Source organism: Sphingomonas sp. SP1 (assembly GCF_058313395.1).
In genome coordinates this window covers 2,042,734-2,097,881 of sequence record NZ_JBZFLC010000001.1, presented here as the reverse complement: position 1 = coordinate 2,097,881, position 55,148 = coordinate 2,042,734, and the positions used below count along the sequence as shown (strand labels likewise).

Genomic DNA, 55,148 nt, shown 5'->3' with positions numbered 1-55,148 from the left:
CCGACCAGTATATTCTGTCGATGTTCCAGGCGGGTATCGGCATGCCCGACCGCGACTATTACCTGTCCACCGACGCCAAGCTGGTCGAAACCCGGGCCAAATATCTGCAGCACCTCACCAACGTGCTGACGCTTGCGGGTGAGGGCAACGCCGCCGCGCGGGCCAGGGCCATCCTCAATTTCGAGACGGGAATTGCCCGCGCGCACTGGAACCGGGTCGACAGCCGGGATGCGGACAAGACCTACAATAAGATGACCGTGGCGGAGCTGGAGCGGCGCGCGCCCGGCTTCGATTTCAGCCAGATGATCGATGCCAGCGGCGCGCAGGGGGTGGATAGCCTGATCGTGGCTCAGCCGAGCGCTATCACGGGCATCGCCGCGGCGGTTCGCCAGGCGCCGCTTGGCGTACTGAAGGACCAGCTGCTGGTTCGCTCACTGATGGCGTATGCGCCCTACCTTCCCAAGAAGTTCGACCAGGAACAGTTCGCCTTCTACGGAACGGCGCTGTCGGGTACGCCGCAGCAGGAAGAGCGGTGGAAGCGCGGCGTCGACTTCACGGTTGGTGCGCTGCAGGACGATGTCAGCAAGCTCTATGTCGCCCGCTATTTCCCGCCGGAGACCAAGGCTGCCGCGGACGCCCTCGTGAAGAATGTGGTGGAAGCGATGGGCCGCCGCATCGATGGCCTGACCTGGATGGCGCCGGCCACCAAGCAGCGTGCGCGGGCCAAGCTCGCCAATTTCACGACCAAGATCGGCTATCCCGATCAGTGGCGGGACATGTCCGGCCTGGAAGTCAGCCGCAACGACCTCATCGGCAATGCCATGCGGTCCAATCGGTTCGATTATGCTTGGAACATCGGCAAGCTGGGCAAGCCGATCTACCGCTGGGAGTGGGGCATGACCCCGATGATGGTCAACGCTTATGCCAATTTCGGCATGCAGGAGATCGTGTTTCCGGCCGCCATCCTCCAGCCGCCGTTCTTCGACCCCAACGCCGATCCGGCCATCAACTATGGCGGAATCGGCGCGGTGATCGGGCATGAAATCAGCCATCATTTCGACGACCAGGGTTCGAAGTATGACGAGAACGGCCGGCTGAACGAATGGTGGACACCTGCCGACAAGGCGGCGTTCGAGGCTGCGACCAAGCAACTGGTGGCGCAGTATGACGCTTACCAGATCTTCCCGGGCGCCAATGTGAAGGGTGCCTTTACCCTGGGCGAAAACATCGGTGATCTGGCGGGGCTCACCATTGCCTACGACGCCTACAAGCATTCGCTTGGACAGCAGGACGCGCCGACCCTCGACGGCACCACCGGGGACCAGCGCTTCTACCTTGGCTGGGCGCAGGTATGGCGGCGCAACTACCGTGAGGCGAACCTGCGCCAGCGGTTGATCACCGACCCGCATTCCCCGTCCGAACAGCGGGTGTGGGTCGTCCGCAACCTCGACCCCTGGTACGGCGCTTACAACGTGCAGCCCAACGAAAAGCTCTATCTGGCGCCCACCGCCCGGGTGCGCGTATGGTAGGCTGATGCTCCATACCAGGCTCGCCGCGCTCGACGCTCAACCGCTCGGTCGTGGCGAGCCCTGGCTGGTTCCGGCCCTGCTCGCCGCTGCGTTGGCGAGCGGGGCCTTTCTATTCTGGATTGCCGGGCACCTGCTGGTCGGGAGCATGCTGGCGTTCAGCACTTTTGTGGCGGGCGCGGTGTCGTGGCTCGCCGCGCGCCGCTCGAATATCGTCGCGCCGCCTGCTCCGGCAGTTCCCGACTACGCGCTGGTCGCTTCCGCGCTTGCCATCTCCGCCGACGCTGCCGCACTGACCGACGGCGACGGTCGGCTGATCACCGCCAACGCTGCCTACCGGACCCGCTTCCCGGGTGCGCCCGCGCCGACCGACCTTGGCCTGGACGAGGACGCCGCTACGACCCTCGCGTCGGCCAGGACCATGGCCTGGCGTGACGGCGAGGGGTGCGTCAGCGGGATTATCACCGCAGCGGGCCCGGCAGCGGTGGAGGTTCAGCGGGTGGGCGCCCGGGGCGATCAGCTGTTATGGCGCTTTCCACGACCGCGCCGCGACCCCCTGGCCGTGCTGATCAAGCGGATCGACGGCCTGGAAGGCGAGATTCTGTCTCGCAACGGAATGCTGGCGGCAGTTACCGACAAGGACGGTGAACTCCTGGCGGCAAACCAACCGCTCCGCGATCGGGCCGGAATCGCGCCGGAAGAGCCGGCTCAGCTTTCCGAACTGCTCGTTTCGCTGGAAGATGGACGGGTGCGGCTTCTGAACGAGGGGGAGGCCGGAAGGCCGCTCCGCATTCTGCACGTTCCGGTGGATCCCGAGCGCCTGGGTGCGGCCGGCATCACCATCCTGTTCGACACGCCCGAAGCGGCGCGGCTGAATGACGGGGCGAACGTCCAGGCGCTGCTCGATATCTTGCCTGTCGGCCTGGCGCTGGTGGACCGCGACGGCCGCTTCCTCACGACCAACCAGGCCTTTCGGATTGCGGGCGGGATCGCCGAAGACGCGACCCCGGCGTACCCTGGGGACCTCGTCGTCAAGGAAGACAAGGGGGCGGTGGCCGACGCTGTACGCCGCAATACCCGTGGTCCGGCCATGTCGTCGGACCTTGCCGTTCGCCTGACCCACCAGCCGGGGGAGCCCGTCGCATTGACGATCGCCGGCCTTCGCGGCCTGGGCGATGCAGCCGTCCTCCTGCTGCTCAAGGACAATAGCGAGGAAGCCAAGCTGAAGCGGCAGATCGCACAGGCAACCAAGATGCAGGCGGTCGGTCAGCTCGCCGGCGGCGTGGCGCACGATTTCAACAACATCCTCACGGCCATCATCGGTCATTGCGACCTCATGCTGATGCGCCATACCCCGGGCGACAGCGATTACGACGATATCCAGCAGATCAAGTCCAACTCGAACCGCGCGGCTGGCCTGACCCGTCAGCTGCTCGCCTTTTCGCGCCAGCAGACGCTACGGCCGCAGGTTCTGCAACTGCCGGATGTCGTGTCGGAGGTGTCCCATCTGCTGAAGCGCTTGCTGGGCGAAACCGTGGTCCTGCAGCTGAAGCATGGGCGTGATCTTGGCTCGGTCCGCGCCGATCCCGGTCAGCTCGAACAGGTCATTGTCAACCTCGCCGTCAACGCCCGCGACGCGATGGCGGGGAAGGGCGGGGGGACGCTTACCATCCAGACCTATCCGGTGCGGGCCGACCAGGTGGCGGAGATCGGGTCGGAGATCCTGCCGGTCGCGGACTATTCGGCCCTGTCCATCTCCGACACCGGCTGCGGGATCGCGCCTAATGTGCTCGGCAAGGTGTTCGAGCCCTTTTTCACCACCAAGGAAGTCGGGAAGGGCACTGGCCTCGGCCTTTCCACGGTGTACGGCATCGTGAAGCAGTCCGGCGGCTACATCTTCGCCGACTCACGGGTCGGCGTCGGCACCACCTTCGTCATCTACCTTCCCGTGCACCGCGAGGACGCCGAGGTCAGCAAGGCTCCCAAGGCGCCCCCGCCCAAGAAGGAGGAATTGTGGGGCAGTGGCACCGTTCTGCTGGTCGAGGACGAGCCGATGGTCCGCACGGTCGCCGAGCGGGCGCTCACCCGGCAAGGCTACACGGTGTTGACTGCCAACAACGGCGAAGAAGCGCTGGAGATCATCAGTCGTGGCGATCCCATCGACCTGTTGATTTCCGATGTCGTCATGCCGGTCCTCGATGGGCCGACGATGGTCCGCGAAGCGCGCAAGATCAGGCCAGACGTGCCGGTGCTCTTCATGTCCGGCTATGCAGAGGAGCAGCTGCGGAAATCGATCGACATCGACCAGGTCGCCTTTCTCCCCAAGCCCTTCTCCGTTCAGGAACTGGCGCAAGCGGCCCGTAACATATTGTCTGCAAAATAGATTTGCGTGCGCAACGATCGCCGCTTATGCAGCGCCTCGTGAGTGAGGGGCGTAATATTCTCGTCGTTGAAGACGAGCCGCTGATCGCGATGATGCTCGAGGATTTCCTCGAGACGCTTGGGCATACCATTGCCGCAAGCTGCGATAACCTGTCCGATGCCATGCGCCATGCGGAGATGGACGGCTATGATGTCGCCATCCTCGACGTGAACCTGAAGGGCGAATCGGTTTGGCCCGTGGCTGAAAAGCTGCGCGAGCGCGGGGTTCCGTTCGTGATTGCCAGCGGGGGCCATGTGGAGCCGCCACCCTCCGAGTTCGCCTCCGTTCCATTGCTGGAAAAGCCATACACGATTGACCGGATCGCGCCGGCGCTCGCACAGGCCGCGGGCTAAGCAAGCTCTCGTTTTGCTGTCCTACATGGGTCCGGGCTGGCACGGTCGCCCGGATGGTTCGACCTGCATCCCGCTCTTGCGTCCGCTCCTGCATCTCCCGTTCCGAACGGGGCGAACAGAGGGGGACCTAGTATCCATGTCGTAAAGGTTGGACGCTTGCTGAGCCGATTCCCGCTTGTCGCCCCGGGCTAATCTTCTATGCAGGTCGGGCTCGGCTAACCTGATTGCCGGCCACCATTCTTCCGTCCGCGCGCACGGCTATGTTCCCCACTTGTTCTACGGGAACAAACTGTGTACGAAGATGACCATAAGGTAGTGAAAACTGCCTGACGGGCTGGAAGAGGGAGTGGTCATGGCAACGCAGTTGAAAGTCGTCGGAATGGGCGGGGATGTGGTGACCATGGATCGTCAAAAGGCGCTTGAAGCGGCGCTGGCGCAGATTGACAGGGCGTTCGGCAAGGGCTCGGCAATGAAGCTGGGCAGCCGTGAGAAAATGGAGATCGAAACGGTTTCCACCGGCTCGCTCGGGCTGGATATCGCCCTTGGTGTCGGCGGCCTGCCACGCGGTCGGATTATTGAGATTTACGGCCCGGAAAGCTCGGGCAAGACGACGCTTGCACTGCACTCGATCGCAGAGGCGCAGAAGGTGGGCGGCACCGCGGCATTCGTCGACGCCGAGCATGCGCTCGACCCGGTCTATGCCAAGAAGCTGGGCGTCAACATCGACGAGTTGATTGTCTCGCAGCCCGACACGGGCGAGCAGGCGCTGGAAATCGTCGATACGCTGGTCCGCTCCAACGCAGTCGACGTACTAGTGGTGGACTCGGTGGCCGCCCTGGTGCCGCGGGCCGAGATCGAGGGTGAGATGGGCGACAGCCACGTCGGGCTCCAGGCGCGTTTGATGAGCCAGGCGCTCCGCAAGCTCACCGGCTCCATCAGCCGCTCGCGCTGCACGGTCATCTTCATCAACCAGGTTCGCATGAAGATCGGCGTCATGTACGGTAACCCGGAAACGACCACCGGCGGCAACGCGCTGAAGTTCTACGCTTCCGTCCGCCTCGACATTCGCCGCACCGGTCAGATCAAAGACCGCGACGATATCGTCGGCAACACGACCCGCGTGAAGGTCGTCAAGAACAAGGTCGCGCCCCCGTTCAAGCAGGTCGAATTCGACATCATGTACGGCGAGGGCGTTTCCAAGGTCGGTGAGATCCTCGACCTGGGCGTCAAGGCTGGGCTGGTCGAGAAGTCGGGCGCGTGGTTCAGCTATGATTCGGTGCGCATCGGCCAGGGTCGTGAAAACGCCAAGAACTATCTGCGCGAAAACCCGGACATGGCCGCCAAGCTGGAAAACGCGATCCGCGGAAGCCGGGATGAAGTCGGGGAAGCGCTGATGGTCGGCGCGGGTCCGGAGGACGACGCTTAAGTTATCCGGCTGAACATGGATGGGTTCGGGGCAACCTTAGTGCCGCCCCGAACCTTTCATCCGACCCTACCTACTCGGCAGGAACGACAGCCGTGTCGACCTGCTTCCTGCGTTCCATGAGGCGCCGTGGCTCGGTCAGGACCACCAACGCGGCTGCGGTGATACCGCACAGCGCGAAGCCCCACAAAAACGGTATCTGGGTCCCGTCGAACTGCTGTCCGATTGCAAACCCGGCCAGCGCCGCGATGATGGTCCCGACCACGCCCTGAATCGATGACGCCATCCCCGCGATCGGCGCCATCTTCTCCATCGCCAGAGTGCTCAGGTTCGAGGATGTGAAGGCGAAGCTTGCCATCACCAGCCCTTGGACCAGGACAAAGCCCAGTAGGCTTTCACCATAAAACGTCGCGAACGTGGCGTGGCCAAGCGTCAGAAGCACGAATGCGGCAACGCCCAGATGCCCGATGCGCCGAAGGCCATAGCGGCCGACCAATCGGCTATTTAGCCAACTGGCGAGCGCCATCGGCGCCGCGACCGCTCCGAACACCCAGCCGATCGCCTCGGGCCGCCCGAACGCATCGAACACGATCTGCTGGATGGACGAGATGTATGCAACGAGCCCGGCAAAGATGGCGGTTTGTGCCAGGGTGTAGCCGACCGACTGGCGCTCGCTCATCACGCTGCGCGCGGCGGTCAGCAGTTCGGCCGGTTTCAAGGTCCGGCGATAATCCTCGTGGAGTGTCTCAGGCAGCCGGAAAAATGACCAGAGGCCCATCGTAACTCCATAGCCCGCAAGCACCAGGAAGATCGCTTGCCACGGGCCGGCAAGCAGGATCAGCTGTCCGACGCTGGGCGCGAGGACGGGCACCAGCATGAACACCATGAATACCAGGCTCATTACCCGCGCCATGGCCTCGCCGGAAAACATGTCCCGCACCATCGCGATCACCAGCACCCGGGTCGCTGCTGCAGACGCCCCCTGCAGCAGGCGGCCAGCGACCAGCAGCGGGAAACTCCAGGCCGCGGCGCATAGCAGGGCAAAGAAGGCGTAAAGGGCGATCCCGACGGCAAGCACCGGCTTGCGCCCGAACCGGTCGGCGAGCGGACCCCAGATCAGCTGCCCGCAGCCGAAGCCAAAGGTATAGGCGACGATTACCAACTGCCGCCGGTTCTCCTCCGTGACGCCAAGCTGCGCCCCGATGTCGGGCAGGGCCGGGATCATGGCGTCGATGGCAAACGCATTGAGCGCCATGAGGCCGGCCAGCAGGGCAACGGTCTCGCGCGAGCCCGGCCGCGGCCCTGTGCCGGGCAGGTTATTCAGTGAGATGGGCATGAAGGCTTTCCAAATGGCCCATACGCCCGGCAGTTCCAAGTGCAGCAGCGGCCCAAGGGTGCGGTCCAAGCCGCGAAGACTGGCGCGGCCCGGTGGGGCGTGCCACAACCGTGCCCGTGATCACCGTCCATCATCTCGAGAACAGTCGCTCGCAGCGTATCCTCTGGCTGCTCGAGGAATTGGAGATGCCGTACCAGGTCAAGCGCTACCAGCGCGATCCGCGCACCATGCTCGCCCCGCCCGAGCTGCGTCGCATTCACCCGTTGGGCAAATCGCCGGTGATCGACGATGACGGTTGCGTCGTCAGCGAGAGCGGCGCCATCGTCGAATATCTCGTCGACAAGGCAGGCGGGCGGCTTGGCGCTCCGGACGACCGCTGCAATTGCCTCCGCTACCGCCAGTTCCTGCACTATGCCGAAGGATCGCTGATGCCGCCGCTACTTGCGTTGCTGGTCATCGGCCGCCTGGGACTCCTCGGCCGCCCTGCGCGAAAGCCGATGATGAAGATGATCGGCCGCCATCTGGACTATTGCGACCAGGAACTTGCCGGCCGCCAATTCTTTGCCGGTGATGAACTGACCGGTGCGGACATCATGATGAGCTTTCCCATCGAAGCGGCGGCAAGCCGGGCGGGACTGGGACCTGCCCGCAAGCACCTTTGGGCCTGGCTGGAGCGCATCCACGAACGGCCAGCCTACCAGCGAGCGCTCAAGGCCGGCGGCCCCTACGCCTATGCTTGAAGTCAGTCGCCGGGCCAGCCTTGGCCTAAGCGTTGGCGCGCTTGCCGCAATTGCCATGCCGGCTCCGCTCAGTGCCGTTGCCTCGACGCCCGTCCCGCCGCAGATCGGCGCCGCCGAACGCCAGGGGCGGATTCGCCGGGCGCAGGCACGGATGCGCCAGTTGGGCTTAGGCGCAATGCTGATCGAACCGGGCGCCAGTCTCGATTATTTCACCGGGGTGCAATGGTGGCGCAGTGAGCGGCTGACGGCGGCGGTCATCCCGGCCAGCGGCGATCCCATCGTCGTCACTCCGTTCTTCGAGCGTCCATCCGTGGCCGAGAGCCTGAAAGTCCCGGCCGAGATCCGGGTCTGGCAGGAGCATGAAAGCCCATTCGCGTTGGTCGCGAGCTTTCTCAGGGCACGCGGCGTCGATCGAATGCCGGTGGCCGTAGAAGAAACCGTCCGACATTTTGCGGTCGACGGCCTGCAAAAGGCGTTGCGCGGAGTAAGGATAGTCAGTGCGGATCGGGTGGTGCGGGCGCTGAGGATGATCAAGTCGATGTCGGAAATCGCGCTGATGCAGCATGCGGCCGACTTGACCATCGAGGCCCTGCGAAGGACCCATGCCGAGGTGAAGCTGGGCATGACCAACAGTGCGATCGGGGCTGCCTTCGAACGCCATGTTGCAGCGCTGGGCGGCGAAAGCCCGTGGAGCCTTGTTCTCATCGACGAAGCATCGGCGCTGCCACACGGCACCGGAAAGCCGCAGCAAGTCCGGCACGGCAGCGTGGTGCTGATGGACTGCGGCTGCGGCTTCGGCGGTTACCAGGCGGACATCAGCCGGACCTTTGTCTGGGGTGCGTCGCCCACCGCCCAGCAGCGCAAGGTCTGGCAGCAAGTGCGCCGCGGACAGGAGGTGGCCTTTGCGGCCGCCCGATTGGGCGCGACTGCTGGCAGTGTCGATGATGCGGTTCGGCGGCAGTATGAAAGCTGGGGCTATGGGCCCGGCTATGCTCTCCCGGGCCTTTCGCATCGGACCGGGCACGGTATCGGGATGGAAGGGCATGAGCCCGTCAATCTGGTGCGGGGGGAAACCACGCGGCTGGCGGCCGGCATGTGCTTCTCGAACGAGCCGGGCATCTACCTGCCGGGCAAATTCGGCATCCGTTTGGAGGACTGCGTTCACATGACGGCGTCGGGCCCGAAATGGTTCACGGTGCCACCGCCCTCGATCGACCGTCCGTTCGGCTAAAGCGAGTCCACCACCGCGACAGGCGCCCAGTCGCCGAGCCCATGTGCCTCCGCGAAGTCGTGCGGAAACGGCTCGCCTTCGTGAATGCCGCCGGTCACGAATATGCAGTCGATGCCGAACCGCGCCGCCCCGAGCACGTCGGTCTTCAGGCCGTCGCCGATCGTGATCACCTCGCTTTTCGGCCTTCCTCCGGCAAGCTCCATCGCGCGCTCATAGATCGGCGCAAAGGGCTTACCGTACCAGCACACGCGCCCGCCCATCGCTTCATATTCATCGGCCAGCGCGCCGGCGCAGACCATGCGCTGCCCGCAATGAAGAACGATGCGATCGGGGTTGAGGCAGTGCATCAGGATGTCGGCGTCGCGCCAGCGCTGCAATTCGTCGCGATGCTCTCCGACCGTCTCGCCGACCTCCAGGCCGGCGCAGGCCAGCTCGGTGAAGCCATGTTCCACGAAGACCATGCCCCGGGCCTCCAGGTCGACGCGGTCTTCCCGGGTTCCGCAGAAGCCGACCGGCCGGCCTTCCAGTTTCGACGCAGCAGCCTCCCCGGCGCTCACGATTCCGTCCTCGATCCCGCGGGGAAAACCCAATCGGTCAAGCTGGGCCCGAACCGACGCGCCGGTTCGGGGCGCGTTGGTGACGAACAACAGCGTTCGCCCCTCACTCTTCCATCCGCTCAACCGCTCGACCACGCCAGGAAAGATCGTGCGCCCGTCGTGGACCACCCCCCACAGATCGCACAGGACGACGGAATAGCGTTCCGGCAATGTATCCAGGAACGCGGTCACGCCACCTGCGGAGGCGCGACAGGCGTCAGGTCCTCGGGCTCACCGCCGTGCGGCTCGTCCTTGCTGACGAGTGTCGCAAGGGTGAGGTCGCCGGTGACGTTCAGGGTCGTCCGGCACATGTCGAGGAAACGATCGACGCCCAGGACCAGGCCGATCGCTTCGGGCGGAACCCCGATCTGGGCGAGGATCAGCGCCACCACCGGCAGCGATCCGGCGGGAACGCCGGCCGTACCGATGCCGCCCAGGATGCAGATCATCAGCACGACGAATTGCTGCCCAAGGTTCAGGTCGACCCCGAACACCTGTGCCAGGAATAGGACCGTGACGCCTTCGAAGATGGCCGTTCCGTTCTGATTGGCGGTGGCGCCGATCGTCAGCACGAAGCGGGCGACGCGGGGCGGCAGGTGCAGCTTGGTTTCCGCCACCCGCAGCGCCGTCGGCAGGGTGGCGTTGGAGCTGGCGGTTGAAAAGGCCATCAGCATGGCCTCCTGGCTGTTGCGGAAGAACCAGACCGGCGACACGCCGCCGAACAGCTTCAGCAGCAGCGGATAAACCACGAACATCTGGGTGCCGAGCGCGAGAAGCACCACGCCGACATAGATGGCAAGTCGAATGATCAGGTCCCAACCGAAGGCTGCCGCCAGGTTGAACATGAAGCAAAATACCGCGATGGGCGCCAGGCGGATGATGTAGCCGATCAGCTTCATGGAGACGTGGAACACGCCCTCCACCGTGTGCTGCAGCTGGCGGGCCGGCGCGGTCCGGGTGAGCAGCAGGCCGATCCCGAAGAACAGGGCGAAGAACATGACGGCCAGGATGTCGTTCTGGCTCATCGATTCGATGATGTTGCGGGGAACAATGGCCAGCACGGCATCGATGCCCGACGGCTTGTCGACCTGACCGGCAAGGATCTCCGAGGCACGATCGCCGCCGGCGGCTAGCTGTTCGGTCACCACCACGCGGTCGAAGCCGTCGCCGGGGCGAATGAGGTTGGTGAAGGCAAGGGCGATCACCACGCCGACGGCGCTGACCAAAACGGTGAAGATCAGGGTTCGAATGCCGACCCGCCGCAACGCGCCGATGTCGCCCATTTCCGCGATGCCGACGACCAACGCCGACACCAACAACGGAATGATCAGCATGAACAACAGGCGCAGGAACAGGTCGCCGAACTTGCCGGTGTAGAAGGCCAGATTCTCGACCCACGGCAAGTCCGTCCCGCCGGCGGAATAGGCAAGCAGGCCAAGGGCGAGGCCGGCCAAGAAGCCGATCGCCATCTGCCAGTGCAGGGCAAGGCCCTTCGTCTTCACGTCTTCCATCGTCACCCTTGCCCCCGCTACGCCGGATACAGCCGGGTCGCGGGGGAGGGGACGATTGTCAAGCGTGCTCCGGCTCGCGGGACTTGACGACCTTGTCGGCCAAGGTGCCGTTGAGCTCGGCCAGGTGATCGAACTCGGCTTCGTAAGCGGCCAGGCCCTGGCTCAAGGAGCGCAGTTCCGCTTCCAGTCCGGACAGCTCTGCCTGCGGGATCAGGGCGTCGACCCGGTCCCAGCCGTTCCACCCGTCGCGCGGTCCCATGCCCAGCATCTGGCCGCGCCGACTTGCCACCGCCGAGCTGACCTTGCTGGTGGCCGAGGCGGGCGAGACCACCGACACTTTCTGAACCGGCTCCAGCAGGTGCGGTGAAGCGGCGGCCAGCGCCTCCTGCATGGCGACTCGCCCGGCGGTGCGAAAGGCCAGCTCCGAACTGTCCACGCTGTGGTAGCTGCCGTCCGTCAGGGTCACGGCGACATCGACGACCGGGAAGCCGAGCGGACCCTTGGCCATGGCGTCGCGGACCCCTTGCTCGACCGCCGGGATATATTGGCGCGGTATGGCCCCGCCGTGGATTTTCTCCTCGAAGCGGAACCCTTCGCCGCGGGGCAGGGGAGCGACGTCGATCACCACGTCGCCGAACTGGCCGTGACCACCCGACTGCTTCTTGTGGCGGCCGCGCTGAGTGACCGTGCGCCGAATGGACTCGCGATAGCCGATCGTCGGTGCACGATGCCGCACTTCCACCCCGAAGCGACGCTTCAGACGCGCGATGGTGGTCTGAAGCTGCTCGTCGTTGACGCCGTGAAGCCGCATCTCATGGCTGCCCTCGTCATGCTCCAGCTTCAGCGCCGGGTCTTCCTCCAGCAGTCGGGTGAGCGCACCGGACAGTTTGACGTCATCCTTGCGATCGGCCGGCTCGATCGCCAGCGCGCAATTGAGGGCGGGCATCGGAACTTCCGGCTCGGGCGGAAGGGCACCAATCCCCAGCCACTGGCCGGCGCGCACCGAATCCAGCTTGGCCAGACCGACGATGTCGCCGTCCCTGGCGGAACCAAGCTTCTGCATCTTCTCGCCCTGGACGGAGAAAAGGCCGCCCAACCGTTGGCTACGCCCATCGGCGTCGCGGACTTCCACGCCCTCGTTGAGCGATCCCCCAAGCAGCCGCGCGAACGCCACCCGGCCCATGGCCCCGGCGTTGCTGACCTTGAAGGTCCACAGCGCTGGATCAGTCACGCCCAACCTTGCCGCGGTTTCGGTTGGGGCTGGAACCTCGTGCCGCAGCGCTTTCAGCAATCGGCGCACACCCCAGCAGTTGCCGGCCGATCCGAACAGCACCGGCACCGCCAAATTCTCGCCGGTTTCGCGCGCAAGATCGCGGAACACGTGGTTTGCCTCCGGCACTTCGTCCATCAACAATTGTTCGAGCAGCGCGTCGTCGTGATCCGCCAGCTGTTCAAGCAACTGGGTGCGCGCTTCCTGCTCGCGGTCGGCAAGATCGGGAGGAATGTCGATGCGCTCGGACGGCTTGCCCGGCTCGTAGTGGAAGGCCCGCTCCAACGCGACGTCGACGAAGCCGCTGACCTTGTCGCCGTCCCGGATCGGAATTTGCCGTGCGAGCAGGGGCGAGACGCTCATCGGCTGGAGCGCTTGCAGCAATTCGCGGATCGAACCGCGCGCCTGGTCGATCCGGTTGACGAAGATGAGGTGCGGAACGCCCATTTCGTCGAGCGCGCGCAGGGCCGGGGCGGCAAGCGGCGCTCGGGCCGGATCGGGATCGACCACCACGATGGCCAGGTCCGCCGCCGCCACTGCCCGTGCACCGTCGGCGGCGAAGCCGATCGATCCGGGGCAATCGGCGATGGCGAAATGCTCGTCCAGGTAAGAAAAGTGCGTGAGGTTGAGTTCGGTCGATCCGCCCCGGGCGCGCGCTTCCGCGCTGCTATCGCCGATGCTGGTCCCATTGCCCGTGCTGCCCTGCCGGTCGATCGTGCCGCTGGCGTAGAGCAGGGCATCCGCAAGGCAGGTCTTTCCCGCGCCGGCCGGTCCGACCAGCGCGACAACTCGGGTGCCGTCGATTGCCTGATGCATGCAACTCTCCTCCGTCCGAATGATCGGGCGCCGAGTCGCCTGGGGCGCCTCACGCGCCACTCCCAATCCTGAGGGTCGGACTGTTCGCTCCCCTTGGCAAGAGCGGAACGGCTTGGTCACAGGGCGGTTGGGCGTGGGACAAGGAGTAAGCGTAGTCCATGGCCACTGCCGTTCACCAACAACCCGCCGGAGAACTCGGCGAGAATGCCGACAAGCCCACCCAGATTCCGGCCGCTGGCTGGAAGGAGATTGCGCTCCGCGCATGGAAGGAGACGGGCAAGGACAATGTCGGCATCGTCGCGGCCGGTGTCGCCTTTTACGGCTTTCTGGCGCTTGTCCCGCTGCTTGGCGCAACGGTGCTGACCTATGGCCTGTTCGCGTCGCCGGAGACGGTGGTCCGGCAAGCGCAAGGCTTGACCTCGGTGCTTCCCCAAGACGCCGCCAAGCTGATCGGCGAGCAGTTGTTGAACGTGGTCCAGACCAGCGGCGGGAAGAAGGGCTTCGGCCTGCTGGCGGCGCTGGCGGTTGCGTTCTGGGGCGCCCGCAATGCCGCCGGGTCGGTCGTGACCGCGCTCAATATCGCCTATGAGGAAGAGGAGAAGCGCGGCTTTATCAAGACCACGCTTCTCGCTCTCGCGATCACCGCCGGCGCGGTGGTGCTGGCGGGACTTGCCGGGGGCGCGACCGCGGTCCTGAGCGCGCTCCAGCACCTTGCCCCCGACATGGGTCTGATCGGCCTGATCTTCTGGCGCGCGCTGACCTACCTTCTACTGGCCGGCGTGGCGGCCGCAGCGGCGGCGACGCTCTATCGCTACGGCCCCTCGCGAGAAAAGGCGCGCTGGACCTGGCTGACGCCCGGCTCGATCTTCTTCGCGGTCATCTGGATCGTGCTGACGCTCGGTTTTGGCTTCTACGTAAGCAACTTCGGGAGCTACGGCGCGACCTACGGCTCGCTGAGCGCGGTCGTGGTCATGCTGACGTGGCTGTACCTGTCGAGCTACATCCTCCTGTTCGGGGCCGAGCTCAACAGCGAGATCGAGCATCAGACGGCGAGGGACACCACCGACCAGCCGCACGACAAGCCGCTCGGTGCGCGGGGGGCCTGGTCCGCGGATCATGTCGCGGCGGGCAAGACGGAAACGACCGAGGATCAGGAACAGAGCAGCGGCCTGTCCAAGGCGAGCGCGACCGGCGAGCAGGCCGTCGCCGGAAAGAAGCCCGTCGCTTCCGGGCAGGCCACCCCGGCCGGCGAGCACCCGTATCTGACCTCCAGGATCGCTTCGCGAGCTGGTCAGGTGGCTGGGGCGCGGAAGATCGGCATGGTGAGTTCGGGGCTGGCGACACTCGGGCTCGGCTTCCTCAAGAAGCGCGGCAAGGAGAAGACCGGCGCGGTCCTGTTGGTCACTGCGGCGGGACTGGCGTTGCTCAGGCGAAAGTAGATACGCGGAGCGCCGCTCGTCCTGAGCGGAGTACCACGTCAATCGAAGTCAAGCCGCCGGCAGCAGCCGCTGCTCGTCCGCAATCCGCAACAGCGCGGCTTGCAGCTTCTCGAACGCCCGGACCTCGATCTGCCGGATTCGCTCGCGACTGACGCTGTAGACCTGGCTCAGCTCTTCCAGTGTCTTCGGCTCGTCGGACAGACGCCGCTCGGCCAGAATGTGCTTCTCCCGGTCGTTGAGCGATTCCATCGCGCGCTGCAGCAGATCGTGCCGAACCTGCCGCTCTTCCTCGTCGGCCACGATCTCGTCCTGCAACGGGCCGGAATCGACCAGGAAGTCCTGCCACTGGTTCTCACCACCCTCGTCGCCCTTCAGGGGCGCATTGAGCGAGGTGTCGCCGCCCATGCCCATCCGGCGGTTCATGGAGATGACCTCGTCCTCGGTAACGCCCAGATCGGTCGCGATCTTGGTGACGTCGGCCGGCTTCATGTCGCCATCTTCGAACGCGTCGATCTGGTTCTTCATTCGGCGCAGGTTGAAGAACAGCTTTTTCTGCGCGGCGGTGGTGCCCATCTTCACCAGCGACCAGCTGCGCAGGATGAATTCCTGGATGGACGCACGGATCCACCACATGGCGTAGGTCGCCAGGCGGAAACCCCGATCGGGCTCGAACTTCTTGACGCCCTGCATCAGTCCGATGTTGCCCTCGGAGATTAGCTCGCTGACCGGCAAGCCATAGCCGCGGTAGCCCATGGCGATCTTGGCCACGAGCCGCAGGTGGCTGTTGACCAGCTTGGCTGCCGCTTCCGTATCCCCATGCTCACGCCAACGCTTGGCGAGCATATACTCCTCCTCGGGAGCAAGGATCGGAAACTTCTTGATCTCGGTCAGATAGCGGTTGAGCCCGGCTTCACCGCCGGCCGCAGGTATCGAGATCGCCTTCGCCTGTGCCATATCGGAATTCGCGTCCTCTTCAGGGCCGGACAGTCTGAACAGCCGTCCTAGCCGTTGCATATTCTATACACCAAGGGCCGTGAACAGTTCCTGCATATCTTGCGGAACATCGCTCCGAAACGACATACGGACCTTGGTCACGGGATGAATGAAGCCAAGTTCGGCCGCATGCAGCGCCTGGCGGTTGAAGTTCAGCTCGCGCAGCAATTCGCGCACGCGCTGGTGCGGGGCCCGCCCGTAGACTGGATCCCCCAGCAACGGGTGGCCGATGGATGCCATGTGGACACGAACCTGGTGCGTCCGGCCCGTCTCCAGCCGGCACTCCACTTCGGCGGCGTCGCGCCACTGGCGAAGCTTGCGCCAATGGGTGACCGCCCGCTTGCCCCGACCGCCCTTGACGATCGCGATCTTCTTCCGATCGTGCGTCGACCTGGCGAGCGGAGCATCGACCCTGCCCGACGCCAGTGCCGGAACGCCGGACACCACCGCGATGTAACGGCGATCGATACTGTGAGCCGCGAACTGCCGTGCAAGTCCCTCATGCGCCGGATCGGTCTTGGCCACCACCAGCAGGCCTGACGTATCCTTGTCGATCCGGTGGACGATGCCCGGCCGCGCCACGCCGCCGATCCCCGACAGCTGTCCGGCACAATGATGCAGCAGAGCATTGACCAGCGTCCCATCGCGATTGCCCGCTGCGGGATGAACCACCAGACCCGCAGGCTTGTCGACGACCAGCAGATGCTCGTCCTCGAACACGATGCTGAGTGCGATGTCCTGTGCTTCGTTGTGGGGCGGCTCGGGCGCCGGGATGAGCAGGCTGAACGCCTCGGTTCCCTTGACCTTGTAGGCCGGGTCCCGCAGCCGCCCTTCGTCCAGCGCGCCCGAGCGAACGAGCGCCTTCAGCCGTTCGCGCGACAGGGACGGGATCGCGTCCGCCAGCGCGCGGTCCAGCCGCCAGCCGGCGTGGCCTGGCTGCAACGCCACATTGATGATCTCGGAGCCCCCGCCCATGCTTGTTTGGAGATGGGGAAGGATGTCGGCGTCTTCAAGCTTGCACGGCTCGGGTCCTTCCGCCACCAGCAATCTCATGAATTCCATCGATCTCGCCAGCCTGCTCTGCTCCCGCCTGTGTCATGATCTTCTGTCGCCGGTCGGCGCGCTCAATAACGGCATCGAGCTGTTGTCCGATGAGCAGGACCCCGATATGCGAGAGAAGTGTCTGGAGCTGCTGGCCGAAAGCGCCCGCGCATCCGCGGCCAAGCTGAAATTCTTTCGCATCGCCTTCGGGGCCGGTGGCGGCTTTGGCGCGGAGATCGATACCCGGGAGGCGCAGGCAGCGCTCGAAGGACTGTTCGGGCCGGAAAAGCGGATCGAACTCGGCTGGATGGTTGCCGACCCAAAACTGCCGAAGGATGCGGTAAAACTGCTGCTGAACCTGGCCCTGATCGCGGGCGATGCGCTGGTGCGCGGCGGGCGGCTCGACATCGGGGCGGAGCGTTCGGGGAACGGCATCGAATTGGTCATTCGTGCCGAAGGGCCGCGCCTGCTGCTCGACCCGGTGCTGCGCGAAACCCTGCAGCGTGGTTCGGCCGCTGGCACGATCGAACCGCGCGCCGCCGGCGCCTGGCTCGCCCACGGCCTGGCTAGCGGAGCGGGCGGCACCATCAAGCTTTCCCCCCCGGATAGCGAAGTGCTGCTGATCGGGGCGGACCTGCCAAGCCAGGGCTAACGGCCTCTTAACTCCTCCCGTCCTATCCCGGCCTCACGACAGCGAGTGCGTGGGGCGGAATGGACGATCTTATTGCCGATTTCGTGGCCGAATGCCGGGAAATGCTGGAAAGCCTTGGGGGCGAGATCGTGGCGTGGGAAGCCGCGCCCAACGACCGGGCACGGCTCGACAGCATTTTCCGCTTCGTCCACACGGTGAAGGGAAATTGCGGCTTCTTCGATTTCCCCCGGCTCGAGGCGCTCAGCCATGCGGCGGAAGATGCGCTGGCCGACGTGCGCGCCGGGCGGCGTCAGGCCGATCCGCGACTGGTCAGCGCCGTGCTGGCCATCATCGATCGCATCGGCGAGATGATCGACGTGATCGCTGCCGGCGACAAATTGCCCGACGGGGACGACAGCGACCTCACGGACGCGCTGGCGCCTGGGGCCGATACCAGCGCCACGACCCCCTCTGCCATTGTTGGCGAGATCAAGGGGCCGAGCGCCGCACCGCGAACCATTCGCCTGTCCGTCGAACTGCTCGACCGGGTGATGAGCGGCGTGTCCGACATGGTGCTCGCCCGCAACGAACTCGCGCGGCGGCTGCGGGACGCGAATTCGGATGTCGTCGTGGACGGCGCGTTCGAGCGCCTAAGCGGCATCATCGCCGAAATGCGCGACGCCATCACCCGCACGCGGATGCAACGGATCGAAAATCTGTTCGTGGGCCTGCCGCGAATGGTCCGCGACCTGTCCGCCGAATTGGGCAAACAGGTGCTGGTCGATATCGAGGGTGGCGACGTCGAACTCGACCGCGAAATGATCGAAATGATCCGCGATCCGCTGACCCACATTGTCCGCAATGCGGTCGACCACGGCATCGAGAAGCCGGCGGATCGGCTGAAGACCGGCAAGCGGGAGATCGGCATCCTGTCCGTGTCAGCCCGTCAGTCGGGCAATCAGATCCTGATCGACATTTGCGATGACGGTCGAGGAATCGACGGCAAGCGGCTGGTCGAGAAAGCGATTTCGGCCGGGATCGTCGATAAGGACGCGGCTGCCCGGCTGTCGCCCCGCGAACAATTCGAGCTGATGTTCGAAGCCGGGCTTTCGACCGCGCAGGCGGTGACCAGCATTTCCGGACGAGGCGTGGGCATGGACGTGGTCCGCTCGAACATTGAGCGGATCGGCGGCATCGTGGAGGTGGATTCAAAGCCCGGACAGGGCAGCCGGATGACCCTTCGCGTCCCCCTTACGCTCACCATCATCCCGGCCTTGACCGTGTCCATCGGCGCGCAGCATTTCGCCATCCCCCGGTCCGCCATCGACGAGATTGTGCGTGCCAACGGGGAAAGCGTGACCTTAGCGCAGGTCGGCGGGGCCGGGGTCGCCACCATTCGCGGACGCCGTGTGCCAGAAGTCGCGCTTGCGGATATCCTCGGGCTACCAAGCGCACTGACCGACGCAGAGCGTACGCTGATCGTCCTGAAGCCCGCAGGCGGCGACGTCTTCGCGCTGGCGGTTGATCGCGTCCACGATCATGAAGAATTGGTGGTCAAGCCTGCCGCCCCGGCGGTGATGGCGACCGGTCTTTATGCCGGCACGACCCTGGCCGACGACGGATCGCCGATCCTGCTGTTCGATGCGGCCGGACTCGCGCGCGTCGGCGGCGTCAAGCTGGAAAGCCAGGAGCGCGGCAGCCGGGTCCTCGACAATGCGGCCTCGACACCGGCGAAAACCGGAACTTCGGTGCTCCTCTTCAGGACGCTCGAAGGCGCTCGCCGCGCCATTCAGCTGGCGTTGGTGGACCGGATCGAGGAAGTGCCCGCCGCGGCAATTCACAGCAGCTCCGGCCAAATGCGGGTACAACTGGACGACCACATCTTCCCGCTTCTCGGCCTGGCGGCGGTGCCGGACGGAGATGCGAAGACCCGGCTGTTCCGCTTGAACGACGGAAGCATCGAACTCGGGCTGGCCTTCCGCGAGGTTATCGACATGGCCGAACTGGAGGGCGACGTCATTCCCGCCGAAGCGCCGGGCGAAGTGTCCGGAATCACGCTGGTTGGTGGCGAGCCGGCCGAACTGGTCGACGCGCACTGGCTATTCGCCCGTTACGGTCATGCCGCCGTGAAAACCGCCGAGCCTTTGATTTGCCGGCTCCCGGACGAGGATCCGTGGATGCAGAACATGCTCCGCCCGATCATCGAGGCGGCAGGTTATCGGGTGGTTGGAAGCGCGTCGGAAATCGAGGCCGATCTCGTCATCGCCGCCAAGGGCCAGCCGCTCCCCGCCAACGACGAAGGTGCCCGCACCATCTGGCTGCGGAGCGAGCCCGAAGCGAAGAAAAACGACAAGAGCATCTATCGCTATGACCGTGCGGGCCTGATGGTCGCGCTCAAGGCTGCGGAAGGAGGCGCCAAGTGAACGAACTCCTTCTGATCGTGACCATTGGGGGCCAGCGCGTGGCCTTGCCTGCGGCGTCGGTCGAAAGCGTGGTCGAGCTGGAATCGCTGATCCCCGTTCCCCGCGCCGCGCCGCATGTCGCTGGTCTGTCGGCCCTGCGCAGCCGGGTGCTGACCGTGATCGACTGCATGCGCGCGCTGGACCTCGGCACCACCGACGTCAGCGACGGCATCCGCGAGGCCGCGGTGGTCGAGATGGACGGCCATCATTACGCCCTCATCGTCGATAGCGTGGAGGACGTGGTCGAGGCCCAATCGGACCCGTCGCCGATCCGCGCAGCCATGGAAAAAGGCTGGGAGCATGTCGCCCTTGGAATGGTCGAAACCGAAGAAGGCGCGCTGCTGCTGGTCGATGTCGCCCAGCTGATCGAAGGCATCGAAGCCAAGGCCGCTTAAGCGCTTGGAAACCCTTGGCGCCTAAGACAGTCGAAGTCACCGGACAGGAACAAGAGAACTCATGAAGACCTGCCTCATCGTCGATGACTCCAAGGTAATCCGAAAGGTCGCCCGCCACATTCTGGAAACGCTGGAATTCAGCGTGGAAGAGGCCGGCGACGGCAAGGAGGCGCTGGAGCGGTGCGAACATGCCATGCCCGACGTGGTGCTGCTCGACTGGAACATGCCCGTGATGAGCGGCATGGAATTCCTGAAGCTTCTGCGCCAGCGTGGTCATTCGGACCAGCCCAAGGTCGTTTTCTGCACCACCGAGAACGACATGGCCCACATCCGTGCCGCGCTTGAAGCAGGTGCGGACGAATATGTGATGAAGCCGTTCGACCGCGAAACCCTGCACATCAAGCTTCAGCTCGTCGGCGTCGCGTAAGGAGGCTCGCATGAGCCCCGCGCTCGCAAGATCAGCGCTGGGGTCGACGAGCAGCCGTCCCATTCGGCTGATGATCGTCGATGACTCGACCGTCGCCCGTGCGGTGCTCAGCCGCATGATCGAGACGGACGGAGGCTTCGAGGTCGCGGCCGTCGCCGGTACGGCCGAGGATGCCATCGACGCGCTCGCCCACGTCGAGGTCGACGTGATCCTGCTCGACCTGGCGATGCCCGGGGCGGGCGGCCTCAAGATGCTTCCGCGTATCCTGGAGGCGGCCCGCGGCGCGCGGGTGATCATCGTGTCGGGTCAGGCCGAGGACGGGGCCCAGGTCACCGTGTCGGCCCTCGCGCTCGGAGCGGCCGACACCTTGCCCAAACCGGGGATCGGGCGCTTCAACGGCCAGTTTTCCCAGATTCTCCTGTCCAAGCTGCGGATGCTCGGCGCGGCCGACCGTCCGCCGGCCCGGCCGGTCGGAGCATCGCTCCGCGCCATGGGCAGCGAGTCCATGCAGGTGCTGGCCATTGGCGCTTCCACCGGCGGCATCCACTCGCTGGGTCAGATGTTCGCCGCCTTGCCGGACAAGCTTGGCGTGCCGATCCTGGTGACCCAGCATCTGCCGCCTGCATTCATGAGCGTCTTCGCGCGGCAGCTCGGCACGGCAGCCAAGCGTCCGGCAGTTGTCGCCCAGGACGGCATCGCCCTGCAGCCTGACGTGATCCTGATTGCACCAGGTGACGCGCACCTGACGGTCGAAAATCGGGGTGGCCGCCCCGTCGTCCGTCTCGACCGTCGCTCCGCCAACAGCGGCTGCATGCCCTCGGTCGATCCGATGCTGACCAGCGTCGCCGAATTCTACGGGGCGACGGGCATCGGGGTCATCCTTTCCGGCATGGGTCGCGACGGCGTTCTCGGCGCTGCCCGGCTCGTCAACGCCGGCGGATCCATCATCGCCCAGGATGAGCGCAGTTGCGCCGTCTGGGGCATGCCCAAGGCCGTTACCGACGCCGGTCTCGCCTGCGCCGTCCTGCCCCCCGACAAGATCGCCCGCCGTGTTGCGTCCCGGGCGGGAGAAGACCCATGGAAATAAGCGATAGCTCAAGCCGAATTCTCGCCGGTCTGCTGGAGGCGCGAACCGGCCAGCAGCTGACCATGAACCGACGCTGGAGGCTGGAAACCGCGCTTTCGGCCCTGATGCGCCAGCGGAGCATCGCCAGCATCGACGAACTCATCACCATCCTTGTCATGGGGAAGGAGCCGGGTCTGGCCGGTCAGGTCGTGGAGGCATTGTTGAACAACGAAACCTACTTCTTTCGCGATCGCGCGCCGTTCGACCTGCTTGCCCGCTCGGCCCTGCCGCAGCTGCAGCAGCGCCGCGCCTCGTCCCGGCGAATCAAGATCTGGTCGGCCGGCTGCTCGACCGGGCAGGAGGTCTACAGCCTGGCCATGATGTTCGCGGAAGAGCCGCTGAAATGGGCCGGCTGGACGATCGACATCCTCGGCACCGACGTTTCCGGCGCGGCGGTCGAGCGCGCCCGTTGCGGGACCTACACTCAATTCGAGGTGCAGCGCGGCCTGGCGATCACCCAGATGATCAAATGGTTCGACGAAACGCCGGACGGCTGGCGCGCCAACGAAGCCTTGCGCCGCACCATCCGTTTCCAGGAGCACAATCTGCTCGAAGCGCCGCCGCATCCGGGCGACTTCGACATCGTGCTGTGCCGCAATGTTCTCTTGTACCTCAGTCAGGAAACCCGAACCAAGGCGTTCGACCGGCTGGCTTCCGCGATGGCCGCGGACGGCTGGCTGATGCTGGGGGCGGGCGAAACGGTGATCGGGCAGACGCGCCGCCTGACCGCCGACAAGGATGCGCGGGGACTGTACGTCCTGGCGACCAACGCGGAGCATGCCGACCGCCGCGTCGCCTAGCACTTGACCGCTTGCGTGCGTCGTGCGCCATTGGGGAACGTGACGTTCAGCGAGCTACCTTCTCCCAACCACGACGAGCGCCAGCTGCCGATCAGCATGATCGTGCTGCATTATACCGGCATGCCGGACTGCCAGGGCGCGCTGGACCGGCTGACCTCGCCCGAGGCCAAGGTCAGCTGTCATTATTGCGTCGACGAAGACGGAACGATCTACCAGCTGGTCGACGAGCATCGCCGCGCCTGGCACGCGGGCCAGAGCTATTGGCGGGGAACGCGCGACGTGAACTCGGCGTCCATCGGCATCGAGATCGTCAATCCGGGCCACGAATTCGGCTACCGCCCGTTCCCGGATGAGCAGGTCGCGGCGCTCATTCCCCTGATCGCCGACATCAAGGAGCGGCACGGCATCGGCCGCGGCGATGTCGTCGGGCACTCCGACATCGCGCCCGCCCGCAAGGACGACCCGGGCGAGCTGTTTCCATGGGATGCCCTCGCCAAGCGCCGGCTGGCCCTGCCGAGCCCGACCCGCAACCTGATCGATCCCTACTGGTCCGACGCCGCGTTTCTGCTGGCGCTCGAACGCTTCGGATATGACGTGACCGACAGCTGGAAAGCCGTGATCGCCTTTCAGCGGCGCTTCCGCCCCGAACGGATCGACGGGATCATCGACGGCGAATGCCGCGCGAAGCTTCTCGCGCTCCTGTTGCCGCGCCCGCAAGGCGAACCGTGACGAGCGTGGCGCTTGTTGCTATAGCTGACCCGTCAGAGGGCTGGGCGGCCGCGGGTTTCGCAAGGAACACGAGGAAAGTCCGGGCTCCACGGAACAGCGGTGCCGGGTAACGCCCGGCCGGGGGCTTGCCCTCGAGGGATAGTGCCACAGAAAGCATACCGCCCGTTTTCGGACGGGTAAGGGCGAAAGGGTGCGGCAAGAGCGCACCGCGCGGCCGGCAACGGCGGCGGCATGGTAAACCCCACCGGGTGCAAGACCGAATAGGGGCGGCATATGGGCCTTGTTCCGGCTCGCCGCCCGGGTTGGTCGCTTGAGCCCTTCCGCAAGGTCGGGCCTAGAGGAATGGTCGCCCATCCGCCGTTTGGCGGAGGACAGAACCCGGCTTACAGGCCCTCTGGCATTCATCCTCGCAACATCCGTGCAGGACCATTAGTTAGGCACTGATGCCCAAGCAGAAGAGATCGGACGATTGGGGCTTTCCCCGCTGGCGCTCCTACGGCGCAAAAGGCCGCGACGCGGCCAACGTACGCCTGTGCGACCGCGACGGCTGCACGAGCGCGGGCGACCGGCCGGCGCCCAAGGCGCCCAACAGCCCCGACCGCTGGTACTTCTGCGAGACCCATGCGGCCGAATACAACAAGGGCTGGAACTATTTCGAAGGCCTGGCCGAGGCGGACGCGCAGGAACGTGCGCGCAGCGAGCAGGCCGGAGCCAACGGCTATCGTCGTTCCGCGCACTGGGCGTGGGGCGGGGAAGGGGACGGCACCCGCTCGCGTGACGAGATGCGGGCGCTTGGCGTGCTCGAGCTGGAAAGCGATGCCAGCATGACCGAGATCAAGGCCGCTCATCGGCGACTGGCCAAGGCCAATCATCCGGACCTGAAGCCGGGGGATCAGGCTGCCGCCGACACCTTCACCAAGGTCCAGGCCGCCTATGAGGTCCTTCGCAAGGCCGAGGAGCGGCGCGAGGCGATCAGGACCCAGCCGGGTCCGTGATCATGAAGGTCGCGGCAGAGTGCGCCACCGGTCGCCCGGCATCGCCGCCGTGGGCGACGCCGCGAACGAAGGCGACCTTGCGGGTCAGCTTATAGCATTCGCACCGCGCAATGACCGTTTCGCCCTTCGCTGCGGCGCGCAGGTAATCGATGCGCAAGTCCACCGTTACGATCGGCTTGAACCCGCCCATCTTTTGCCAGACCGCGGTCCCGGAACAGGTGTCGATCAGGCTGACGATTGCGCCCGTCGCCATCACGCCCGTGTCCGGCATGCTCACCAGTTCGGGCCGCCACGGCAGCGCAAGCTCGACCCAATCCTCGCCACTCGAATGGTAACGGAGGCCAAGCGCCCGGCCGTGACCGACCTTGCGGGCCAGCTTGAAGAATTGTTCGGGATCGAACCCCCCGCTGTCGATCATGCCGCCAGCCGGGCGGCGGTATCGCGAATGAGGGCGATCATGTTCGGAATGCCCTGCGTCCGGTTGGACGACAGCTGCCGCGAAAGGTCGAACGGCGCCAGTTCCGCGGCAATGTCGGTCGCCATGATCTCCGCCGGCGAGCGATCCTGGACCGCGCTCAGCACCAGCGCGACGATCCCCTTGGTGATCGCGGCATTGCTGTCCGCCAGAAAGTGCAGCCGCCCGTCGTCCGTCCGGGTTGGATAAACCCACACGGAGGCGGAGCAGCCCCGCACCTTGGTCGCATCGGTCTTGAGCGCGTCGGGCATCGGCTCCAGCGACCTGCCGAGATCGATCAACAGGCCGTAGCGCTCGTCGGTGTCAAGCAATTCGTAATCGTCATGGATATCGGCAAGTCGGGGAAGGGCGGTCATCGTCATCGCACTTAGTGCGTCAGAACCGTCACGTCATCCCGACGCAGGCCGGAGGACTATCGGCAATCAAGGTCGGGTCCGCAGATCCTCGATCTCGCGAGCGAGGCTGTTTTCCTTCTCCACCGTGATCCGCTCCAGCGTCTGCACGCGCTCCTTCAGGCGCTGAACCTCATCGCGCAGTTGGCGCGCCTCAAGTGAGTCCTGCGGCTCCGCGTCAACCTGGGACCGGCGATGGCGGCTCTTGAAGATACTCGCGATCATGACGATCGCTACGATCAGGACCACCATTTCAAACGGATTCATTGCACATGTTCCTTGGTCGGCGAGGCATTGGGCAGGTCGCGCAACGCCTCGATCTGAGCGGCGGTCTGGATGCCGCCGTCGGTCACGATCTGCTCCAGCACTCGGACCCGTTGCTCGAGCTCGGCGATCTTCGCCTCGTTCCGAGACGCTTCGACGCTGCCGCGCTGCGCGTCATACTTAATCCGCTTTTCCTTGAGGTGCAGCAGGTACATGACCGGCCCCATCAGGATAGCGAGGATCGGGATAAGCAGGCCCCACTCCATCGCTCAATTCTTCGTGAGATGTAGAGCGTCGATCTCGCGCGCAAGCCTGCCGCTCTCGTCCGTGACGATGCGCTCGACCGTCGCCAGCCGGTCCTTGACCGATCCGATCTCGGCGCGAAGCTGGGCATTTTCCTGCGTCAGCAGCTTGATCCGCTCCTGCGCTTCCTTATCGTTCGAAGGATGCAGCGGAGTGCCCCAGCTGGTCTCCAACGGATAGCCATGCTTGATCCGCATCCAGGTGGTAATCACCCAGCCGACAACCCCGGTCACGCCGATAATGGCGATCATCGGGAAGATATTCTGCACGAAGGCGAGCTTTTCCGGCTCCATATTCATTCCCCTAAATGAACGGAAACTATCGCAATTGTTCGATTTCGCTGGCGATCCGCGATCCCGGATCGGTTGCGATGCGTTCCAGGACTTTCACTCTCTCGATCATTTGATTCAGCTGACGCCTCAGTTCAGCATTCTCATCTCGGAGCTTCTGGACCTCCGCCGGTTTCAAGACCCCGCCGTCTTCATCTTCGAGTGGGTATCCGTGCCGAGCCCGGATCCAGTTGCTCACCAGGCTTGCGACCGTCGACAAGGCGATGATCGCGAAGATGAAGGTCCAGAGGTTCATCCGGAATGCTCCTCAGCGTAGCTGCTCGATTTCGCGCGCCAGACTCCGATTGTTGGACAGCGTGTAGCTTTCCACGTCGGCCAGGCGCCGGTCGATCGACCGCAAGGTGGAGCGGATGTCGCGCGCGGTTCTGGCCGGCGATTGCCGCACGCCCTGCCAGAAGCGTCTCTGCTCCGGGTCGTCCGTCGCCAATTCGCGCGGCTTGTCGTTGGCGATCCAACCCGCCGCCAGATACACCGGAAGCATCGCGCCGCTAGACAGCAGGATCGCCGCAAACATCAGGATTCGAACCAGCGTAACGTCGAACCCCGCATAGTCGGCGATCCCGGCGCAAACGCCCATGACCTTGCCATTGCGCTTGTCGAGGTAGAAACGCGTGTGGCTGGGCGGCTGATAGGAGGGGGGCATCAGCGATACTCCTTGTCACGCGTGCGGCTGGACAGGCCCGCAAGCTCTTCGTCCAGGTCGGAAGCGCCGCTCGATCGCTCGCTCAGCCGCGGCAGGTCCGGGGCGCACTGCTGACGCCAGTTCGGGTTTTCCGCCGTCATGATCCGCTCGATCGAACATAGCCGGTCGTCCAGCCGACGCGCCATGTCGTGCAGTTCGTCCAACAGCTTCTCGTCGGATCCCGACAGCGTCGCTGCTGTCTTCCAGCGGGTGATGTAGTGCATGATCAGCCACGGCAATCCGATGAACAGCGTGACGATGGCGATGACGCCTTCCAGTTCCATGTAATCAATTCCCCTTGTTCGCCAGCCGGGCCTTCAGCGCTTCCAGCTCGGCGTCCACTGCATCCTCGGCCTTCAGGTCGGCAATCTCTTCTTCCAGGCTCTTTGGCCCGGTCATGCCGAGCGCTTCGGCGCGGCCCTCTGCGAAGTCGGCCCGGCGCTCCAGCAATTCGAAGCGGCTGAAAGCATCTTCCGTCCGGCTGCCGTGCAGCAGTTCGCGAGCCTTGGCCCGGGTGACCGCGCTTTCGATCCGGGTCGAAACGCTGTTCTGCCGGGCGCGCGCTTCGCGCAGCTTGCCCTGCAGCTTGGCGATATCGCCCTCGTAGGTCTTGAGCGTACCTTCCACGACCTTGATCTCGGCATCCAAACCCGCCGCCATGTCGGCCGCCTTCTGCCGCTCGACCAGGGCTGCCTTGGCCAGGTCCTCGCGGCCCTTGCTCAGCGCCAGCTCCGCTTTTTCCGTCCAGCCGTCCCGCAGACCGTCGAGGCGAACCATCGCCCGGCGCATTTCCTTGGCATCAGCAATACAGCGCGCGGCCGAGGCGCGAACCTCCACCAGCGTTTCCTCCATTTCCAGAATGATCATCCGGATCATCCGGCTGGGATCTTCCGAGCGGTCGAGCAGCTCGGTGAAATTCGCCGCCATGATGTCCCGGGTGCGTGAAAAGATGCTCATTCAATGACCCTCTGAACCAGTTATCGGCCCTGTCTGCCCACTGTTATGCAGGGGATGTGCCAACTTTCGCAAATTACGGAAATCAGCAGAAAGCGCACTTTTCTCCCATCCCAACTCGCGAAACATCTTGCCAAGGCGTGGGAAAAAGCACCAACTTTCCGGCGTGGAACGAACCCAGACCTTTGTCGGCTCAAGCATCCCCTTCCTCGACGCGGTGGAGCGTGCCAGCCGCGCCGCGCCGCTCAACCGCCCGGTTCTTGTGATTGGCGAACGCGGCACAGGCAAGGAGTTGATCGCCGAACGCCTGCACCACTTGTCCACCCGCTGGGCCGGGCCGCTGGTCACCATGAATTGCGCGGCGCTGCCGGAAAACCTTATTGAAGCGGAGCTGTTCGGGCACGAGGCGGGCAGCTTCACCGGCGCCGCCAAGACCCGTCATGGCCGGTTCGAGGAAGCGGACGGCGGCACCTTGTTCCTCGACGAGTTGGCGACCCTGTCGTCGCCCGCGCAGGACCGGCTGCTCCGCGCGGTCGAATATGGCGAGATCACCCGCATCGGCGCATCCAAGCCGGTCAAGGTCGACGTCCGGATCGTCGCTGCCACCAACGAGCATCTGCCGAGGCTCGTCGACCAGGGCCGGTTCCGCGCCGACTTGCTCGATCGGCTGAGCTTCGAGGTCGTCACGCTGCCGCCGCTTCGCCTTCGCCTGGGCGACATACCGCTGCTGACCGAACATTTCGGCCGGCGCATGGCGGTGGAGCTCGACTGGCCCGGCTGGCCCGGCTTCTCGGCCAAGGCGATGGCCGAACTCGAAGCCTATGGCTGGCCCGGCAACGTGCGTGAATTGCGCAACGTCGTCGAACGTGCCGTTTACCGTTGGGAGGATCCCGAGCGGCCAATCGGGCAGATCCAGTTCGATCCGTTCGCCTCTCCCTGGATGCCCGGCACGACGCCGGCATACCAAGCGGCACCGGCGCCGCCGCAACCCTCGCCCGAGCTGGACGCAGAGGCAGCGCCGACCGCACCTGGCACTCAGGCTGCGTCGACCAACGATTTCCGCGCCGCCGTCACCGCCTACGAGCGGGCGCTGCTCGAAGATGCGCTGGCCAGGAACCGCTATAATCAGCGGGCCACCGCGTCCGCCCTTTCGCTCAGCTACGACCAGCTGCGCCACGCGCTCAAGCGCCACAAGCTGATGGATAGCGAACCGGCCTGATCGGCGCGTTGACACTGTCGGATGGGCGGACCACATCGCGGCCAACCCCAACAGGAGACGAGCCATGGCCTTTGAAGTCGCCCCACTGCCGTACGACTATGCCGCGCTGGAGCCGCACATCGACGCGCAGACGATGAAGCTGCACCACGACAAGCACCACCAGACCTATGTCGACAATCTCAACAAGGCGATCGAAGGCGACTCCGCGCTGCAGGGCAAGAGCCTCGAGGAATTGGTCGCGAGCGCGGGGTCGGCCGCTCCGGTGGTCCGCAACAACGGCGGCGGCCACTGGAATCACAGCTTTTTCTGGGAAATCATGGGTCCGGGCGGCGGCGAGCCTTCGGGCGAACTCGCCGACGCCATCAGCAGCAAGTTCGGGTCGCTCGACGCCATGAAGGAGCAGTTCAATACCGCCGGTGCCGGCCGTTTCGGCTCGGGCTGGGTCTGGCTTATCGCCGTGCCGGGGCAGGGGCTGGAAATCACCTCGACGCCCAATCAGGACAACCCGCTGATGGACGTTGCCGAGAAGAAGGGCACGCCCATCCTTGGCAACGACGTGTGGGAACACGCCTATTACCTTACCTACAACAATCGCCGCGCGGATTATCTCAAGGCGTGGTGGAACGTGGTAAACTGGGACAAGGTGCAGCAGCGCTTCGCTGCGATCTAGCACGCAGCCGGGCCGGTCGCGCTACGCCGCGGCCGGCTCCTGGCCCTTGGCAACGGCCTCGGCAACCCGGTCGACCTTGGCTGGACCCCCCGTGTCGGCAGCCTTGATCGCCGCCTCGACCGCAACCGACGGCTTGGCCGCTGCCGCCCGTTTCACGCGCTGCTTCCTCCGGCCTTTCAGCAGGAACTCGAGTAGGCCGACCTCTTCGCTGGACAGCCACTTGCGTGCGCGGGGCCGCTGAAAATCGCCCAGCGGCTCCTTGGGATTGTCGCGCGCTGCTTCGATCAGCTTTGGATGGACATAGCTCTTGCGACTGATCGCCGGCGTGTTCCCAAGCGCTTCGGCGACCGGTTCCAGCACGGTCTTCAGGCTGATCTTGCGCCGTTCCGCCTCCTGCGCTTCGAGCATTTTCTCGAATGCGATGACGCTTGCGCCCCAGGTGCGGAAGTTCTTGGCGGTAAAGTCTCCACCGGTCGCGTTGCGGATGTAATCGTTCACGTCCGCGGAAGTGATCGGGCAGGCCGTGCCGTCCTCGTCGACATATTGGAACAGGTTCTGACCAGGCAATTCCTGGCACCTGCCCACGATCCGCTTGAGGTTGCTGTCGCTGACCGGCACCTCATGAATGATCCCATGCTTGCCGGCGAAGCGCATCACCAGCTTGCTGCCTTGCTTCTTGACGTGCCGAGTCCGCAGCGTGGTCGCGCCGAAGCTCTTGTTCGACTTTGCGTATTGTTCGTTGCCGACGCGGATGAAATTGGTGTCGATCAGACGCACCACCGCGGCCAGCACCGCGTCGCGCGACAGCTTGCGCTTTTTCAGATCGGCATCGACCCTGCGTCGCAGCTTGGGCAGCGACGAGCCGAACTCGACCGCGCCGAGATATTTCTTCTTGTCCGCCCGCGCCCGGAAATCTTCATGATAACGATATTGCTTGCGCCCCTTGGCGTCCCGTCCGGTCGCCTGGATGTGGCCGTTGGGATAGGGGCAGAACCACGCCTCGGTATAAGCGGGTGGCAGTGCGATCTTGTTCAGTCGGTCGATTTCGTCCCGATCGGTGATGCGCTTGCCGTCCGGATCGAAGTAGGCCCACTTGCCCTTGACCTGTTGACGAGTAATCCCCGGCTGATCGTCGGAGCAGTGGCGAAGCTGGACCATGGGCGCATAAGCGGCCGTCAACAAAGAGAGTTCCCGTGGCGAAACGAATCCTCATCATGGCCAGCAGCGGGTTTGAAGAGGACGAGCTGTTCGTTCCTTTGGGCCTGCTTCGCTCGAAAGGCTGCGAAGTGGCGGTCGCGGCGCCCTCGCTGGATCCGATCCGTGCGACGGTCCGTGACGAACCCGGCCGGTCGATCACGCCCGACCTCACGATTGGCGACGCCCGCGCCGACGACTGGGATGCGCTGTTGCTGCCGGGTGGCCTGATCAACCCGGATCATCTCCGCACTCGGCCGGAGGCGGTCGCGCTGGTTCGGGCCTTCGCCGGTGCCGAAAAGCCCGTCGGCGCCATCTGCCATGGGCCGTGGCTGCTGGTCGAAGCCGATCTGCTGCGGGGCCGGCGCGCGACCAGCTGGCCCTCCATCCGAACCGACCTCCGCAACGCCGGCGCGATCCTGTCCGAAGAACCGGTCGTCACCGACGGCGTGATTGTCACCGCCGTCGGCCCCGACGATTCCGCGCGCTTCGCACTGGCGCTGCTGGAAGCAACGAACCGATAAGCTTTCCCGGCTAGCCTGGCGCGATGGATGACGAGACGAGCGCCGCTGAATTGATCATCGACCTCGCCGTGGCCGGGCTGCTGGCGGCAGCCGCGGGGTGGAGTGGAGCGTCGGTAAGCGGCTGGTTTGCCGCCGTTTGCGCGTCGGCAACGGCGCTGGGCCTGGGTTTCGCGATCCTTCGTGGGGTCGGACGGGCAGGGCGTCGGTTCCCTCTTCCGGCGTTCAGCCCGCTGGGCTGGGATTCTGCGGTCGCGCCCGTGCGCCATGACGACAAGGTGGTCGAGCTTTTTCCCGAAGCCTCGCTGCCGACCCCGGGCGAGTTGCAGCAGCGCATTGATCGTCATCTTGAGGCGCGGGCTGCCGGCAACGCCACGCCGGATACCGGCGACGTGGTGCTGCTCGGCGCCGATGCTTCGGCGGCACTGCGTAGTGCGTTGGGAGAGCTCAAACGTTCACTGCGCTAGTCCGCTAGCGTCAAGGCCTCCAGTTCCACCAGGACCGCGCCGTCCTGGCGCGATGCGAGCGGCGCGGCGAGCCCGATGTCCGCCACGAATCCGCGCGGAATATCGAACTCATGCTCGCCGATCCCGGCCGTCCATCGTTCGGCCAGCGCGAGGGCATCCGGTCCCTTGATCACGAAGCCCGCGCGGTGGCGTTCCCCAGAAAAGGTCAGCGACTGCCAGTCCGTACTAATCCACTCACTAAGAAAAATCCTGTTTCCCTCTCCATCAACGCGGCCGAGCAGTTGACGATGGAGCGCCGATGCAGCCTTGCTCATTTGTGGGCGGATCATTTTACCTTCTCCAGATAAGCCTTTACGCGCTGCACGGTCTTCCGCCGCGGCTCGCGTCCACGCCGGAGATCGAAGACAAATCGGGGGTCACCCATCACCTCGCGGCCAAAACGCGCCGCGCTGACATTTTTGTTATTGAGAAACCGCTCAACGTCATGAAGTAAATACACTTTCGAAATCCCCGACCTGCGACTCGGCCTGTCGGATTTCTCAATCGATTTCCTACTTGTCTAGGCACTTTCCTATGCCTAAAAGGTTTTTTCATGTTGATTGATGCGCGCGAGACATTGCAGCGGCTATGTGCCGAGCGGGACGTGGACTTCGCCGGGCTGTCACGGCTCGTTGGACGAAATCCGGCCTATATTCAACAATTTGTGCGCCGTGGCACGCCGCGCCGACTGCCCGAGGCGGAGCGGCGAATGATCGCCGACTTCTTTGGCGTGTCGGAATCGATCCTCGGCGGACCCGCTCGACCGGCGTCGGACACCGACGGCATGGTCGCGGTGCCATTACTTCCCGTACGGGCGGCCGCGGGAGCGGGAGCGTTGGCCGACGACGAGCGGCCGCGTGCTCACATGGCCTTCGATCAGGCCTGGCTGAGGCGACTGACGGGCGCGCCGGCCGACCAGCTGTCCCTCATCAACGTCAGCGGCGATTCGATGGCGCCGACCCTGACCGACAGTGACGAGCTGTTGATCGATCGTTCGGACGGTGCGGAGCGGCTTCGTGACGGCGTCTACGTCATGCGGATCGAGGACATGCTGGTGGTGAAGCGGTTGACCCTGCACCCTGTCACTCATCGCGTGACCGTGCAGTCGGACAACCCGTCCTATGCGGATTGGCCCGATTGCGATCCCGGCGAGCTGGAGATTATCGGCCGGGTCATCTGGACCGGACGCCGGGTCGCGTAGCCGCCGATCCTAGCGTCCGCGCCGCATCCGGTCGAACAGCCACATCGCCAAGGCCGCGACAATGCCGGCCCCGGTGCCGAAGATCAGCCCGCGCCCGACCGCGCCGTTCTGAAGGCCGATCCATCCGCCGATGAAGATGCAAACGACCAGCAGGAAGCCGCCGGCCTGGGGAGCGCGATTGGTCATGCCCTCAGCCTTGCCAGAGCCCGCGCCGCGCTTCCAGTGACCTTGGTGAAGATCGGCTTAAGGATATTCGTTGCCCGGTCCCGTAACCCGCTCGCCCTAAGGCTTGGGTCATGGAAGTGCCGTTCATCGCCAGCCGTCCCGCCCTGCATGATGCCGCCGACCTGATGGAGCGGTTCGGCGACGACGCCGGTTACGAAGCGGCGGCCCGGGCGGAGCTCAGCCGGGATTGCGACAATCTGTTGCGCTACTGCCATTGGCGTCAGATCGAACGCGTGATTGCGGCGCTAAGCTCGCCCGATATTCAAGGAACCGTGCACTAAGTTCCTTGCTCCCGCGAAGGTGCGGGCTAAGGCTGGCGCTCATGAGCGGGAAGGGGAGATGGCTGCTGGCCGGCGCGCTGCTTGCCGGTGTTGGCCTGGGCGGCGGACGGTCTGCCCTTGCCCAGCAATCTGCGCCGGCGCCTTCGGGGGCGGAGATCGATCCGTCGGCACCGCTCGATCCGATGCCCGATCTCGGGGTCGAGTGGCCTGACCTCGATGCACCCGAAGCCGACCCGTTGTCGTCGCTTCCCGACGCCGCCTCGGACATTGCTGCGCCGCAGAATGATACGCTGGATGACCTCGCTGCGGATCGGCGCTACGCACTGACCGTCACCGGCCTCGACGCGGACCTGGCTGAACTGCTGGACCGCTTCCGTACCCAGTCCGCGCTCGAGGCCGACGGCAATCAGAGCGCCAACGCTGCCACTCTGGACCGCCGGGCCCGGGCCGATGCCGAGCTGCTGTCCGAATTACTGCGCGCCGCCGGTTATTATGACGCGCAGGTGCGCCCCTCCGTTCAGCCGGACGGCGGGCTGATCCGGATCACGCTCGCTGCTCGACCGGGCCCGCTGTACCGCTTCACCTCCATCGAACTGCCCGGCCTCGAGGCCGCCGGCGCGGAGGATCTGGCAGCGCTTCGTGAAGCGTTCGCGGTCAAGGCCGGCGACGCGGTGGACGCAACCAAGGTCACCGCCGCGGGAGTGGCGCTCCAGGTCGCCCTCGGTCAGCGCGGCTTCGCCCTCGCGCGGGTCGGTGAACAGGACATCGTGATCGACCATGCCACCCGCACCGCCAAACTCGTCCTGCCGGTCGATCCGGGCGCTTACCAGCGGTTCGGCCGAATCCGGGTCAACGCCGGTGCCCCGTTCGACGCGGCCCACGTCGCCACCATCGCCCGCTTCGATCCGAACGAGCGTTATCGTCAAAGCCGGATCGACGACCTTCGCCGAGCGCTGGTTGCGACCGGTCTCGTATCCCTTGCCGAGGTGCGCGTGGTCCCCGGACTGGACGGGCGCACGGTCGATCTGGACGTGCGGTTGGAACCGGCGCCGCCCCGCACCATTGCCGGGGAGATCGGCTATGGCACGGGCGAGGGCTTCCGCGCCGAAGCAAGCTGGCAACACCGCAACTTCTTCCCGCCGGAAGGGGCGCTGACGGTCCGCGGCGTAATCGGCACGCAGGAGCAGCTCGCCGGAGTCACGGTTCGCTTCAACAATTGGCGGGCCCGCGACCGGGTCCTGTCGTTCTCCGCCAACGCCTCCCACGTCGACCGCGACGCGTTCGAGGCGCGAACCCTGCAGCTGGTCGGCACCGTTGAGCGGCAGAGCAATTTCCTGTGGCAGAAGCCGTGGACCTGGAGCGTGGGGGGAGAGCTGCTCGCCTCGGACGAGCGCGACGTCGACACGGTGACGGATCTTGAGCGCCGCCGCACCTTCTTCATCGCCGCCGTGCCCGCCACGCTCACCTATGATGGCAGCAACGATCTGCTCGACCCTTCTCATGGTTTTCGGCTCGGCGGCCGCATCAGCCCGGAACTGAGCTTGCAGGGCAGCGCCTTCGGTTATGCCCGTCTGCAAGTCGACGCCAGCGCCTATCGTCCCCTGACTGCGCGGACCGTGGTCGCCGCTCGCGCTCGTCTCGGCACCATTATCGGCGCCGACCGCGACCGCATCGCACCCTCCCGCCGCTTCTACGCCGGTGGCGGCGGCTCCGTGCGCGGCTACGGCTATCAGCGGCTTGGCCCACGTGACGCTGCCGGCGATCCCATCGGCGGCCGTAGCCTCGCCGAGTTCAGCCTCGAGACGCGCGTCCGGTTCGGCAATTTCGGCGTGGTGCCCTTTATCGACGCCGGCACGCTGGCGACCAGCGCGCTGCCCAAACTCGACGATTGGCAGGTCGGGGTTGGCGTGGGTCTTCGCTACTACAGCAGTTTCGGCCCGATCCGGCTCGACATCGGCGCTCCGCTGAACCGACGTCCGGGCGACGGACGGATCGCCGTCGCCGTAAGCCTCGGCCAAGCCTTCTGACGATGGTCGAAGCGGCACTTCCGGCCGGCGCCGCGCCCCACGAGCCGCCGCCGGCCGGCATGCGTTCCAGCAAGCGCTTGCTCCGACGATTTGCAATCGAGGGCACGACGTTGCTGCTCGGCCTGGCCTTGCTGCTCGGTCTCGGGCTCGCGTTTCTGGACAGCGCGCCCGGCCATCGGTGGATCGTCGATCGCATCGCACAGGTTGAAACCGCGTCCGGCCTCCGCATCCGCATCGGCCGGATCGACGGCTCGATCTTTGGCAAGGCTCGCCTCCGCTCGGTGGCCGTGTCCGATACGCGCGGCGTGTTCCTGACCAGCCCGGAGATACTGGTCGACTGGGCCCCCGGGGCGTGGCTCTACAACAGTCTTCACCTCGACCGGCTCGAAAGCCGCCGGGTGACGCTTTCCCGCCTGCCTGACCTTCGCCGCGCTGGCCGTCGCGGGCCGATCCTGCCCAAGTTCGACATTCACATCGGTCGCCTTCGCATCGATCGCCTGGAACTGCTTGCCCCTGTTACCGGGCAACCACGCTACGGCCGGGTGGAGGGGGCGGCGGACATCCGCTCCGGTCGGGCGATGATCGACCTTGCCGCCCGCCTGAACGCCAACGGCGACCGCCTTCGAGCGCTGATCGATGCCGAGCCCGATCGCGACCGGTTCGACCTTGAGGTGAACCTTGCCGCGCCGGCCAATGGCCTCATTCCCGCCATACTCGGTCTCCGCCGGCCACTCGGCGTCCGAATCGGCGGGCAGGGCAGCTGGAGCGCGTGGCGCGGCGGAGCGGAAATCGACATTGCCGCCCGTCCGGCCGCCCGCTTGCGTCTCACCGCCGAGCAGGGCCGCTACCGCCTCGGCGGCCAGTTGACCGCGGCGCCGTTGCTCACCGGCAGGCTCCAGCGCCTGACCAGCCCGCGCATCGACCTCGCCGGAGAAGGCACGTTGAATGATCGCGTGCTCGACGGGCGCCTGATCGCAAGATCGGCCGCCTTGCGCGCGGTCGCGACCGGAGCGGTCGATCTTGCCGGGGGCCGCTATGACGAGGTTTCGCTGGGTGTCGACCTGCTTCGTCCAACCGCCCTGTTCCCTAACATGCGGGGCCGCAAGGTTCGGCTGGTCTGGACTCTCGATGGTCCCTTCGACACCGCCCGCTACGCCTATCGGCTGACCTCGCCCGCGGTTCAGTTCGACGACGTGGGCTTCACCGATGTGCGCGCCGAGGGCAGGGGGCGCTTGTCCCGGTGGCCGATGCGCGTGCCCCTGCGGCTTACGGCAGGCCGTATCACCGGCGTTGGCAACGAGGCCGGCGCGATCCTCGCCAACGCCCGCCTTGAAGGCATGCTGTCGCTGACGCCCCAAAGACTGACGGGCGAACGCCTGCGCCTGACAAGCGATAAGCTCAGCGCCAACGTCTCCCTGTTGATCGACCTCGCCACTGGCCGCTTCGACATCCTGCTGTCCGGCGGCCTGACCCGTTACTTCATCCGTGGGCTCGGTATCGTCGACGTGTCCAGCGAGCTGCGGGTCGTGCCCGGACCGAACGGTCGTGGCAGCAGGGTGGTGGGCACCGGCAAGGCGTGGGTTCGCCGCCTCGACAACGGCTTCTTCCGCGAACTCACCGGCGGCCTTCCACGGCTCGAAACCAATCTCGAGCGCGGGTCCGACGGCATTCTTCGGTTCAGCAATCTCCAGCTTTATTCACCCCGGCTGCGCCTTGGCGGACAAGGCTATCGGAATCGCGATGGCACCTTCCACATCGAGGCGACGGGCCGGCAGGCGCAGTATGGCCCCGTGCTGATGATCCTGGACGGACCGATCAACCGGCCGCGTATCGAGCTCTTGCTCGCGTCGCCCAACGAGTCGCTTGGCCTCAAGAGCGTTCGCCTGTCGCTGCTCCCGAACCCTGCGGGCTTCGCCTTTCGTGCCGCCGGCGGTTCACGCCTCGGTCCTTTCACCGGCAATGGCCAGCTACTGCTGCCGCAGGGTGCCCCGGCCACCATCCAGATCGCTGCCCTCGACGTGTCCGGAATTCGTGGGAGCGGCAGCCTGCGCGCCGATCCGGGCGGGTTCACGGGACAGCTTGCCCTCGCTGGCGGCGCACTGACGGGAACGCTCGGCTTCGCGCCGGTCGGCGGCGCCCAGCGCATCGACGCGCGGCTGACCGCCAATAGTTTACAGCTCGAAGGCCCGCCGGCCCTGGCAGTCCGCAGCGGCGCATTGAACGGGGTCATCATTCTTCGCGATGGTGCCACCAGTCTGGAGGGCACGCTGGACGCGCGCGGCGTACAAAGCGCGGGGATCAGTCTTGCCCGGCTGACCGCCAGCGGGCGGCTCATCAATGGAGCCGGTCAGGTCCGAGCCGCGCTGGCCGGGCGCCGCGGCAGCGAATTCGCATTCACGACGCTGGCCGACGTCCAGCCCGACCGCATCACCCTGCGCGGCAACGGCTCCGTCGAAGGTCGCCCGCTTCAACTCGTCACGCCCGCCGTGCTCACGAGTGAGGGCGACGGCTGGCGAATTGCGCCCACCAGCATCAGTTTCGCTGGGGGGGCGGCCAGGGTGGGTGGCCGGACCGGCGGCAACCCGCAGCTCAGCGCCCAGCTTCAGGCGATGCCGCTGTCGGTGCTCGACATCTTCAATCCCGGCCTCGACCTCAGCGGCCTGGCGAGCGGACGCCTCGACTATGCCTGGAACGGCGGTCGCCCCAGCGGCCGCGCCGATTTGCGCGTTCGCGGTCTCAGTCGCGCCGGCCTGGTGCTCGCCTCGCGACCAATCGACGTGGGGCTGGCCGCGGTTTTGAGCGGGGGCAATGCTGCCGTCCGCGCCGTCGCCGCAAGCGGTGGCCAGACCGTCGGTCGCGCCCAGGTCCGCTTCGCTCCGCTGGCCGGCGGTGGTGTGATCCAGGCGCTTCGGAATGCGCCGCTCTTCGCGCAGGTGCGCTACCTTGGACCCGCCGATACCCTGTGGCGCTTGTCCGGCACCGAAGTGCTCGACCTGTCCGGGCCGGTCGCGATCGGGGCCGACATCCGCGGACGACTGGTCGATCCGCAGATCCGCGGCTCGCTCAGGACTACTGGTGCGCGGCTGGAAAGCGCGGTGACCGGCATGGTCATAACCAACGTTGCGACCAGCGGTCAATTCAACGGATCGCGTCTGGTCCTGCAACAGCTGAGGGGGAACACGCCCGGCGGCGGCTCGCTCAGCGGCAGCGGCGCCATCGATTTTTCTGGCGGCCGCCCGGCGCTGGACCTCGCTTTCCAGGCCCGCTCCGCCAGACTGCTCGCCCGCGACGACATCGCCGCCGATTTGTCCGGACCCTTCACCATCCGCTCGAGCGGCTCTGGCGGGACGATCAGCGGCAATCTTCGGTTGGAGCGTGGCCGTTTCACCCTGGGCCGGGCCAGCGCGGCTGCCGATGTTCCGCGCCTGCGCGTGCGCGAGGTGGGCCGGGATACCGAGGAAGCGATTGAAACGGCCGATCTTTCGCCCTGGCGTTTGGACCTTGGCATGGAAGGCGGCGACCTTCAGGTTCGCGGACTGGGCATCGATAGCCGCTGGACCACCGATATCCGGGTCGGTGGCACCGCCGATGCGCCGCGTCTGACCGGAACCGCCGGCCTCGTCCGCGGCGACTATGAATTCGCCGGCCGGAATTTCCGGTTGAGCCGGGGCGCCATTCGGTTTCGCGGGGAAACACCCCCCGACCCGCTGCTCGACATTGCAGCCGAGGCGGAGGTGCAGGGACTGGAAGCCAGCGTCCGGGTCACGGGCACCGGCCTCAAGCCGCAGATCGCCTTCGCCTCCGTTCCGCAGCTGCCGCAGGACGAACTGCTGTCCAGGCTTTTGTTCGGGACTTCGCTCGCGAACCTTTCAGCACCCGAGGCGCTGCAGCTCGCCTCGGCAATTGCCGGCTTGCAGGACGGGGATGGGGGGCTCGACCCGATCAACGCCATCCGCCGCACGGTTGGCCTCGATCGTCTTCGAATCCTCCCCGCGGACGTCGCGACGGGCCAGCGAACGTCGATCAGCGCCGGCAAATATCTCAGCCGCAAGCTGTTCGTCGAAGTGATTACCGATGGCCAGGGCTACAGCGCCACGCGCGTCGAGTATCAGATGACCCGCTGGCTTTCGCTTCTGTCCAGCATCTCGACCATCGGCCGAACCAGCGCCAATGTGCGAGTGAGCAGGGATTATTGACGTGAACGAAGGCGCGCTTGTTTTCGCATCGATCATCGTCGGCGTGGCGGTGACCGACCTGTTGACCAGCTTTCATCGTCTGTTGCGCGCCCGCCAGCGCGTGCAATGGGATTTTCTTCCCCTGTGGGTCGCCCTGTCGGTCCTGCTGACCCTCGTTCAAGTCTGGTGGGGGCTGGCCGGTGAAGAGCAGACGTCGTTGACCATCAGGGCTTTCCTGCCGACCCTTACCGTTCTGATCATCCTGTTCCTGCTGTCCGCGGCTGCCTTGCCGGACGATGCCGGTCCCGAAGGGGTGGATTTGCGCGCGTTCTATCTTGAGCATCAGCGCACCATCTGGATCCTCTATTCGGCAGCTTTGGCGGCGCTAATTGCCGGCAACGCAATCTCTAATCTGACAGAGGGCGGCGGCTGGCAAATGGTGGTCGACAACGCAGTTGGCGACGTCATCGTTCTGCTCATCATGATGTCACTCGCGGTTTTCCGGACCCGCTGGTGGCACATCGTCGGCCTGGCGGTCCTGTCTACCGGTCCGATCCATTGGCTGTCGCGCACCCTGGGCTAGGCCGTTGACCTTGCCCGCTCCGGCTTTAGGTTGGCGGCAAAAGGGGCAAGCATGAAGAATTGGAACGTCAAGAAGGCGATCGTCTCGCGTGAGGAGATGCCGGAACATCACCGGCTGACTCAGTCGCTTTCCTGGCCGCACCTCGTTGCCCTTGGTGTCGGCGCCATCGTCGGTACGGGTATCCTGACGCTGATCGGCGTCGGCGCGGGCAAGGCGGGTCCGGCGGTGATCCTGTCGTTCGCGATTGCCGGTGTCATCTGTGCCTGCGCCGCACTCGCCTATGCCGAGGTCGCGACCATGATCCCGGCGTCGGGCTCGGCCTACACCTACAGCTATGTCGTGTTCGGCGAGCTGATCGCCTGGATCATCGGCTGGTCCCTCATCCTGGAATACAGCTTGGTCGTCAGTGCGGTCGCAGTCGGCTGGTCGGGGTATCTGTCCCCCTTGATCGGAATCGCTCACGATTTCGCCAACGGCCCACACGCCGGCGGACTGATCAACCTGCCGGCCATCTTCATCATCACGGTTGTCGCTGGTCTGCTCATCGCCGGGACTCGGGAAAGCGCCAATTTCAACGCCCTTCTGGTGCTGGTGAAGATGGTGGCCCTTGCCGTGTTCATCATCGTCGCGCTGCCCTATTTCAACGCCGCCAATTTTGAGCCGTTCATGCCCTATGGCTTCCCGCGCTCCGGCCCGTCGGGCAGCGAGGTGGGGGTGATGGCCGCCGCCGCCATCATCTTCTTCGCCTTCTATGGCTTCGACGCCATCGCGACGGCGGCGGAGGAAGCCAAGAACCCGGGCCGCGACCTGGCGATCGGCATCGTCGGCTCCATGCTGATTTGCGTCGCCATCTACATGGCCGTCGCGGCCACGGCCGTCGGCGCGTTGGCCTTCACGCGCTTCGCCGACAGCCCGGAGCCGCTGGCCCTGATCCTGCGGGAGATTGGCCAGCCGTGGGCGGCCTGGTTCCTCGCCGTCTCGGCCGTGGTCGCGCTGCCGACCGTGATCCTGGCATTCTTCTACGGCCAGAGCCGCATCTTCTTCACCATGGCCCGCGACGGAATGCTGCCCCCGTCGCTCGCCACCGTGTCGAAGCGGGGAAGCCCGACCCGCATCACCATTTTTACCGCCTTGGTGGTGGCGGTCATCGCCGGCATTTTTCCGCTCGACGAGATCGCGGCCCTCGCCAATGCGGGTACGCTTGCGGCGTTTATCGCGGTGTGCGCAGCCATGCTGGTGATGCGCCGGCAACGGCCCGATGCGCAGCGTCTGTTCCGTACACCGCTAGCCTGGATCGTCGGTCCGGCCGGTATCCTGGGCTGTCTCTACCTGTTCATCAGCCTGCCGGTGAAGACGCAGACCTATTTCCTGATCTGGAACCTGATCGGCCTGGCGGTTTATTACCTGTACGCTTCCGGCCAGGCGGCCCGGGCGCGGGCCGCACGGGCCTGACGAACAGGAGCGCCGGGGCTCAGCGCCCCAGTGTCTTCTTCAGTTCGGGCAAGGACAGGCGACTCCACTCCGACGCCCAGGGCGAGGACTCGCTGTTCCCGTCGCGCAAATACTCGGGCTTGGCCCAGCGGTTGGGGGCCAGCTGCGGCTTGGACCGGGCCAGATTGGCGAGGTCGAACGGCGAACGGAACGCTAGCCCAGCCTGATCGCCGTGGACCCAACTTACCCGTGCAAAGCAGGTTCCCGCCTCGTCCAGGTCCAGCAGCATCTCCGCGCCGACCGGAAAGGCCGGCCCGCCTTCGATCAGCGCGCCGGTGCTAGAGATATTGCGCAATCGAACGGACGTGGTTTCATGATCGTAGTGCACGACGCCGTTCCAGATCAGCGGATGCCGCGCTTCGCCCCGCCTGCTGTGCGCGTCCACGATGTCCGCGTCGGATGCAGACGTTTCCGCCACCGGCGACTCGGGCGCGGCGGGTTCGCCCACTTCCACTCCGGCATCCGGAAAATTCTGCGCCAGCACCTGCCGCAGCAGTTCGCGCCGCGTGTCGGCGTCCGCGTCGATCCGGGTCTCGTGCGCGAACTCCAGCCCCAGCCGGCTACCCTTGATCCAGCGAACGGCGCATTCCAGCCGCCCGCAGGTGTCGCCGCTGCCCAAATCCAGCTCGACGCGATCCCAAAGTTCGGGGCGCAGATCGCCATCGATCATCGCTCCGCCGCCCGACAGGTTGATCAGCCGCACCGGATAGCTCTCGCTTCCGTGCCGCACCGTGATCGGCTGGTCGAGCAGGCGGTGCCGGTCGGCGTCGCGGTGATTGACCGTCCGCGCTTCCGTCCGCGCCACGCTGACCCGCGCCAGACTGTCTTCCACGCCTTCCTTGCGGTTACGTGGCCGCTTCGCCGACAACAGTCCGCTATCTTTGGCCGACTTGCCCGACAGCAGCTTGGAACGAAAATCATTCATGGCAAAACAAACCCCCGCGCGCCCAGGTCGCTGCACCGTAGCCGCGCGGGGTTAAAAAGCTGCTTACATCGAATAATACATGTCGAATTCGACCGGGCTCGGTGTCGTTTCCCAGCGCATCACTTCTTCCCACTTCAGCTCGATGTACGCATCGATCTGATCGGACGAGAAGACGTCGCCTTTCAGCAAGAAGTCCTTGTCCGCCGCCAGCGCCACCAGCGCCTCGCGCAGGCTTCCGCACACCGTCGGCACGTTGACCAGCTCGGCCGGCGGCAGGTCGTACAGGTTCTTGTTTATCGGATCGCCGGGGTGGATGCGGTTCTGGATGCCGTCCAGGCCGGCCATCATGATCGCCGCATAGGCAAGGTAGGGGTTCGCCATGGCGTCGGGAAAGCGGAACTCGACCCGCTTGGCCTTCTCGCCCGTTCCATAGGGAATGCGGCACGACGCTGACCGATTGCGGGACGAATAGGCCAGCAGCACCGGTGCCTCGAACCCGGGCACCAGCCGCTTGTAGCTGTTGGTCGTCGGGTTGGTGAACGCATTCAGCGCCCGCGCATGCTTGATTACGCCACCGATGAAATAGAGCGCCAGATCGCTCAGGCCCGCATACCCATTGCCGGCGAACAGCGGCTTGCCGCCGTTCCAGATCGAGAAGTGGGTGTGCATGCCCGATCCGTTATCCTGCGCGATCGGTTTGGGCATGAAGGTCGCCGTTTTGCCATAGGCGTGCGCGACCATGTGGACGACGTACTTGTACACCTGCATCCGGTCGGCCGTCTCGACCAGCGTGCCATAGGTCAGGCCAAGCTCATGCTGCGCCGCCGCCACCTCATGGTGATGCTTGTCGCACGGCAGGCCCATCTCTAGCATGGTGGAAACCATCTCGCCGCGGATATCGACGGCACTGTCGACCGGCGCCACCGGGAAGTAACCGCCCTTGGCCCGCGGCCGGTGCGCCTGGTTGCCGCCCTCATATTCGCGGCCGCTGTTGGTCGGCAGCTCGATGTCGTCGAACTTGAAGTAGCTGACGTTGTATCCGTCCTCGAACCGAACGTCGTCGAACATGAAGAATTCGGCTTCCGGCCCGACGAACACCGTGTCCCCGATCCCGCTCGCTTTCAGATAGGCCTCCGCCCGCGTCGCGGTGGAGCGCGGATCGCGGGCATAAAGCTCGCCGGTCGACGGCTCGACCACGTTGCAGACCAGGATCATCATCGGCGTCGCGCTGAACGGATCGACATAGGCGGCGCTCAAATCCGGCTTCAGGATCATGTCGCTTTCATTGATCGCCTTCCAGCCGGCGATGGACGAACCATCGAACATGAAGCCGTCGTCCAGCATGTCCTCATCGACCGCGCCCGCGGCCATGGTCAGGTGCTGCCACTTGCCCTTGGGATCCGTGAAACGAAGGTCGATCCACTCGATCTCCTCTTCTTCTAGGCGCTTCATGATGGACGAGGCGGTTGCTTTGTTGGCCATGGACGAATCCCTTTGGTGCGGAGCGGAGATGCTGCTGCAGCGATTCCAGCCCTGCGCCGCCCGGTCGAGTCCGCCGTGAAAACTTCACGTGGGCGAAAGCGGGCGCTACCACGGCCGCATGAAAAAGGTCGAAGCCATCATCAAGCCGTTCAAGCTCGACGACGTGAAGGACGCGCTGCACGAAGTCGGCGTGTCCGGCATGACGGTCACGGAGGTCAAAGGCTTCGGCCGCCAGAAGGGCCATACCGAGCTTTATCGCGGGGCCGAATATGTCATCGACTTCATTCCCAAGGTGAAGGTCGAGGTCGTGGTGGAGGACGGCCAACTCGACAATGTCCTCGACGCCATCGCCACCGCCGCCCGCACCGGCCGCATCGGCGACGGCAAGATCTTCGTCCATCCGATCGAGGACGCCATTCGGATCAGGACCGGCGACAGGGGCACAGACGCGATCTGACATCCATCGCCCGGACGCAACAGACTTGATCCGGGGTCGGCCTGCCTTCTAGCGTAGGCCCTCGAAGGAGAAGGCGGCTGCCGGATCGAATCCGGCATGACGAACCCAGCAATGCCAGCAGACCCCCGCCTAGCCTCCATGAGCCCCGAGGAGCTCCGCACCCACATGCGTGCGCTCGGCTACCGAACCCAAAGCGACCTCGCCGCCGCCATCGGCGTCAGCCGCTCGGCAGTGTCTTTGTGGTTGGAAGGGAAGGTGGGGGTGCCACGGCCGGTGGCAATGCTGCTGCGGATGATGCTCGCGGCGCAGCGACGCGCTTACTAGGCCCATCCCTGATATTGCCGCGACGCCTAAGTTTGCCTCGCCGGTTACGATCGCCGCCCGCCACTAGCCACCTAGCGGCCCTTCCGAATGGCCTCCATGAGGATGCGGCTGAATTCGCGGTGCGTCGCCGTTTCGCGATGACACCCCTGATCGGAAGGTGCGATACCCAATGCGGCGGAAGGCGTGAAGGTCAGTTCGCCGAAGTAAACGCCATCAATCCCGTCATAAAGATCGACGCGGACATATTCGAATGGCGCGGCCAGCGTCCGGACAGCAGCAATCATCGCGGCGAGGCGGTCAGGCCTGGGGAGCCTCACTCCCACGGGAACGACAAGCCCGTCGCCCCGATCCATCGGCGCGAAGTCCGGGATTCGAAGAACCCGGCTCCACGGCATGCCAAACCGGGCGTGATCGATCTGGCACAACAGCGGCTCGCCATGGACGCAGTGGAACTTCAGATCGTCGGGCGGAAGACCGTCGATGGTCGGGATCAGCGCTTCGACGATCACCCGCCGTTGCAACCCGGCATATTGCATCTCGCGCATCACCAGCGCGTAATCTTCGGTCGCCAGCGCATGAAGCTCGGCCAGTTCGGCCGGGCTGGAGATATTTCGAAGGAACACGGTGCCACCGCTGGCGTGCGAAGGCTTGGCGATCGCGTCGGTGCCGATGAACTTATGCAACAGGTCGTAAAGCTCGGCCGACGATCGAACACCCTCCATCTCAATCGTCGCCAGCGTGGGGGCTGTCCGCAGGCCAGGACACAGCCGGGCCGCCTCCGCCTTCGCGCTGATCTTGTCGACCATGATGCGCTCGGCCTCAGACCATTCGGGCTCGATCATGCGCGCGAAGATCAGGTCGTTGATCGACGAAGCGGGATCGGTCGGGGGCAGCGGTGGGCGGCCGAACCTCTTGAGATAAATCGGCGCCACCGCCGCATGGTTGGCTGAACGGGTGAAGTTCGCTGCGACCAACCCGTTTTCGGCAACTTCCACGCTTACCGCCATATCCGCCTTCTTACCCGACTATATTACGGGAAGGGTTGATCAGGCACGGCGCGAACGTCCGCAATAGGGTGCGCGATTTTCAAGGTCCGCAAGGGTGGCGAAATGGACATTGCACGACGTGTCTGGCGCTTTTCACAAAGGCATATCCTGGCGGTTTGACAAACCGTCGCATTGACATGGGCCAAATATTGGTAATCACTCGGTTTTTCGGCCCCCTTGTGCTCCTGTCGGATACAAGGTGCTAATCGGCCGAGGGGGATTGTGAAATGGACCAGGCGGGGCCGGTGGCAGACGAAACCATGATGGAAAAGACGTCAATTTGGCGCCGCGTGATCGCATTTCCACTTTCCGCCCTGTTTCTTGGCCTGCTCTCCTTCGGGCTGATGCTCGCCCTCCTGGCCGCGATTGCCGCCGGTTACGGCAAGGCTGCGGGGATTGAGCGGATCCAGGATATACCGGAGTGGTTCGCGACCTACCTCCGGCCGATCATGGTGGCAGTCGGTTCCATCATCGTGTTGAAGCTGGTGATCCGGCGTCTTGGCGCGGAAAAGCGCGACGACCTTCCCTTTGACAGCCGCAGCCGCGATTTCTTTACCGGGATCCTGTTCGCAGCAATTCTGGTGAGCATCATCGTCGGAATCGCCGCGCTGTTGGGCGGTTATCGCGTGAGCGACTGGGGCGGGAACACTTCGCTGCCGTGGCTGCTGCTTGGGGCAGGTTTGAAGGCCGCCTTCTTTGAAGAAATCCTTTTCCGCGGCGTGACCTTTCGCTTCCTCGAGGAATTCGCGGGCAGTTGGATCGCGCTGCTCCTCTCGGCAATATTGTTCGGCCTGATTCATCATCGCAATCCCGGCGCCACGCTGTTCACCAGTCTCTCCATCGCCGCCCAGGCCGGGTTGTTGCTGGGCGGTGCGTACATGCTGACGCGCAATCTGTGGTTCGCGATCGGCCTCCACGGGGGCTGGAACGTCACGCAGGGCTATGTCTGGGACGTTCCAGTATCGGGCATCGCCGTCGACGGGATGCTGCAATCGCACCCGGCAGGAAATCCGCTGATCTCGGGCGGCGCCTTCGGGCTTGAGGCTTCGGTCATCGCAACGGTGCTGGTGACTGCTGCCGGGATCTGGCTGATCGCAAAATCGGCCAGGCTCGGCCACGTCGTCCGGCCATGGTGGGTGCGGCGGAGGGAGGGTCTGGCATTACCAGTCTCGACTGGTCGGCTTGGGTTCAACCTCTCGCCGCAAAAGACGGGCCTTGCCAGCGGCCTCGGCGCTGTCGAGGCAGCCTGACGCCCGGAAGGGGGCGCAACCGAACCAAGCAGGCCCAGCGGCAAAACCGGCGAGCCACTCCGCTGCAAAGGTGGGAAGAGATGCAACGCGATGCCTGCGAAGCCTTTCGCAGGCTGCTGGAAAGGGAAGGGGTCGAAAGCGAGGCAGGGGAGTGGGAAAACATGGGGACGTAGTGTCCATGTTGTCCATATTGCATCGTCGACGCCGGCGCCCCTGTCGCGCAATTGCCTCATTTTCCGGGCAGCCGACGCGCCCATGAACAAGGCGATCATTCTTTCGGCGGGCCAGGGCTCGCGGCTCGGCCACCTCACCGACGACCGGCCCAAATGCCTGATCGAGTTCGGCGGCCGGACGCTGCTCGATCGTCAGCTCGATACGCTTGCCGCCAGCGGCGTCGAACAGGCCGTGGTCGTCACCGGCTTTCGCGACGACCAGATCGAACGCGCGCTCGAGCGGCGCCGGGCGGCGGGGGAGGGACCGGCGGTGCGCACCGTCTTCAATCCCTTCTACAAGGTCGCCGACAACACCGGCTCGCTCTACATGGCTCGCGAGGAATTGTCCGGCGACACCCTCGTCTGGAACGGCGACACCATGGTCTCGTCCGCGCTGATGGCCCGCGTCGTTGCCAACGATCGGCCCGGCATCTGCGTCACCATCGACCGCAAGGACGACTATGACGCCGACGACATGAAAGTGGTGGAAGAACGCGGCCGGCTCCGCGCCATCGGCAAGCGGCTGGACACGGGCGTCAATGCGGAATCCATCGGCCTGCTCGCCTTCCGGGCCGGCGGTGCCGAACGCTTCCGCTCCGCTATCGAGGACGCGATGCGCTCACCGGAAGGCACTCAGATCTGGTACCTCCGTGTCATTCATCACCTCGCCCAGGACGAGGACGTCTGGACCCTCGACATCGCCGGCCAGCAATGGGGCGAGGTCGACTTCCCCGAGGACGTCGAAGCGGCAGAGGCGCTGGTGAAGGGCTGGGCCTAGTAGGGCGGGCGATCCAGCCCCTTGGGACTGGCCGTGAAGACCTCATGGCCATCTTCGGTGATGCCGATGGAATGCTCGAACTGCGCGGACAACTGCCGGTCGCGAGTGACCGCGGTCCACCCGTCGTCCAGCATCTTGCAGTCGGGTCGGCCGATGTTGATCATCGGCTCGACAGTGAAGAACATGCCGGGCTTCAGCTCCGGACCGGTGCCCGGCCGTCCGGCATGGACCACCTCCGGGCTGTCGTGAAACAGGCGTCCAAGGCCGTGCCCGCAAAAGTCTCGGACGACGGAATAGCGGTGTTTCTCGGCATGCCGCTGAATGGCGTTGGAGATATCGCCCAACCGGTTGCCCGGCTTCGCCTGCTCCAGCCCCAGCATCAGGCATTCATAGGTGATGTCGACCAGTCGCCTGGCCTTCACGCCGACGTCGCCGACCAGGTACATCCGGCTGCTGTCGCCGTGCCAGCCGTCAAGGATCGGGGTCACGTCGATGTTGATGATATCACCGTCCTTCAGCGGCTTGTCCGCCGGAATGCCGTGGCACACCACATGGTTGATCGAGGTGCAGCAGCTGTGGGTATAGCCGCGATAGCCCAGCGTCGCCGGCACCGCGCCTGCGCTCGCCATGTGCTCATATACCAGCCGATCGATCTCGGCTGTCGTCACGCCCGGCACCACATGGGGCACCAGCATGTCCAGGATCTCGGCCGCCAGCCTGCCGGCCCGGCGCATCCCTTCAAACCCATCGGGGCCGTGCAGCTTGATCACGCCGCTCCGCGCTTCGGAGCAGTCGTCGGCGGCAACGGTTACGTATTGCGTCATTCCGCCCATATAGGCCGCACTCGCTGAAAAGGTTAGCCCCGCTTCCCATGACCGAACACCGCACCTGGACCGCCGCCCTCGTCATCATCGGCGACGAGATCCTGTCCGGCCGCACGCAGGACAAGAATGTCGCCCAGATCGCCAGCTGGCTGAACGTGCAAGGCATCAGGCTTGGCGAGGTCCGCGTCGTTCCCGACGTGCAGGACCGGATCGTCGAGGCCGTGAACGCCCTCCGCTCACAGCACGATTATCTCTTCACCACCGGTGGCATCGGCCCGACCCACGACGACATCACCGTCGACGCGATCGCTGCCGCGCTAGGCGTACCGGTCGTCATCCATCCCGAAGCCCGCGCCATCCTGGAACGTTATTACGAGACCCGCGGCGGCCTTAACGAAGGCCGTCTCCGCATGGCCCGGGTTCCTGAAGGAGCGCAGTTGATCCCCAACCGCATGTCGGGCGCGCCAGGCATCAGGCTCGGCAATCTGTTTCTGCTCGCCGGGGTGCCGCACATCACCGCCGGCATGCTGGATGCGCTGACCGGTACGCTCGAAGGCGGTCGGCCCCTCGTCAGCGTGCAGATCGGGGGAATGGTGCCCGAAAGCGAAGTCGCCGAACTCCTCCGCGAAACGGAGCGCACGAACGAAGGCGTCAGCATCGGCAGCTATCCCTTCTTCCGCGAGGGCAAGGTCGGCGCCAACTTCGTCATCCGGTCCGAAGACAGGGACCGGGCCCAATCAGTCGCCGACCTTTTGATCGCCAGCATGGAAAGCGCCGGATTCAGCGTCGTTCCCGGAGGTATCTAGCGAGGCAAACCAGTCGGCGTAGGGTGTGTTGCGCGCCATGTGTCGGTTCCAGTCCGGCGCGCCGTCGCTCCACCACGGGTCACCCCGCTCGCCCAGCGCCCGCTTGGCCGCATCCACCCCGGGCCGGTCGCGGGTCCGGCGGGCCTGCATCAGCGCGCGCACCAGTTCGGCCCGCCGTTTCGGATCGAGGCCGGGATTGCTGCACCGCCACAGCCGCCCGCGCGCCACGAAATATCGTCCGTCCGGTGTGACCGGGTAATTCTTCAGGCCTCGACCCCAACCTTGGCGGGGACGACCTGGCTGTGCTGCACAACTGTCCAGTCGTCATGTCCGCGTCGCCGCAGCGTTGAACTGGCATAGCAGCGATAGGTCTCATCGCCACGGCTCGCCTCCACCTGATAACCAATCACGATCAGGCCCTCTTCCGGGCGCGACACCTTTTGGTCGGAAAAGCGCACCGCCTCCCACCGCGGAGTGTCCTTCACCGCCTCGATCGCAGCATCCCGGGAGAAGATGAACGGTTCAGCCGGAAGCGCCATGACGACCTCGTCATCGACCAGTTGCTCATAGACTTCGGCACCGCCGTGCCACAGCTTCTCTTCCATCTCCCAGATGCGGGCGTCTTCCATCGCGTCTCTCCTGTCAGGTTGCAGGAGAAAACCGGCGGAATGGATGGAGGTTGCGTGGGAAACGCAGAACTGGAGCGGGTAGCGGGAATCGAACCCGCGCGTTCAGCTTGGGAAGCTGACAGGCTACCATTACATCATACCCGCTCGGGTTGAGCGCCGCGCCGATTGCCACAGCATTGCGCATAAGAAAAGGGCGCCGCTTGGATAAGCGACGCCCTTTCTTTCAGGCGAACTCGCTTAGAACGAGATGCTGAGCGTTCCCGAGACGGTGCGCGGCGCACCAATCTGCACGTTGGGGGCGTTGCCGTAGAGCGTGCCCGCGGTGTTGAACGACTGGGCCAGACCACCGCCGAAGCCGCCGACATAGAACTTGTCGAACAGGTTATAGACGTTCAGCTGGAAGTAGCTGTCCTCCAGGCCCTTGATCATCTTCAGCTTCAGGCGGGCGTCGAGGTTGACCAGCCAGTAGGCCGGGGCGGTGGCACCATAGACCTGGGTCTCACCGGCACCCGGAGTGTCGTTCGATTCGAACACCGGGCGGTTGTTGTCGAAGATGAAGCGGGGACCGGTGCGCTTAGCGGTCGCGCCGAGTTCGATCAGGTCACCGATGCGACCGACGCCCGAGAAACCGAAGGTGTACTTCGGCGAACCGGCTTCGCGATTGCCCTTGGTGAAGGCGCAGCTGCGGATCGCGGCGTTGGAATTCTCATCCGTCACGTCGTCGCAATCGGTAACTCCACCAACGCTTCCGAGCTGGATGTTCTCCTTGATCTCGCTCTTGTTCCACGAACCGAATGCGTAAAGCGTCAGCTCGCGGATCGGCTCGTAGGAAACCGAACCATCGATGCCCCACTTATCGACCCGGCCCAGGTTACGGTACACGGTGGCGTTCAGTTCGGGATCGTAGGCGGACGCCAGGCGATTGTTGAACTTGGTGAACCAGCCCGACACCTGCGCCTGAACGAAACGGCTGCGGTACCGCAGACCGCCGTCGAAGCTGTCGGTGGTTTCCGGAGCCGGCTTCGCCTCGTCCGCATCGCGGTCGAAGAAGAAGCTGTTGTAGAGGTTGTCCGTGCCCGGGACCGACAGGCCCTTGGCATAGCTCACAAAGCCGGAGATCTGCGGCGTGAAATCGAACACTGCGCCGATGTTGGGAAGCAGCTTGTCGTATTTGAACGTGCGCTTCTGCGGGCCCTGGAAGGTCGTGGCGTCGTCGTAAGCCTCTTCCAGCGCGGCGCTGTTGAAGCAGTCGATGAAGCCGCCGGCCGACGTCGTGAAGCAGTTGTTGTTCAGGCGACGCTCGAAGAAGGGCGCACGCAGGCCCAGGTTGACCGTCAGCCGGTCCTCAAGGAATTCGCCACGGTACTCGCCCGAAACCTGGTTCAGGACGGCATAGGACAAACGATCGCGCTTCTGAACGACGTTTCCGTTCGCATCCTCGATCGGATCGTTGACCGGGAACACGTCTTCCGGCTCACCATCGCGGTTGAGGAAGCCGACTTCGCCGGTCTGCCGGTGACGGGCGTGATCGAGCGTGTAGCTGACACGGAACACATTGTCGTCGTTCAGGTCCCAGCGAAGACCGGCGATCACACCGTAGCGGCGGGTCTGGGTCTGGCTCGGGGCGAGGAGGTTGACGCCCGCGAAGTTGGTGCTGCCGCAAGAAGCGCCGGTGGTGTTGCAGGTGTCGATCGTGTCGCCGTCGCCGTTGAGGTCGCGGCCGAAGTAATACTGCCCGCCGATGAAGCCGGTGTATTCCACGCCGTTGATGATACGCACGCCTTCGCGGCCGATCACCGTGCCGCCGCCGTTCGCCTTCACATATTGGAAGCTCGGGTCAACCGTCAGGACGAGATTGTCGGTGAGCGTGAAACGCGACGCGCCGCGCAGGTTACCGGTGTTGGACGGGTTGTAGCGCCGATCGAACTCGGTGCCGCAGCTCGCCTGGTTCGGCGGGGGCGGGGCAGTGGTGTCGACAACGTCCGTCTGCGGATCGTCGGTGCGGCACGGGAAGTTGATGTCGTAGAACCGCTCGTCGCGATTGCGGGGATAACGGTTGCCGCTGTTCGGGCCGACCACTCGGGTCGCGTCCAGGCGCAGCGGCAGCGAACCGAAGAAATTGTTCCGGTTCTCGTTGTAATGGCCAGCCAGCGAGATGAAGTCGCCGTTGGTGCCGATCGGCTGCCAGATGCGGGCGTTGTACTGCTGCTTGTCGACCTTGCCGTAGTTGTTGAACGGATTGTCGTTCTTGGCGGTCGACGCGGAGATGAAGGCACGCGTGCCCCACGAACCGATCTCGCCGGTGTGGATCACGGCGAAGATGCGGCGGAAATCGTCCTCGCCAAGCGAGCCGCTGATGGTACCGCCGAATTGCTTCTTCGGCATGATCGTGCGGTAGTTGACGGTGCCGCCGACGGCCGACGCAGTCGGCGAGTCGACGTCGGTCGAACCGAGATTGACGTTGACCTGCTCGATCAGCTCCGGGTCGAGCTGCTGGTTCGAGTAGATCGCATAGTTGCCGCTGTCGTTCAGCTGGATGCCGTCGAACGTCAGGCTGATGCGGCTCGAATCGAAGCCGCGAATCGTGAGCGTCCCGCCCGACGAGCCGTAGGCGTCGTTGTTCTGGAAGCTGACGCCCGGGACCAGGTTGATCGTGTCGAGGATGGTCTGTCCGGGGTTGGACCGAGCGATGATCTCCTGCGTCAGGACCGCCTTCGCCTTCGACGAATCAGGGGCCTGCACGCCGCCGACATCCTGCACGCGGGTGCCGGTGACCACGATGGTCTCTTCTTCGAAGTCGACCGTACCGGTCGACTGGGCGAACGCTGCGGTTGGAGCAAGGACGGTTGCGGCAAATGGCACGGCAAAGGCTGCGCAGCTGCGCAGCAGGAGAGCTTTGTTCACGTTAAACCCCGATGGTTAGATGGACACCCGGAACTCAGTCAGGCGCGATGGGGCTAGTGGCGGTAGAATAAGACGAAAGGGTGACACCCGACACCGGGCTCACCCTTCCCTTATCTACTGTTGCAGAAACACAACTTTGCCAGTCGCCACCCCCGCGACTCGGGCGGGGGAACAGCAGATTAGCTGTCCGTAATCAACCCGCGCGGCTGTCCAGCCGCCGCCCGATGCCTACAAAAATGTAAATGAGTGGCGGAACGAACACAATCGACAGAACCACCTTGGCGACCATCTGTCCACCAAGCAGGGAAGCGATCGGAAATACGCCGTAAAATGCGATGGTGATGAACAGCAGCGTGTCGACGATCTGGCTGAGCACGCTCGCGATACCGGATCGCAGCCACAAAAGGCGGGTGCCCTCGCGGCCTTTCAGGCGCGTGAAGATCGTCACGTTGAGCAGGGTCGAGATGCCGTAGGCGATGATGCCCGCGATCCAGATTCGCGGCGTGCCTGTCATCAGCAGGTTGAAGGCGTCAAGGCGCGCCGGCTCCATCTTGGGGGAGGCAGGAAGCGCCAGCACCGCAACCGTGAGCACGAGCGACACCAGCAGCGGCACGAAGCCCCACAGCACCAGCCGGTTGGCGATCGTCCGACCGTGCAATTCCGCAATCGCGCTGGATGTCACCACCAGCATCAGGAAGGCGAAGATTCCCGCTTCCACCGCCAATGGGCCCAGCGCGACCTGCTTGTTGCCCAGTACGCCGGCGATACACACCATGCCCCCATAGAAGATGGCGAAGGCGAACAGGGACGGCGAGATGACAGAGGCGGGAGCGGGGGACGCCGCGGGATCGGTGCTCATGGGCGCGGAGGCCTAGCGGGTTTGCGCCAGTTCGCAAGCCCGCGGAAGGCCGCCTTCCTTGACCCGGCCCGCGTCCGCTTCTACCCGGCCCCGCCGTGACCTCCCGCACCCTTGATATCCTCGCCATCGGCGACGCGCTGGTGGACGTCATCGCGACGTGCGACGACGATTTCCTCCGGCAGCACGATCTTCCCAAAGGCTCGATGCAGCTTCTGGATCCGCCTGCCGCCGACGCACTTTACGATGCGATGGGCTCCGCCAGGGAAATGAGTGGCGGGTCGGCCGCGAACAGCATGGCGGGCGCCTCGGCCATGGGAATCGACACCGGCTTCATAGGTCAGGTCGCGGACGATCAGTTGGGTGCGATCTTTGCCCATGACATGCGCGCGCTCGGCGTCCAGTTCGACACGCCGCCGATCAGCGATGGGGTCCCGACCGGCCGATGCCTGATCCTCGTCACGCCCGATGCGCAGCGGACGATGAACACCTGTCCAGGAGCGTCGCACCTCCTTCGGCCCGAGGCGCTCGACGAGACGCTCATTTCCTCGGCCAGGATCGTCATGCTCGAAGGCTATTTGTTCGGACCCGAACAGCCGCGCCGCGCAATGAACAAGGCGATCGCGGTCACCCGCAAAGCGGGCCGCGAAGTTGCGCTGACTCTTTCGGAAAGCGTCTGCATCCCGGGGCGCAAGGATAATTTCATTGGCGCGATCGAAAGCGGCGGGTTCGACCTGCTGTTCGCCAATGAAGACGAAATCCTGCAGCTGACCGGCTGCACCGATCTCGAAGCGGCCATCGCTCACCTGCAGCGGACAGTGCCGACGCTGGTCATCACCCGCGGTGCGGCCGGAGCGCTGGCGGTCGAGGACGGCGTCCG

The 55,148-nt window shown here is 65.0% G+C and carries 56 protein-coding genes, 1 tRNA gene and 1 other RNA gene (2 of these 58 only partly in view); 32 read left to right on the top strand and 26 right to left on the bottom strand.

Annotated elements, in window-relative coordinates:
• The 4 genes from AC4GYS_RS10605 to recA all read left to right on the top strand — a co-directional run.
• Nucleotides 1-1,529 carry the 3' portion of a M13 family metallopeptidase gene (locus tag AC4GYS_RS10605; protein ID WP_491109045.1) on the top strand. Its footprint begins 538 nt before the window's first position, so 1,529 of the gene's 2,067 nt are visible here — the last part of the coding sequence; its start codon lies beyond the left edge, outside the window; its stop codon occupies nt 1,527-1,529.
• Between the two features lie 4 nt (nt 1,530-1,533).
• Complete coding sequence (locus AC4GYS_RS10600) at nt 1,534-3,909, top strand: hybrid sensor histidine kinase/response regulator (protein WP_491109044.1); 2,376 nt, start codon at nt 1,534-1,536, stop codon at nt 3,907-3,909.
• 38 nt (nt 3,910-3,947) lie between these two features.
• The gene (locus AC4GYS_RS10595; protein ID WP_491109043.1) at nt 3,948-4,301 is read left to right on the top strand and encodes a response regulator; all 354 of its coding nucleotides are present in this window, start codon (nt 3,948-3,950) and stop codon (nt 4,299-4,301) included.
• Between the two features lie 352 nt (nt 4,302-4,653).
• A complete protein-coding gene (recA, locus tag AC4GYS_RS10590; RefSeq protein ID WP_491109042.1) occupies nt 4,654-5,727 on the top strand; it encodes a recombinase RecA in 1,074 nt (357 codons plus the stop codon).
• A gap of 70 nt (nt 5,728-5,797) precedes the next feature.
• Here the strand turns inward: recA and AC4GYS_RS10585 are convergent, their stop codons facing one another.
• Nucleotides 5,798-7,129 carry a multidrug effflux MFS transporter gene (locus tag AC4GYS_RS10585; protein WP_491109041.1) on the bottom strand — a complete coding sequence of 444 codons (1,332 nt, stop codon included), beginning with the start codon at nt 7,127-7,129 and terminating at the stop codon, nt 5,798-5,800.
• 47 nt (nt 7,130-7,176) lie between these two features.
• On the opposite strand from AC4GYS_RS10585, the gene AC4GYS_RS10580 reads away from it, so the two are divergent.
• On the top strand, nt 7,177-7,800 hold the full coding sequence (locus AC4GYS_RS10580; RefSeq protein WP_491109040.1) for a glutathione S-transferase family protein: 624 nt from the start codon (nt 7,177-7,179) through the stop codon (nt 7,798-7,800).
• 55 nt (nt 7,801-7,855) lie between these two features.
• Nucleotides 7,856-9,031: a M24 family metallopeptidase gene (locus tag AC4GYS_RS10575; protein ID WP_491109039.1), complete on the top strand. Its 1,176-nt coding sequence runs from the start codon at nt 7,856-7,858 to the stop codon at nt 9,029-9,031.
• On the opposite strand, the gene AC4GYS_RS10570 is transcribed toward AC4GYS_RS10575, so the two are convergent.
• From AC4GYS_RS10570 to AC4GYS_RS10560, 3 genes are read right to left on the bottom strand one after another with little or no spacing between them, the layout of a single operon-like run.
• Nucleotides 9,028-9,819 carry an HAD hydrolase-like protein gene (locus AC4GYS_RS10570; RefSeq protein ID WP_491109038.1) on the bottom strand — a complete coding sequence of 264 codons (792 nt, stop codon included), beginning with the start codon at nt 9,817-9,819 and terminating at the stop codon, nt 9,028-9,030. The genes AC4GYS_RS10575 and AC4GYS_RS10570 overlap by 4 nt on opposite strands.
• Nucleotides 9,816-11,138 (bottom strand): dicarboxylate/amino acid:cation symporter, encoded by a 1,323-nt coding sequence (locus AC4GYS_RS10565; protein WP_491109037.1) that lies wholly within the window; start codon nt 11,136-11,138, stop codon nt 9,816-9,818. The genes AC4GYS_RS10570 and AC4GYS_RS10565 overlap by 4 nt, the downstream gene beginning before the upstream one ends.
• Nucleotides 11,139-11,196: 58 nt before the next feature.
• Nucleotides 11,197-13,224: an elongation factor G gene (locus AC4GYS_RS10560; protein WP_491109036.1), complete on the bottom strand. Its 2,028-nt coding sequence runs from the start codon at nt 13,222-13,224 to the stop codon at nt 11,197-11,199.
• A gap of 158 nt (nt 13,225-13,382) precedes the next feature.
• Between AC4GYS_RS10560 and AC4GYS_RS10555 the strand changes: the two genes are divergently transcribed.
• Nucleotides 13,383-14,663: a YihY/virulence factor BrkB family protein gene (locus tag AC4GYS_RS10555; RefSeq protein WP_491109035.1), complete on the top strand. Its 1,281-nt coding sequence runs from the start codon at nt 13,383-13,385 to the stop codon at nt 14,661-14,663.
• Nucleotides 14,664-14,711: 48 nt separating this feature from the next.
• Here the strand turns inward: AC4GYS_RS10555 and rpoH are convergent, their stop codons facing one another.
• Together rpoH and AC4GYS_RS10545 are read right to left on the bottom strand one after the other, a co-directional pair.
• Nucleotides 14,712-15,617, bottom strand: coding sequence for an RNA polymerase sigma factor RpoH (rpoH, locus tag AC4GYS_RS10550; RefSeq protein ID WP_491109034.1), 906 nt, complete (start codon nt 15,615-15,617; stop codon nt 14,712-14,714).
• A gap of 63 nt (nt 15,618-15,680) precedes the next feature.
• A complete protein-coding gene (locus AC4GYS_RS10545; protein ID WP_491109033.1) occupies nt 15,681-16,631 on the bottom strand; it encodes an RluA family pseudouridine synthase in 951 nt (316 codons plus the stop codon).
• A gap of 76 nt (nt 16,632-16,707) precedes the next feature.
• Here AC4GYS_RS10545 and AC4GYS_RS10540 point away from each other — a divergent pair, with 76 nt between their 5' ends.
• The 9 genes from AC4GYS_RS10540 (at nt 16,708) to AC4GYS_RS10500 (ending at nt 24,262) form a co-directional block, all read left to right on the top strand.
• Nucleotides 16,708-17,349 (top strand): histidine phosphotransferase family protein, encoded by a 642-nt coding sequence (locus AC4GYS_RS10540; protein WP_491109032.1) that lies wholly within the window; start codon nt 16,708-16,710, stop codon nt 17,347-17,349.
• A gap of 59 nt (nt 17,350-17,408) precedes the next feature.
• A complete protein-coding gene (locus AC4GYS_RS10535) occupies nt 17,409-19,751 on the top strand; it encodes a chemotaxis protein CheA (protein ID WP_491109031.1) in 2,343 nt (780 codons plus the stop codon).
• Nucleotides 19,748-20,185 carry a chemotaxis protein CheW gene (locus tag AC4GYS_RS10530; RefSeq protein ID WP_491109030.1) on the top strand — a complete coding sequence of 146 codons (438 nt, stop codon included), beginning with the start codon at nt 19,748-19,750 and terminating at the stop codon, nt 20,183-20,185. The genes AC4GYS_RS10535 and AC4GYS_RS10530 overlap by 4 nt, the downstream gene beginning before the upstream one ends.
• Nucleotides 20,186-20,246: 61 nt before the next feature.
• Nucleotides 20,247-20,612, top strand: a complete 366-nt coding sequence (locus AC4GYS_RS10525) for a response regulator (RefSeq protein ID WP_491109029.1) — start codon at nt 20,247-20,249, stop codon at nt 20,610-20,612.
• Between the two features lie 10 nt (nt 20,613-20,622).
• Entirely contained in the window at nt 20,623-21,699 is a 1,077-nt protein-coding gene (cheB, locus tag AC4GYS_RS10520) for a chemotaxis-specific protein-glutamate methyltransferase CheB (RefSeq protein ID WP_491109028.1), read from the top strand.
• Nucleotides 21,690-22,538 (top strand): CheR family methyltransferase, encoded by an 849-nt coding sequence (locus AC4GYS_RS10515; RefSeq protein WP_491109027.1) that lies wholly within the window; start codon nt 21,690-21,692, stop codon nt 22,536-22,538. The genes cheB and AC4GYS_RS10515 overlap by 10 nt, the downstream gene beginning before the upstream one ends.
• Before the next feature lie 30 nt (nt 22,539-22,568).
• The gene (locus tag AC4GYS_RS10510) at nt 22,569-23,267 is read left to right on the top strand and encodes an N-acetylmuramoyl-L-alanine amidase (protein ID WP_491109026.1); all 699 of its coding nucleotides are present in this window, start codon (nt 22,569-22,571) and stop codon (nt 23,265-23,267) included.
• A gap of 32 nt (nt 23,268-23,299) precedes the next feature.
• Nucleotides 23,300-23,669, top strand: an RNA gene (gene rnpB, locus AC4GYS_RS10505) — RNase P RNA component class A.
• Nucleotides 23,670-23,710: 41 nt separating this feature from the next.
• The gene (locus tag AC4GYS_RS10500; protein WP_491109025.1) at nt 23,711-24,262 is read left to right on the top strand and encodes a J domain-containing protein; all 552 of its coding nucleotides are present in this window, start codon (nt 23,711-23,713) and stop codon (nt 24,260-24,262) included.
• Here the strand turns inward: AC4GYS_RS10500 and AC4GYS_RS10495 are convergent.
• The 9 genes from AC4GYS_RS10495 to pspA form a co-directional block, all read right to left on the bottom strand.
• Entirely contained in the window at nt 24,240-24,680 is a 441-nt protein-coding gene (locus AC4GYS_RS10495) for a PaaI family thioesterase (protein ID WP_491109024.1), read from the bottom strand. The two genes, AC4GYS_RS10500 and AC4GYS_RS10495, sit on opposite strands and share 23 nt — an antisense overlap.
• Complete coding sequence (locus AC4GYS_RS10490; protein WP_491109023.1) at nt 24,677-25,093, bottom strand: SufE family protein; 417 nt, start codon at nt 25,091-25,093, stop codon at nt 24,677-24,679. The genes AC4GYS_RS10495 and AC4GYS_RS10490 overlap by 4 nt, the downstream gene beginning before the upstream one ends.
• A gap of 66 nt (nt 25,094-25,159) precedes the next feature.
• Nucleotides 25,160-25,396, bottom strand: a complete 237-nt coding sequence (locus AC4GYS_RS10485; protein WP_491109022.1) for a hypothetical protein — start codon at nt 25,394-25,396, stop codon at nt 25,160-25,162.
• Nucleotides 25,393-25,659, bottom strand: a complete 267-nt coding sequence (locus AC4GYS_RS10480) for a hypothetical protein (protein ID WP_491109021.1) — start codon at nt 25,657-25,659, stop codon at nt 25,393-25,395. The genes AC4GYS_RS10485 and AC4GYS_RS10480 overlap by 4 nt, the downstream gene beginning before the upstream one ends.
• Before the next feature lie 3 nt (nt 25,660-25,662).
• On the bottom strand, nt 25,663-25,989 hold the full coding sequence (locus AC4GYS_RS10475; RefSeq protein WP_491109405.1) for a hypothetical protein: 327 nt from the start codon (nt 25,987-25,989) through the stop codon (nt 25,663-25,665).
• A gap of 25 nt (nt 25,990-26,014) precedes the next feature.
• Nucleotides 26,015-26,281, bottom strand: coding sequence for a hypothetical protein (locus tag AC4GYS_RS10470; protein ID WP_491109020.1), 267 nt, complete (start codon nt 26,279-26,281; stop codon nt 26,015-26,017).
• Between the two features lie 12 nt (nt 26,282-26,293).
• Entirely contained in the window at nt 26,294-26,689 is a 396-nt protein-coding gene (gene pspC, locus AC4GYS_RS10465; RefSeq protein WP_491109019.1) for an envelope stress response membrane protein PspC, read from the bottom strand.
• Complete coding sequence (pspB, locus tag AC4GYS_RS10460; RefSeq protein ID WP_491109018.1) at nt 26,689-27,012, bottom strand: envelope stress response membrane protein PspB; 324 nt, start codon at nt 27,010-27,012, stop codon at nt 26,689-26,691. The genes pspC and pspB overlap by 1 nt, the downstream gene beginning before the upstream one ends.
• A gap of 4 nt (nt 27,013-27,016) precedes the next feature.
• Complete coding sequence (gene pspA, locus AC4GYS_RS10455) at nt 27,017-27,685, bottom strand: phage shock protein PspA (RefSeq protein WP_491109017.1); 669 nt, start codon at nt 27,683-27,685, stop codon at nt 27,017-27,019.
• Between the two features lie 163 nt (nt 27,686-27,848).
• On the opposite strand from pspA, the gene pspF reads away from it, so the two are divergent.
• Complete coding sequence (gene pspF, locus AC4GYS_RS10450; protein ID WP_491109016.1) at nt 27,849-28,901, top strand: phage shock protein operon transcriptional activator; 1,053 nt, start codon at nt 27,849-27,851, stop codon at nt 28,899-28,901.
• 64 nt (nt 28,902-28,965) lie between these two features.
• Nucleotides 28,966-29,571 carry a superoxide dismutase gene (locus AC4GYS_RS10445; RefSeq protein WP_491109015.1) on the top strand — a complete coding sequence of 202 codons (606 nt, stop codon included), beginning with the start codon at nt 28,966-28,968 and terminating at the stop codon, nt 29,569-29,571.
• Nucleotides 29,572-29,592: 21 nt separating this feature from the next.
• Here the strand turns inward: AC4GYS_RS10445 and AC4GYS_RS10440 are convergent, their stop codons facing one another.
• On the bottom strand, nt 29,593-30,729 hold the full coding sequence (locus tag AC4GYS_RS10440) for a DNA topoisomerase IB (protein ID WP_491109014.1): 1,137 nt from the start codon (nt 30,727-30,729) through the stop codon (nt 29,593-29,595).
• A 35-nt stretch (nt 30,730-30,764) separates the two neighbouring features.
• Between AC4GYS_RS10440 and AC4GYS_RS10435 the strand changes: the two genes are divergently transcribed.
• Both AC4GYS_RS10435 and AC4GYS_RS10430 read left to right on the top strand, forming a co-directional pair.
• A complete protein-coding gene (locus AC4GYS_RS10435; protein ID WP_491109013.1) occupies nt 30,765-31,289 on the top strand; it encodes a DJ-1/PfpI/YhbO family deglycase/protease in 525 nt (174 codons plus the stop codon).
• 23 nt (nt 31,290-31,312) lie between these two features.
• Entirely contained in the window at nt 31,313-31,753 is a 441-nt protein-coding gene (locus AC4GYS_RS10430) for a hypothetical protein (RefSeq protein WP_491109012.1), read from the top strand.
• Here AC4GYS_RS10430 and AC4GYS_RS10425 read toward each other — a convergent pair.
• The gene (locus tag AC4GYS_RS10425) at nt 31,750-32,082 is read right to left on the bottom strand and encodes a hypothetical protein (RefSeq protein WP_491109011.1); all 333 of its coding nucleotides are present in this window, start codon (nt 32,080-32,082) and stop codon (nt 31,750-31,752) included. The genes AC4GYS_RS10430 and AC4GYS_RS10425 overlap by 4 nt on opposite strands.
• A gap of 263 nt (nt 32,083-32,345) precedes the next feature.
• Here AC4GYS_RS10425 and AC4GYS_RS10420 point away from each other — a divergent pair, with 263 nt between their 5' ends.
• Nucleotides 32,346-32,993 carry a S24 family peptidase gene (locus tag AC4GYS_RS10420; protein ID WP_491109010.1) on the top strand — a complete coding sequence of 216 codons (648 nt, stop codon included), beginning with the start codon at nt 32,346-32,348 and terminating at the stop codon, nt 32,991-32,993.
• Nucleotides 32,994-33,002: 9 nt separating this feature from the next.
• Here the strand turns inward: AC4GYS_RS10420 and AC4GYS_RS10415 are convergent, their stop codons facing one another.
• Nucleotides 33,003-33,179: a hypothetical protein gene (locus tag AC4GYS_RS10415; RefSeq protein WP_491109009.1), complete on the bottom strand. Its 177-nt coding sequence runs from the start codon at nt 33,177-33,179 to the stop codon at nt 33,003-33,005.
• A gap of 110 nt (nt 33,180-33,289) precedes the next feature.
• Between AC4GYS_RS10415 and AC4GYS_RS10410 the strand changes: the two genes are divergently transcribed.
• From AC4GYS_RS10410 to AC4GYS_RS10390, 5 genes are read left to right on the top strand one after another with little or no spacing between them, the layout of a single operon-like run.
• Nucleotides 33,290-33,499 carry a hypothetical protein gene (locus AC4GYS_RS10410; protein ID WP_491109008.1) on the top strand — a complete coding sequence of 70 codons (210 nt, stop codon included), beginning with the start codon at nt 33,290-33,292 and terminating at the stop codon, nt 33,497-33,499.
• 41 nt (nt 33,500-33,540) lie between these two features.
• Nucleotides 33,541-35,526: an autotransporter assembly complex protein TamA gene (locus AC4GYS_RS10405; RefSeq protein ID WP_491109007.1), complete on the top strand. Its 1,986-nt coding sequence runs from the start codon at nt 33,541-33,543 to the stop codon at nt 35,524-35,526.
• 2 nt (nt 35,527-35,528) lie between these two features.
• Nucleotides 35,529-39,722, top strand: coding sequence for a translocation/assembly module TamB domain-containing protein (locus AC4GYS_RS10400; protein ID WP_491109006.1), 4,194 nt, complete (start codon nt 35,529-35,531; stop codon nt 39,720-39,722).
• A 1-nt stretch (nt 39,723) separates the two neighbouring features.
• Nucleotides 39,724-40,284, top strand: coding sequence for a hypothetical protein (locus AC4GYS_RS10395; RefSeq protein ID WP_491109005.1), 561 nt, complete (start codon nt 39,724-39,726; stop codon nt 40,282-40,284).
• Between the two features lie 51 nt (nt 40,285-40,335).
• On the top strand, nt 40,336-41,736 hold the full coding sequence (locus AC4GYS_RS10390) for an amino acid permease (RefSeq protein ID WP_491109004.1): 1,401 nt from the start codon (nt 40,336-40,338) through the stop codon (nt 41,734-41,736).
• A 19-nt stretch (nt 41,737-41,755) separates the two neighbouring features.
• On the opposite strand, the gene AC4GYS_RS10385 is transcribed toward AC4GYS_RS10390, so the two are convergent.
• Nucleotides 41,756-42,700, bottom strand: coding sequence for a PilZ domain-containing protein (locus AC4GYS_RS10385; RefSeq protein WP_491109003.1), 945 nt, complete (start codon nt 42,698-42,700; stop codon nt 41,756-41,758).
• Nucleotides 42,701-42,763: 63 nt separating this feature from the next.
• Nucleotides 42,764-44,182, bottom strand: a complete 1,419-nt coding sequence (gene glnA, locus AC4GYS_RS10380) for a type I glutamate--ammonia ligase (protein ID WP_491109002.1) — start codon at nt 44,180-44,182, stop codon at nt 42,764-42,766.
• 118 nt (nt 44,183-44,300) lie between these two features.
• On the opposite strand from glnA, the gene AC4GYS_RS10375 reads away from it, so the two are divergent.
• Nucleotides 44,301-44,639, top strand: coding sequence for a P-II family nitrogen regulator (locus AC4GYS_RS10375; protein ID WP_491109001.1), 339 nt, complete (start codon nt 44,301-44,303; stop codon nt 44,637-44,639).
• A 165-nt stretch (nt 44,640-44,804) separates the two neighbouring features.
• Nucleotides 44,805-44,963 carry a helix-turn-helix domain-containing protein gene (locus AC4GYS_RS10370; protein ID WP_491109000.1) on the top strand — a complete coding sequence of 53 codons (159 nt, stop codon included), beginning with the start codon at nt 44,805-44,807 and terminating at the stop codon, nt 44,961-44,963.
• Nucleotides 44,964-45,034: 71 nt separating this feature from the next.
• Here the strand turns inward: AC4GYS_RS10370 and AC4GYS_RS10365 are convergent, their stop codons facing one another.
• Nucleotides 45,035-45,970, bottom strand: a complete 936-nt coding sequence (locus AC4GYS_RS10365; protein ID WP_491108999.1) for an ATP-grasp fold amidoligase family protein — start codon at nt 45,968-45,970, stop codon at nt 45,035-45,037.
• A gap of 284 nt (nt 45,971-46,254) precedes the next feature.
• On the opposite strand from AC4GYS_RS10365, the gene AC4GYS_RS10360 reads away from it, so the two are divergent.
• Complete coding sequence (locus AC4GYS_RS10360; RefSeq protein WP_491108998.1) at nt 46,255-47,259, top strand: CPBP family intramembrane glutamic endopeptidase; 1,005 nt, start codon at nt 46,255-46,257, stop codon at nt 47,257-47,259.
• Nucleotides 47,260-47,514: 255 nt separating this feature from the next.
• Complete coding sequence (locus AC4GYS_RS10355; RefSeq protein WP_491108997.1) at nt 47,515-48,249, top strand: phosphocholine cytidylyltransferase family protein; 735 nt, start codon at nt 47,515-47,517, stop codon at nt 48,247-48,249.
• Here AC4GYS_RS10355 and map read toward each other — a convergent pair.
• Nucleotides 48,246-49,073, bottom strand: a complete 828-nt coding sequence (gene map / locus AC4GYS_RS10350) for a type I methionyl aminopeptidase (protein WP_491108996.1) — start codon at nt 49,071-49,073, stop codon at nt 48,246-48,248. The genes AC4GYS_RS10355 and map overlap by 4 nt on opposite strands.
• Nucleotides 49,074-49,120: 47 nt before the next feature.
• On the opposite strand from map, the gene AC4GYS_RS10345 reads away from it, so the two are divergent.
• Nucleotides 49,121-49,879: a competence/damage-inducible protein A gene (locus AC4GYS_RS10345; RefSeq protein ID WP_491108994.1), complete on the top strand. Its 759-nt coding sequence runs from the start codon at nt 49,121-49,123 to the stop codon at nt 49,877-49,879.
• A 263-nt stretch (nt 49,880-50,142) separates the two neighbouring features.
• Here the strand turns inward: AC4GYS_RS10345 and AC4GYS_RS10340 are convergent, their stop codons facing one another.
• The 4 genes from AC4GYS_RS10340 to AC4GYS_RS10325 all read right to left on the bottom strand — a co-directional run bounded on the left by AC4GYS_RS10340 (nt 50,143) and on the right by AC4GYS_RS10325 (nt 54,271).
• Nucleotides 50,143-50,508 carry a DUF4440 domain-containing protein gene (locus AC4GYS_RS10340; RefSeq protein ID WP_491108993.1) on the bottom strand — a complete coding sequence of 122 codons (366 nt, stop codon included), beginning with the start codon at nt 50,506-50,508 and terminating at the stop codon, nt 50,143-50,145.
• A gap of 70 nt (nt 50,509-50,578) precedes the next feature.
• Nucleotides 50,579-50,652, bottom strand: a tRNA-Gly gene (locus AC4GYS_RS10335).
• 93 nt (nt 50,653-50,745) lie between these two features.
• Complete coding sequence (locus AC4GYS_RS10330) at nt 50,746-53,412, bottom strand: TonB-dependent receptor (protein ID WP_491108992.1); 2,667 nt, start codon at nt 53,410-53,412, stop codon at nt 50,746-50,748.
• Nucleotides 53,413-53,605: 193 nt separating this feature from the next.
• The gene (locus tag AC4GYS_RS10325; protein ID WP_491108991.1) at nt 53,606-54,271 is read right to left on the bottom strand and encodes a queuosine precursor transporter; all 666 of its coding nucleotides are present in this window, start codon (nt 54,269-54,271) and stop codon (nt 53,606-53,608) included.
• Between the two features lie 95 nt (nt 54,272-54,366).
• Between AC4GYS_RS10325 and AC4GYS_RS10320 the strand changes: the two genes are divergently transcribed.
• Nucleotides 54,367-55,148 carry the 5' portion of an adenosine kinase gene (locus tag AC4GYS_RS10320; RefSeq protein WP_491108990.1) on the top strand. Its footprint extends 205 nt past the window's final position, so the window shows 782 of its 987 coding nt (coding positions 1-782); the start codon lies at nt 54,367-54,369; the stop codon falls past the right edge of the window.

Coding starts and splice junctions, on each gene's coding strand:
- AC4GYS_RS10575 (WP_491109039.1), top strand. CDS start 7,856: ATGCCGGCTCCGCTCAGTGCCGTTGCCTCGACGCCCGTCCCGCCGCAG.
- AC4GYS_RS10415 (WP_491109009.1), bottom strand. CDS start 33,179: ATGACCAATCGCGCTCCCCAGGCCGGCGGCTTCCTGCTGGTCGTTTGC.
- AC4GYS_RS10325 (WP_491108991.1), bottom strand. CDS start 54,271: ATGAGCACCGATCCCGCGGCGTCCCCCGCTCCCGCCTCTGTCATCTCG.
- AC4GYS_RS10375 (WP_491109001.1), top strand. CDS start 44,301: ATGAAAAAGGTCGAAGCCATCATCAAGCCGTTCAAGCTCGACGACGTG.
- AC4GYS_RS10480 (WP_491109021.1), bottom strand. CDS start 25,659: ATGGAGTGGGGCCTGCTTATCCCGATCCTCGCTATCCTGATGGGGCCG.
- AC4GYS_RS10470 (WP_491109020.1), bottom strand. CDS start 26,281: ATGAACCTCTGGACCTTCATCTTCGCGATCATCGCCTTGTCGACGGTC.
- AC4GYS_RS10430 (WP_491109012.1), top strand. CDS start 31,313: ATGGATGACGAGACGAGCGCCGCTGAATTGATCATCGACCTCGCCGTG.
- AC4GYS_RS10370 (WP_491109000.1), top strand. CDS start 44,805: ATGCGTGCGCTCGGCTACCGAACCCAAAGCGACCTCGCCGCCGCCATC.
- AC4GYS_RS10400 (WP_491109006.1), top strand. CDS start 35,529: ATGGTCGAAGCGGCACTTCCGGCCGGCGCCGCGCCCCACGAGCCGCCG.
- AC4GYS_RS10490 (WP_491109023.1), bottom strand. CDS start 25,093: ATGACCGCCCTTCCCCGACTTGCCGATATCCATGACGATTACGAATTG.
- AC4GYS_RS10600 (WP_491109044.1), top strand. CDS start 1,534: ATGCTCCATACCAGGCTCGCCGCGCTCGACGCTCAACCGCTCGGTCGT.
- AC4GYS_RS10440 (WP_491109014.1), bottom strand. CDS start 30,729: ATGGTCCAGCTTCGCCACTGCTCCGACGATCAGCCGGGGATTACTCGT.
- AC4GYS_RS10410 (WP_491109008.1), top strand. CDS start 33,290: ATGGAAGTGCCGTTCATCGCCAGCCGTCCCGCCCTGCATGATGCCGCC.
- AC4GYS_RS10405 (WP_491109007.1), top strand. CDS start 33,541: ATGAGCGGGAAGGGGAGATGGCTGCTGGCCGGCGCGCTGCTTGCCGGT.
- AC4GYS_RS10495 (WP_491109024.1), bottom strand. CDS start 24,680: ATGATCGACAGCGGGGGGTTCGATCCCGAACAATTCTTCAAGCTGGCC.
- AC4GYS_RS10420 (WP_491109010.1), top strand. CDS start 32,346: ATGTTGATTGATGCGCGCGAGACATTGCAGCGGCTATGTGCCGAGCGG.
- AC4GYS_RS10540 (WP_491109032.1), top strand. CDS start 16,708: ATGAATTCCATCGATCTCGCCAGCCTGCTCTGCTCCCGCCTGTGTCAT.
- cheB (WP_491109028.1), top strand. CDS start 20,623: ATGAGCCCCGCGCTCGCAAGATCAGCGCTGGGGTCGACGAGCAGCCGT.
- pspC (WP_491109019.1), bottom strand. CDS start 26,689: ATGCCCCCCTCCTATCAGCCGCCCAGCCACACGCGTTTCTACCTCGAC.
- AC4GYS_RS10525 (WP_491109029.1), top strand. CDS start 20,247: ATGAAGACCTGCCTCATCGTCGATGACTCCAAGGTAATCCGAAAGGTC.
- AC4GYS_RS10565 (WP_491109037.1), bottom strand. CDS start 11,138: ATGGAAGACGTGAAGACGAAGGGCCTTGCCCTGCACTGGCAGATGGCG.
- AC4GYS_RS10390 (WP_491109004.1), top strand. CDS start 40,336: ATGAAGAATTGGAACGTCAAGAAGGCGATCGTCTCGCGTGAGGAGATG.
- glnA (WP_491109002.1), bottom strand. CDS start 44,182: ATGGCCAACAAAGCAACCGCCTCGTCCATCATGAAGCGCCTAGAAGAA.
- rpoH (WP_491109034.1), bottom strand. CDS start 15,617: ATGGCACAGGCGAAGGCGATCTCGATACCTGCGGCCGGCGGTGAAGCC.
- AC4GYS_RS10555 (WP_491109035.1), top strand. CDS start 13,383: ATGGCCACTGCCGTTCACCAACAACCCGCCGGAGAACTCGGCGAGAAT.
- AC4GYS_RS10355 (WP_491108997.1), top strand. CDS start 47,515: ATGAACAAGGCGATCATTCTTTCGGCGGGCCAGGGCTCGCGGCTCGGC.
- pspB (WP_491109018.1), bottom strand. CDS start 27,012: ATGGAACTGGAAGGCGTCATCGCCATCGTCACGCTGTTCATCGGATTG.
- AC4GYS_RS10340 (WP_491108993.1), bottom strand. CDS start 50,508: ATGGAAGACGCCCGCATCTGGGAGATGGAAGAGAAGCTGTGGCACGGC.
- pspA (WP_491109017.1), bottom strand. CDS start 27,685: ATGAGCATCTTTTCACGCACCCGGGACATCATGGCGGCGAATTTCACC.
- AC4GYS_RS10535 (WP_491109031.1), top strand. CDS start 17,409: ATGGACGATCTTATTGCCGATTTCGTGGCCGAATGCCGGGAAATGCTG.
- AC4GYS_RS10365 (WP_491108999.1), bottom strand. CDS start 45,970: ATGGCGGTAAGCGTGGAAGTTGCCGAAAACGGGTTGGTCGCAGCGAAC.
- AC4GYS_RS10445 (WP_491109015.1), top strand. CDS start 28,966: ATGGCCTTTGAAGTCGCCCCACTGCCGTACGACTATGCCGCGCTGGAG.
- AC4GYS_RS10485 (WP_491109022.1), bottom strand. CDS start 25,396: ATGAATCCGTTTGAAATGGTGGTCCTGATCGTAGCGATCGTCATGATC.
- AC4GYS_RS10385 (WP_491109003.1), bottom strand. CDS start 42,700: ATGAATGATTTTCGTTCCAAGCTGCTGTCGGGCAAGTCGGCCAAAGAT.
- recA (WP_491109042.1), top strand. CDS start 4,654: ATGGCAACGCAGTTGAAAGTCGTCGGAATGGGCGGGGATGTGGTGACC.
- AC4GYS_RS10500 (WP_491109025.1), top strand. CDS start 23,711: ATGCCCAAGCAGAAGAGATCGGACGATTGGGGCTTTCCCCGCTGGCGC.
- AC4GYS_RS10425 (WP_491109011.1), bottom strand. CDS start 32,082: ATGATCCGCCCACAAATGAGCAAGGCTGCATCGGCGCTCCATCGTCAA.
- AC4GYS_RS10545 (WP_491109033.1), bottom strand. CDS start 16,631: ATGGGCGGGGGCTCCGAGATCATCAATGTGGCGTTGCAGCCAGGCCAC.
- AC4GYS_RS10345 (WP_491108994.1), top strand. CDS start 49,121: ATGACCGAACACCGCACCTGGACCGCCGCCCTCGTCATCATCGGCGAC.
- AC4GYS_RS10475 (WP_491109405.1), bottom strand. CDS start 25,989: ATGGAGCCGGAAAAGCTCGCCTTCGTGCAGAATATCTTCCCGATGATC.
- AC4GYS_RS10515 (WP_491109027.1), top strand. CDS start 21,690: ATGGAAATAAGCGATAGCTCAAGCCGAATTCTCGCCGGTCTGCTGGAG.
- map (WP_491108996.1), bottom strand. CDS start 49,073: ATGACGCAATACGTAACCGTTGCCGCCGACGACTGCTCCGAAGCGCGG.
- AC4GYS_RS10560 (WP_491109036.1), bottom strand. CDS start 13,224: ATGCATCAGGCAATCGACGGCACCCGAGTTGTCGCGCTGGTCGGACCG.